The organism is Segatella cerevisiae (assembly GCF_024054555.1).
Taxonomy (GTDB): domain Bacteria; phylum Bacteroidota; class Bacteroidia; order Bacteroidales; family Bacteroidaceae; genus Prevotella; species Prevotella cerevisiae.
The window spans coordinates 1-41,862 of sequence record NZ_JAMXLY010000028.1 but is presented as its reverse complement, the minus strand read 5'-3'; the positions used below and the strand labels follow the sequence as shown (position 1 = coordinate 41,862).

Annotated in this window: 24 protein-coding genes and 1 pseudogene; 12 read left to right on the top strand and 13 right to left on the bottom strand. The window is 42.7% G+C overall.

The window, feature by feature from the left end:
* The first annotated feature begins 156 nt into the window (after window positions 1–156).
* Genes NG821_RS08075 through NG821_RS08060 form a run of 4 tightly spaced genes read left to right on the top strand, consistent with a single transcriptional unit; the run spans window position 157 to window position 5,191 of the window.
* Window positions 157–384, top strand: a complete 228-nt coding sequence (locus NG821_RS08075; RefSeq protein WP_252761154.1) for a hypothetical protein — start codon at window positions 157–159, stop codon at window positions 382–384.
* Between the two features lie 15 nt (window positions 385–399).
* Entirely contained in the window at window positions 400–2,403 is a 2,004-nt protein-coding gene (locus tag NG821_RS08070; protein ID WP_252761153.1) for a TlpA family protein disulfide reductase, read from the top strand.
* Between the two features lie 38 nt (window positions 2,404–2,441).
* Window positions 2,442–4,004, top strand: a complete 1,563-nt coding sequence (locus NG821_RS08065; protein ID WP_252761152.1) for a S41 family peptidase — start codon at window positions 2,442–2,444, stop codon at window positions 4,002–4,004.
* On the top strand, window positions 4,001–5,191 hold the full coding sequence (locus NG821_RS08060) for a TlpA disulfide reductase family protein (protein WP_252761151.1): 1,191 nt from the start codon (window positions 4,001–4,003) through the stop codon (window positions 5,189–5,191). The genes NG821_RS08065 and NG821_RS08060 overlap by 4 nt, the downstream gene beginning before the upstream one ends.
* 232 nt (window positions 5,192–5,423) lie before the next feature.
* Here NG821_RS08060 and NG821_RS08055 read toward each other — a convergent pair whose 3' ends face one another.
* Window positions 5,424–6,383 carry an endonuclease/exonuclease/phosphatase family protein gene (locus NG821_RS08055; protein WP_252761150.1) on the bottom strand — a complete coding sequence of 320 codons (960 nt, stop codon included), beginning with the start codon at window positions 6,381–6,383 and terminating at the stop codon, window positions 5,424–5,426.
* A gap of 364 nt (window positions 6,384–6,747) precedes the next feature.
* On the opposite strand from NG821_RS08055, the gene NG821_RS08050 reads away from it, so the two are divergent.
* From NG821_RS08050 to NG821_RS08030, 5 genes are read left to right on the top strand one after another with little or no spacing between them, the layout of a single operon-like run.
* Window positions 6,748–10,056 (top strand): SusC/RagA family TonB-linked outer membrane protein, encoded by a 3,309-nt coding sequence (locus NG821_RS08050; RefSeq protein WP_252761149.1) that lies wholly within the window; start codon window positions 6,748–6,750, stop codon window positions 10,054–10,056.
* A gap of 31 nt (window positions 10,057–10,087) precedes the next feature.
* Window positions 10,088–11,518, top strand: coding sequence for a RagB/SusD family nutrient uptake outer membrane protein (locus tag NG821_RS08045; RefSeq protein WP_252761148.1), 1,431 nt, complete (start codon window positions 10,088–10,090; stop codon window positions 11,516–11,518).
* A gap of 16 nt (window positions 11,519–11,534) precedes the next feature.
* Window positions 11,535–12,674 carry a TlpA disulfide reductase family protein gene (locus tag NG821_RS08040; RefSeq protein WP_252761147.1) on the top strand — a complete coding sequence of 380 codons (1,140 nt, stop codon included), beginning with the start codon at window positions 11,535–11,537 and terminating at the stop codon, window positions 12,672–12,674.
* 38 nt (window positions 12,675–12,712) lie between these two features.
* Window positions 12,713–14,809: a protein-disulfide reductase DsbD family protein gene (locus NG821_RS08035; protein ID WP_252761146.1), complete on the top strand. Its 2,097-nt coding sequence runs from the start codon at window positions 12,713–12,715 to the stop codon at window positions 14,807–14,809.
* Window positions 14,809–16,107 (top strand): L-cysteine desulfidase family protein, encoded by a 1,299-nt coding sequence (locus tag NG821_RS08030; protein ID WP_252761145.1) that lies wholly within the window; start codon window positions 14,809–14,811, stop codon window positions 16,105–16,107. The genes NG821_RS08035 and NG821_RS08030 overlap by 1 nt, the downstream gene beginning before the upstream one ends.
* Before the next feature lie 10 nt (window positions 16,108–16,117).
* Here the strand turns inward: NG821_RS08030 and NG821_RS08025 are convergent, their stop codons facing one another.
* From NG821_RS08025 to NG821_RS08015, 3 genes are all read right to left on the bottom strand, one after another.
* A complete protein-coding gene (locus NG821_RS08025) occupies window positions 16,118–16,996 on the bottom strand; it encodes a GIY-YIG nuclease family protein (RefSeq protein WP_252761144.1) in 879 nt (292 codons plus the stop codon).
* Between the two features lie 488 nt (window positions 16,997–17,484).
* Window positions 17,485–19,050, bottom strand: a complete 1,566-nt coding sequence (locus NG821_RS08020; RefSeq protein WP_252761143.1) for a RagB/SusD family nutrient uptake outer membrane protein — start codon at window positions 19,048–19,050, stop codon at window positions 17,485–17,487.
* A gap of 12 nt (window positions 19,051–19,062) precedes the next feature.
* Complete coding sequence (locus tag NG821_RS08015) at window positions 19,063–22,161, bottom strand: SusC/RagA family TonB-linked outer membrane protein (RefSeq protein WP_252761142.1); 3,099 nt, start codon at window positions 22,159–22,161, stop codon at window positions 19,063–19,065.
* A 186-nt stretch (window positions 22,162–22,347) separates the two neighbouring features.
* On the opposite strand from NG821_RS08015, the gene NG821_RS08010 reads away from it, so the two are divergent.
* The 3 genes from NG821_RS08010 (at window position 22,348) to NG821_RS08000 (ending at window position 26,730) form a co-directional block, all read left to right on the top strand.
* Window positions 22,348–22,902 carry a TlpA family protein disulfide reductase gene (locus NG821_RS08010; RefSeq protein WP_252761141.1) on the top strand — a complete coding sequence of 185 codons (555 nt, stop codon included), beginning with the start codon at window positions 22,348–22,350 and terminating at the stop codon, window positions 22,900–22,902.
* Between the two features lie 525 nt (window positions 22,903–23,427).
* Window positions 23,428–25,818 carry an outer membrane beta-barrel family protein gene (locus tag NG821_RS08005; protein WP_252761140.1) on the top strand — a complete coding sequence of 797 codons (2,391 nt, stop codon included), beginning with the start codon at window positions 23,428–23,430 and terminating at the stop codon, window positions 25,816–25,818.
* A 459-nt stretch (window positions 25,819–26,277) separates the two neighbouring features.
* On the top strand, window positions 26,278–26,730 hold the full coding sequence (locus NG821_RS08000; RefSeq protein ID WP_252761139.1) for an HU family DNA-binding protein: 453 nt from the start codon (window positions 26,278–26,280) through the stop codon (window positions 26,728–26,730).
* 143 nt (window positions 26,731–26,873) lie between these two features.
* On the opposite strand, the pseudogene NG821_RS07995 reads toward NG821_RS08000, so the two are convergent.
* From NG821_RS07995 to NG821_RS07955, 9 genes and pseudogenes are all read right to left on the bottom strand, one after another.
* A pseudogene (locus NG821_RS07995) lies at window positions 26,874–27,281 on the bottom strand (AAA family ATPase); the annotation flags it as partial.
* A 134-nt stretch (window positions 27,282–27,415) separates the two neighbouring features.
* Window positions 27,416–27,667 (bottom strand): toxin-antitoxin system protein, encoded by a 252-nt coding sequence (locus tag NG821_RS07990; protein ID WP_252761138.1) that lies wholly within the window; start codon window positions 27,665–27,667, stop codon window positions 27,416–27,418.
* Window positions 27,668–27,935: 268 nt separating this feature from the next.
* Window positions 27,936–28,697 carry a GLPGLI family protein gene (locus NG821_RS07985; protein ID WP_252761137.1) on the bottom strand — a complete coding sequence of 254 codons (762 nt, stop codon included), beginning with the start codon at window positions 28,695–28,697 and terminating at the stop codon, window positions 27,936–27,938.
* Window positions 28,698–28,816: 119 nt separating this feature from the next.
* A complete protein-coding gene (locus tag NG821_RS07980) occupies window positions 28,817–31,366 on the bottom strand; it encodes a carboxypeptidase-like regulatory domain-containing protein (RefSeq protein WP_252761136.1) in 2,550 nt (849 codons plus the stop codon).
* Window positions 31,367–31,372: 6 nt separating this feature from the next.
* Complete coding sequence (locus NG821_RS07975; RefSeq protein ID WP_262921877.1) at window positions 31,373–32,095, bottom strand: GLPGLI family protein; 723 nt, start codon at window positions 32,093–32,095, stop codon at window positions 31,373–31,375.
* Between the two features lie 11 nt (window positions 32,096–32,106).
* Complete coding sequence (locus NG821_RS07970) at window positions 32,107–34,431, bottom strand: outer membrane beta-barrel family protein (protein ID WP_252761134.1); 2,325 nt, start codon at window positions 34,429–34,431, stop codon at window positions 32,107–32,109.
* A gap of 1,378 nt (window positions 34,432–35,809) precedes the next feature.
* Window positions 35,810–38,119: an outer membrane beta-barrel family protein gene (locus tag NG821_RS07965; protein ID WP_252761133.1), complete on the bottom strand. Its 2,310-nt coding sequence runs from the start codon at window positions 38,117–38,119 to the stop codon at window positions 35,810–35,812.
* A 571-nt stretch (window positions 38,120–38,690) separates the two neighbouring features.
* Window positions 38,691–40,982, bottom strand: coding sequence for an outer membrane beta-barrel family protein (locus NG821_RS07960; RefSeq protein ID WP_252761132.1), 2,292 nt, complete (start codon window positions 40,980–40,982; stop codon window positions 38,691–38,693).
* Window positions 40,983–41,542: 560 nt separating this feature from the next.
* Window positions 41,543–41,722, bottom strand: coding sequence for a hypothetical protein (locus NG821_RS07955; protein ID WP_252761131.1), 180 nt, complete (start codon window positions 41,720–41,722; stop codon window positions 41,543–41,545).
* Between the last annotated feature and the right edge of the window lie 140 nt (window positions 41,723–41,862).

Below are 41,862 nucleotides of genomic sequence, written 5' to 3'. Positions count from 1 at the left end.
ATAGAAGTCAACCTTTATCAGGATTAGAAGATAAAATGTCAACCATATGTAGGATTAAGGAAAATAATGAACAACTTAATTCAGGCTTAAGGCTAAAAGTGGTCAACCAATATTAGGCTACCACATATCGATTACTATTATGATTTCGGACTCTATGTGAAATATCTGGTTATCAACAGTAAACAGGAATTTGCAGACAAGTATCTGAATGACCAGTTTGACTGTGGTACTGACAGTACCGCAATAGATCCGCAAACGCAGCAGACCGTCTATGTACTGGATCACAGGGTCAGAAATAAATATAATATTGTAGTAGACTACTTTAAAAACACGCTAAACATAGATTTGCAGGCTATAGGAGACAGCATTTCGAAAATCAAATAAATTATTATAAACGACATGAAAAAATTATTCATTCTTTTAAGTTGCATCTTCATCTTTTTACAGATGAGTGCACAAACTTCCTCGAGGGTGTCAGGTATTGGCAAACCTAAGGCAGGTTCTCTACAGTCTTTTACTTATGATGCTGCAGGAGGTCCGTTGGAAGGAAAGGACTCCCTGAATTGCGTTGTATACCATTACGATAATTACGTATGGAAGATCGATGACATCAATTTGAAAAAGGAAGGAGCCAATTCTTGGAAGGGTGAATTCCAGATCCCTGAAGATTGCGGTTTTTTTGCTTTGTCTTTCAAGGCAGGTTATATCGGCAATCAGGTCATTGACAATAATGATGCCAATGGAGGTTATGTATACCAGGCTCTGAATGCGATGAATGAGGTCGCTCCTGACGGCTTCCTGGCTTGGGGAATATTCCGCAACCAGCCGTATTTTAATATTACCAACTATTATCAGAAGTACACTATCCCAAATGATGCTTCCCTCATTTGGCTGAACAAAGAGGTGGACACCTATGAATCAAATATGCCCCTTTTTATGGATTATTACCTTAAAGCGGTAAAAATCATGGCTGGGACTCATTATGACAAGGTCGTTGATCTCGCTTTCCGTAATGCAAATAAGGAATTCAAGATGAATGAATTCTTGTATTCGACATTTGAGAGTGCCTATCGTTTCGATGTGAAAAATATAGCTAAAGCCGATTCTATCCATAAGGTGATACTGGAAAAGTTCCCTCATGGCTTTACCTCTCGTGCTGACTTGTTCCATAAACTGGAGAATGGCGAAGAAGATGAAACAACATTCAAGGGTATCGAGAACTTCTATAAAGAGTACCCTTACAGCGAATGCATCAAGGACCAATATGCTAAGAATCAGACATGGATGTATTATAACCTCTCTCGGAAATATACGAATGCATTGTTCGCCAAGAAACAGTATGACCGGATTATCAAGTTCCTTCCTAATTTTAATTTCATCGCTTTGAGTGAAGCTTTCAGGTGGAATATTTTCAGACCTTATAAACTCCATCTCGCTTCTAATGATTCTATCTATCCATTGGCAAAAGCTTTGATGGGGGAGATGGAGCAGAAGAGATACGATCTTTCCAATATGCAGGATCTGGAGCATTCTCCAAAAGAAGCCCAAACCTTGTTGGATTACCAGTTCTATGAAAGATTGGGCGTTTATATCCAGTTGCTGAATACGTTGAACAAGCAGAAAGAGGCTTTGCAATGGTTCAAATACTATGACAATCCTCAGGAAGAATATATTGCCTTCGGTGATGCTACCATCAATCAGGTCCGTTATGATATCTATATGAATCAGGGCCAAAAGGACAATGCGCTTACTGTCCTGAAGAAATCTGTGAAATATGATGCCATTACCGGCAGCATGCTCAATGCTTTGAAGGAAGATATTCATCCAGCTTCAGATGAGGCTTTTGACAAATATCTTAACTCTTTGAAGAGTGCTAATATCAAGGACGAACTCCAGAATACGGTTAAGTCGAATCTAGTGCAGATACCTTTCAAACCATTCAAATTTCTTGATCCCAATGGGAAACCTGTCAGCAGTGCGAGCTTCAAGAATAAGATTGTTGTCATCGATTTTTGGGCTAACTGGTGCAGTCCTTGCAAAATGGCAATGGAAGGCATGAAACTGGTCGTTGACAAATATGCCAAAGATCCTAACGTCCTGTTCTATTTCGTCAATACGATGGATCATGGCATCAAAGGTAAGGCCGCAGTTGACAAGTTTATGGCAAGCAAGTCGTATACGAATTTTAAGGTCTTGTATGATACTTGGAACCAGAGCACAGGACAGTTTGATGCCTCTTTCCATCAGTTTGCCCAGATCTTCCATTCATCAGGCATTCCTCGTAAGATGATCCTGAAGGACGGACTGATTCAGTATACGGCAGGTGGCTATAGCGGCAACCCTTCTCAATTGGCTGATGAGATGACTTCTGCCATCGAACTGATTAAGAAAAGTGGGAAATAAAGAATCTATCTGGTGAATTTTGAGACTATAAATGAGTTATGAATATCAAGAAATCAGTTGTCCTTGCCTTGTTCTTGGCATCGGGAATATCTTCCGGGAACCTGTTTGCCCAATCGTCACCTACTGAGAAGATGTCGATGACATTGTACGCCCTTTCGCGTCTTTATGTCGATTCGCTTTCGACGGGTGATATCGTCAACCAGCAGATCAAGGATATGATGCATAATCTGGATCCCTTCTCCGAATATCTCACTCCGGCACAGGCCAGGGCGAATGAGAATGTCTTGTTGGGCAGCCAGGGGACGCAATATGTCTCAGGTTTTTCTCCGAGCATGACTTTAGCATCCTTTACCGATGCAGGCATTGAGGGAGATTTCGTTCAAGGTCATTTCCTCATCTCGTTTGTCATGAGCGGGAGTGATGCCTATCAGAAGGGTATTCGTCCTGGAGATGAGATCCTGTCTGTCAATCAGACAGCAGTCAGTTCTCTGGGACCTCAGATCTATTCTGCGTTCCGCGGTCAACCCGGAAAGCAGATCCGGTTGGAAATTTCGCGGAATAAGACCACTAAGGTTTATTCCGTCGAATTGAAAGCAAATGCGAAGAGCACGGTCTCTGCTGCCTATATGCTCGATAATCATACGGGATATATCGCACTGTCCATGTTCTCTGAGAATACGGATGCGGAGTTCAGGTCCCGTCTTTCCGCCTTGAAAGCCCAGGGGATGAAAAACCTCATTCTCGATCTGCGTAAAAATCAAGGTGGGTTGTTTGATGAGGCTGTGAAAATAGCGGATGAATTTGTCGGCGGCGAGAAGTTGCTGGTCTTTACCCAAGGCTTGCATTCTCCGCGCAAGACGTTCAAGTCTACCCCTGCCGGTGCTTTCCAGAGTGGAAAGTTGATCGTCCTCATCGATGATCAGACCAAGTCGGCTGCAGAAATTCTCAGTGGTGCCTTGCAGGATAATCACAGAGGTGTCTTCGTGGGTGAAAGGTCTTTCGGAAAAGGTCTGATCCAGGAGACCCTTCCTTTCAAAGACGGTTCTGCTCTTCGGATCACGGTCGCCCGGTACTTTACGCCGAGCGGGAAATGTATCCAGAAACCTTACTCTACGGTGTTCAAGACTTTTCAGACCGGTAAGGATTCAGTGAGCACGTCTGATGACTGGGGTATCAGTCCTGATGTGACCGTGTCTGAGAACAACAAGGCTCAGACCAAATGGGCGGGCCTGCTGATGTATTGTGGGGCGATGACCAAAGCTGCACGGGATTATACCCTCATGAACAGAACTGCACTGTTGGCAAAATATCCAACTTTCAAGGCTTTTGAAAAAGGTTTTTCTGTCGACGTGAATTCACCGGTGATGAAGGAGATGATCAATGATGCGGAGTCAGCCGGTGTTTCTTACAGTCAGGATGACTACGCTAAAGACAAACTGTATGTTAACACACAACTGCGTGCTTTGGTTGCGAGAAATCTTTATAATGACAACGCTTTCTATTATCATGTTGTCAATGACGGTTCTCCCGTATATCAGAAAGGCGCAGAACTTGTACAGAAGGAATCTTTGTATAATTCATTATTGAAGAAGCAAAAATGAAGTTAAGGAATTTGTTGTTTTTGGTATCGGTTTTGTTTGTCCCTATGGCCGCAATGGCTTCGGAATCTCAGTTCTCCTTGGAGGGGAACATACATGACAAACAGTTTGACGGTCTGTATATCTATATGATTAAGAATGACATCGTCGACTATCAGAAAAACCGAGTGTTGGACAGTTGCCTGATCAAGGACGGTCAGTTCTCTTTCACCAGAAATGTGGCTGAAGGGGAATCTCCCTATGTTGTCACGTTGTCTTTGCCGCCCAAGAACGAGCATTTCACCTATGGCTTGCCTGAGTGTTATTGTATCGTGGAAGGTGGGTCAATCACGGTGGACTATACGCCTCTGGGGGAAGAAATTACCGGTGGTACTGTCAACGCTGAATATGACAGTCTTATCCTGAAGAATAATAGGCGGGTCAAACAGCAGGTTGATGTAGTGACAAAGAAACGGGATGAACTCGAAAAGGGGCAGGGTGCAGACCTGTCCCTGCAGAACCATTTCAATCAGATCATAGACAGCCTTTACAAGACGGTCAGACCTGATTACATCAAGTTTATCTCCCGTAACATCCACAATGATGCCGGGGCCTACTTTTTCTTCAATTATCCATCTTTGAACTATCCTCAGGAGACCTATGCGGCACTCTCACAGGAGGTCAATCAGGACTATGTCCGGAGCAAGAAGGCCGTGGATGAGCAGCGACAACGTGAGAGGAGCAATTTCGAACAGTCTATTCAGGCAACTAATACCGGTAGACCTTACCGCGACTTCGAAGCTCCTGATATTCATGGAAAACTGTGGAAGTTGTCCGGTTTGATCAAGAAGGGTCATGTGACCTTGATTGATTTCTGGGCATCCTGGTGTGTACCTTGTATTCAGGAATTGCCGGTTTTGAAGAAACTCTATGCGACTTATCATGCCAAAGGCTTTGATATCGTCAGTTTCTCTTTTGATACTCGGAAAGCCAGTTGGCTGAATGCCGTCAGTAAGCATCAGATGACGTGGACCCAACTCTCTGACCTGAAAGGTTGGAAGAGTCTGGTCGCCAAGGAATACGGTATCTCGGCCATTCCTTTCTTGGTGGTGGTTGATCAGAATGGTAAAATCGCTGTCAAGAATATACATGGTGACAAACTTGAGAGTATGATCAAAGACTTGATGAAGGATTTGAATAATGGAAAATAAACGCGTTTTGCTCCACGTTTAAATGGTGTGAAATGAATTGTAGGTCTTGCTGTTCCGTTCTCAATGTTTTAGGGCTTGAATACCTTAGACAAGAGCAGTAATAGGTGCCGATGAGCACTGACTGCAATACTACACTCAGAAATACCGAATCGTCTGGCCTTCCGCTGTCATTTCTATGACTTTTGGAAGAAAGGAGGATTCGGTATTTGCTTTTTTAGCGCATGATCATTTCTTAGAGCGCTGGACTAATCCCGATGTTGAATTTTGCGACGAGAGGCAGGTGGTCTGAGTATCCCGGTCTGTAGGCTGGTCCCATATACGTTCTATAGGGTTTTACACCTCCGTATTTCTCGTCAGGCTCCAAGGCGAAGGGAACGTCCCCGATATGGCAATTGAGAAAACTCGATTTGACGGATGAGGAGCAGAGAATATGGTCCAGACTCCCCCATTCTCCTCGGAAGCGATAGGTTCCCTTGGCACCGTTTTCTCCTCTGGCATCTTGAGAGAGATTGATGAATCCGATGGAATAGAGTGCTTTGAGCACCGGTGAGTTCTTGTAGTCGTTGAAGTCCCCTGCGATGATGATTTTTGCTCCCGGCGCCATGCTTCGGATAGAATCAATAGCCTGGACAAGTCTCTTTTCAACCGCCAGGCGATGAGGTCTTGATGCCCGTTCGCCTCCTGTCCTGCTCGGGGCATGTATGCCGAACACGTGCAGGGTATCCCCGTTATTCAGTTTGCCGCTCACGTAGAGGAGGTCTCTCGTGGGTCTCATGTCCGGTAATGGCGCTACTCTGAAACAGATATGGCGGAGGGGGAGAAAGGCATAGGGATTGTACAGGAGAGCCACGTCGATTCCCCGTTGATCAGGGGAGTTGGTCATGACATACTCATATTTGGCATGTCTCAGGAGGGAGCGCTTGGTGAGGTCCCGCATCACACTGTCATTTTCGATCTCACATAGGATGGCCAAGTCAGGCAGGTGCCATTGCCGTGTGGAGTCTTCTCCTAAGGCGATGAGTTCTTGTCCGATATGATTCAGTTTTCGCCAATACCTGGTGCGTGTCCAATGATGGTCGCTGTTGGGAAGGAATTCATAGTCGTTTTTCAAGGTATCATGCTGAGTATCAAAAAGATTCTCACAGTTCAGTTCTACGAAGGTGAGAAATCCGGCTAAAAGTAACCCGATCATACGCTGTTTGGTTTTTTATAGTATTCAATTTCAAAGTTAGGAAAAAGAAATAAATATGGAAAATATTTACGTGAATTTAATGGAAAATCACTAACTTTGCCACAAAGAAAACCGGATATTTGCTTTTTGAGGTCATCTGAGATGTCGTGGTCTGATTTTCCTGTCAGATTCAGATAAAAAACAAGTTTGATGGCAAGAGTCGAAATCTGGTTGGAATCATATCGTTGCCGGTCTTTATGGTCAGGGATAAGTTTTACCGGAATATAGGAAAAGGTTGCATTTAGGCTATTGTTGAGAGAGGGGAATTAGCCCGATGAAGAGAAGAAATAAGGAGAAAAGGATCACACATTATAAGGGAGAAAAAATGAGAAAATTCATCAAAACAAGATGGACATTGTTCCTGATTCCTGTTTTGTTTTCGCTGCTTGGTATTTTGACGGCACATGCCCAGTCTACGGGTGGGGGAAAACTCAACGGATCAGGACAGACCTCTGTTACCCGGATGTTGTCAGGCGTACTGACTGACGAAAATGGCGAGGTCTTGCCGGGGGCTTCTATCCGTGTTGAAGGTACGGGCACTCAGTCTGTCACTGATGCCAAAGGAAACTATTCTGTTTCTGTACCTTCGAACCAGTGCAAGGTGACATTCAGTTATATCGGGATGAAACCTTATCAATTGACTTTGCCTGCAGGCGGCGGGTCTTTGCAGAAGAACGTCCGTATGGCTTCCGACAATACGTTGAAGGAAGTGGTCGTCACCGGTTATCAGACCATCTCAAAGGAACGTGCCACAGGCAGTTTTGCCAAGGTGACCGCTGATGAACTGAAGACCAAGCGCTATGCCAACCTTTCTCAAATGCTCGAGGGCGAAGTGCCGGGGTTCAATACCGCCTCAGGTCTGATCAGGGGTACGACGACGATGAACGGCGATGCCAGCCCCCTTTATGTCATTGACGGTTTCCCGGTAGAGAATACACGGTATAATCAGACGGGGTCGCTGGTGGAAAACCTGCCCCAACTGAATGTCGAGGATATCGAGAGCATCACAGTCCTGAAGGATGCGGCTGCAGCCAGTATCTACGGCGCGCGTGCCGCCAACGGGGTCGTGGTCATCGAAACGAAAAAGGGACAGAAGAAGCACACGAACATATCTTTCAGTACTTCTCTGACCTGGCATCCTTATTCTTTCTATGACAAGCGTCTGACGGATGCCTCTGACATCATCGACCTGGAGAAGGAATGGGCAAGCAGCAATACGCACCTCCAGGGTGACCAGGCCGCGTCCTACGCCCAGTCCCTTCTGGACAATAAGGTGTATACCTCTCAGGGCATTACGAATATCCTGAATTACTATACCGGAAAACTGACACAGAGTCAACTGGATGCCAACTTGAACAGCCTGGCATCCCAAGGCTACCAGTATTATAAGGATGTGGCCAAATACGCCAAGCGGGACGCTACCTACCAGCAGTATTATCTCTCTGTGGGCAGCGGCAGTGAGAACAACAACTTCACCGCTTCGCTGTCGTACCGCAGCAACCGGCTCAATGACCGCTATTCCAATAACAATGCGTGGGGCGCAGACCTGAAGGATGTCCTGAACCTGAACCGCTGGCTGACCGTCGAACTCGGGGACTACAGTTATTTCAACAAGCAGAAGACGCAGACCTATGATCCGCTTTCCGGGGGATATACCTATGAGCCTTATGACCGCCTGAAGAACGACAACGGCACCAACTATACCTATACCCAGGAGGCACGCCTCAGTAATTCTACCCTGGCGATCATCAACAACAACGGCCTCTATAATCTGGATATTACGCCCCTTGATGAAATCAGCCGGAACATCAGCCAGTTGAACAGTTTTACGAACCGTGTCTACGGCAAACTGAATGCCGATATCTTCCCTTGGCTGAAGTATAACGTGATGTTCCAGTATGAATACAGTTATGACAAGACAAAACTGCTTTATGACAAGGAATCCTATTACGTGCGCCAACTCGTGGACGAGTATGCGACGAGTGACGGGAAGACGACAACTTTTAACATCCCCTACGGTGACATCTATTACCGTTCCAATCAAACTTCCAAGGCTTATACTTTCCGCCAGCAACTGAATTTTGACAAGACATTCGGGGGAAAGCACAACATCGTTGCCCTTTTGGGACATGAGGTCAGGAAGAACGTGCTGGACTATGACAATTCCACCCTGTATGGCTATGACCCTCAGATGCTGACATTCACGCTGGTGGACCAGAGCGTCCTCAATTCGACCACCGGGCTTCTGGGAGGCTATGGGCTGGCTGCCAATAATTTCGCTTATCTCCGCAATATTGACAACCGCTATGTCTCAGTCTATGCCAATGCAGCTTATACCTATGATGACCGGTATATGGCGACGGCCAGCATCCGCTGGGATCGCAGTAACCTTTGGGGGACGAATTCCAAATACCAGAAGAATCCGATCTGGAGTCTGGGCTCGGCATGGAACATTGACCGTGAGAAATGGTTCCACGTGAGTTGGATCGACCGCCTCAAACTCCGTCTCAGTTACGGTATTGCCGGAAACGTCGCCAAGGATGCGGCACCTTATATGACCGCCAGTTATTTCCCGAACACTAATGTGGGAGGAACGTATGGGAGCATCACTTCCCGTCCTAATCCCAACCTGCGCTGGGAGAAGACGACAACAACGAATATCGGTTTTGACTTTGCCTTGCTGCATAACCGGCTGAACGGAACGATCGAATACTATAACAAGATGGGCACTGACCTGCTCGCCAATACGGTGGGCATACCTACCGAAGGTTTCGGCTATTCCACTTATGAAATCAACAACGGCAAGATGCGCAACCGGGGTATAGAACTTACCCTTAACGGGAGTATCGTCAAGACCCGGGACTTCGGTTTCGACGTCTCTACGAATTTCAGTTACAACAAGAACAAGGTCATCTATGTCAATGTCACTGCCCCCGCTTATTACCTGCAGATGGATTACCCGCAGTCCTATCCTGTGGTCGGCAACCCCTATGCGGCCATCTATGCTTACAAGTGGGCAGGGCTGAGTGCAGACGGACTGCCTCAGGTCTATGGCGCTGACGGCAAACCGACGACTCAGGATCCGTCCTCACTGGCAGCTGTCAAGTATGTGGGCAGTACAGAACCGACGACATTGGCTTCAGTGAACCTCGATTTCCATTACCGCCAGTTGGAATTCTCCTGCCTCTGGGTCTACAAGGGCGGATACAAGATGCGCAATACAGACCTATCCATGCTGAGTGACAGTTATAATGGTGCCATGGGCAGTTATATGACGAATATCGTACCTGTCAACAAGAACATCGTTAACCGCTGGCAGAAGAGCGGGGATGAGGCTACGACCAATGTGCCTCGTGCCGTATTCGGGGAGAATCCTTTGTTCAGCGATGCGAGTTATACCATTTATAGTTATTCAGACATCAATGTCATCAACGCATCCAATCTGCGCCTTGCCAATGTCTCGCTCTCTTATGTCCTGCCACGGCAGTGGATCCTTCCTGCTCATTTGAGTAATGTCAGACTCCAGATGAATGTCGAGAACGTGTGCACGTTTGCGCACAGCAAGAGTGCGAAATATCTCCTCAGCGGTTATGATGCACCGAATTATGTATTGGGACTTTACGTTGATTTCTAAAAAGGGGAACGAAATGAAAAAAGAAGGTCTTATGAAAACGAATATATCCGGACGGAAATTCCTGAGGGTTCTTGCACTCTTCTGCATGGCTGCGGGTGTGCTGTCTTGGACATCCTGTGACAGTTATCTGGACAATGTGCCTAAGGGCCAGAAGATCCCTACGACTCTCAAGGACTTTACGGATATGATAGGCAATGAGTATACGAACCAGCGTGAAGATGTCACCCAGGCTTTGCTCTTGCTGAATGACCGTTATGTCTCTTCGGCAAACCTCAACTATTATCCTTTATGGAAGGCTAATTACTTTTGGGATGAGAGTGCCAATAGGGTACAACTCAACAACTCTGATGAGATGACGTATTATAACGGTTATGCTGCGATTTCTACAGCCAATCTGATCTTGGAGAATGTACCTTCCGCTACGGATGGTACAGACAAGGATCGTGCCGTCGCCATTGCTCAGGCGAAGATTCTGAGGGATATGAAATATTTTACCCTCGTCAATTATTACAGTCACACCTATAATGCCTCCACGGCTTCATCGGATGGGGGAGTCCCCTTGATCACCAGTGCAGAAGTGGGCGCCTCTTACACCCAGCCCAACGTGCAGGCGATCTATGATTTTATCCTGAAGGATATTCAGGCAGCATTGCCGGACCTGCCGGAGAAATCACAGAATGTGCTCTATGCCGACGCGGCTACGGGAAATGCCTTTGCAGCCCGTGTCTATCTGCAGATGAGCGATTATACAAATGCCTTGAAATATGCTCAGGCAGCGTTAGCTTACAATGACTCCCTCTTTGACTGGAAGGCTTTCTATAATGCGCACAAGTCTGTTCTGGACCCTCCTGATGTCTATCAGCAGATCACTTCCCCTATGGGGTTCGACTACTGTGAGAATTATAATTTCTGCCACGGGAACAACTCCTATCAGGGGAGCGACTTCAGCATGAGGGTCGACCGCGCGGCACGCTTCGAACCTGGGGATGCGGAATTTCTCAGCCGTTGGAAAAAGCGGACGGTAGGCAGTGATACCTATTATGCGGCAATGACTGCAGGGTATTACAATTGTGGGGGTATGACGACTACGGAGGTCTATCTCATCGAAGCAGAGTGCCTGGCCCGTTTGGGAAATATTGATGAGGCGATGGCTGTCCTCAATAAGGTACGCAAGGCGCGTATTCTGGACAGTTATTACAAAGACCTGACCGCTTCTACTGTGGAAGAGGCTGTCCGCCAGATCCGAGACGTCAAGGCAAACGCCCTGATTTTCACGATCGTGCCGTTTTGTGACGCCCGCCGTCTGAATCTGGAACCGGCCTATGCGAGGACCTTGGAGAAGACGGAAAACGGAGTGAATTATTCTCTTGCTCCGGACAGTTATATGTGGACGATGCCTTTCCCGCAGGGGGCAGTGGACAATCCCGGTAATGGGACAGTTAAACAGAATGTCAATAAATGATTAAAATACAATAGGTATGAAGATATATTTAGTTCTTTCTTTACTCCTTGCCCCGTCTCTCCTCTGGGGTCAGGGTTATCATATTAGAGGACAGATTTCAGGATTGCAGGATGGGGATACTGTCCAGATCAATGAAATCAGTCATAAATGGAAGGCACCTTTGGCTGAGACGGTTGTCAGGAGCGGGGAGTTCTCTTTCTCCGGTGACCAGTCTGATCCGAGAGGTGTCTATGTTCAGGTGAAGGGCTGCAATGGTGCCGTTCCGCTCATTCTCGATAATCATCAGATTGTCCTTTCAGGTACAGCTGCCAGGAATGACTCCCAGAAGATACCGTTTTACCGTTTTCAGGTCAAGGTATCCGGCAGTCCGCTCACGGATGAGTTGAATGAAAAACTGAAAGTGAGGGTTGCGCTTGACAGTCAGTATGCTGACTATCACAGGCGCTATGCTGACATCAGCAACCAGGTCAACAAGGCTGCTGCTGCACATGACTCTGCAGAGATGAAACGTCTCATGGCCACACCGGAGTACAGTGCTTTCGTGCGTGAAGACCATCGCTTTTTTACGGCTGTGGACAGTACCTACAGTGCTCTCTTTGCTCAGAATAAAAATTCATGGTGGGGGCCTTTCCTGATGGAAGCGACGCTGAGTTATTTCTCTGACGAACAGAAACCGGCCTACGAACTGTTGACGGAAAATGCCAAGAATTCGTATTATGGGAAAATGGTCCATGATGAACTTTATCCCGCAGACTACACAGGCAAAAAGGTGCCCGATTTCACGGTAAGTGACGGTAAGACGCTCAAAGACCTGCTCGCAGGCAAGAAATATGTCCTGATCGATTTCTGGGCAAGTTGGTGTGTCCCTTGCCGACGTGAGATTCCCAATTTGAAGAAACTCTATGCCCTTTATGCCAGCAAAGGTTTCCAGATTGTCAGTTTGTCCATTGACAGGGATGCGGCAGCCTGGAAGAAGGCGAAGGCTGAGGAGAATATGCCTTGGCCGGGATACCTTGACACACAGGGTATTAGTGGCAAATATGGTGTCCGTTTCATTCCGATGATGTTCCTGGTCGATCATGAGGGCAGGCTGGTGAGTGACAAACTCCGTGGCGAAGAACTTGCTCAGAAATTATCGGAATTGTTCCACGAATAAATCAACAGATTAATAAACATCCTTAAATACGATTGAAAATGAAAAAAGCGATTTCACTGTTAGTCTTGTGCATGGCCTTTCTGATGGCGCATGCCCAGATGGTGGATCCGGTTCATTTCTCTTCACAAGTGAAAATGAATGGGACGGCTGATGCCGAGATTATTTTTACAGGCAGGATAGATGCCGGATGGCACGTCTATTCTACGGATTTGGGTAATAATGGCCCTATCTCTGCTACGTTTCATGCCAATAAGATGAAAGGTGTGAAACTGGTTGGAAAACTGATGCCCCGGGGACATGAGATTTCCAAGATGGACCCGATATTCGGTATGAGACTCCGTTACTTTGAAGGGAGTGTGACCTTTATCCAGAAGGTGAAGTTTACTGCTCCGGCTTATCAGATTGACGCTTATCTCGAGTATGGCGCCTGCAATGACCAGAACTGTCTCCCGCCTACGCAGGTGGAAGTCAGAAAGTCGGGAAAATCTCCGTCTTTCGATGCTGCTGCAAGTCAGACTGCCGCAGCCACCGGTGCGACTGGGACGAATACGACGGTCTTGCCTACTGCTGTGACAGGCGATTCTACTGCTCTTCCTGCAGCTGCTGACTCTGTCAAGGCTGCGACTGCAGCTCCTGCTGCTGTTGTCCAGGCAACACCTCAAGAGGAACATTCCTGGTGGCAGCCTGTCATCAGCCAACTCCAGTCTTTCGGAGGCAATGGGAACATCGCCGGACATTCTCTGTTCTATATTTTCTGGATGGGTTTCATAGGTGGTCTGCTGGCATTGATGATGCCTTGTATCTGGCCGATCATCCCGATGACGATCAGTTTCTTCCTGAAACGAGGCGGGAGCAAGAGGCGGGGAATACGTGATGCCTCCTTGTACGGCTTGTCGATCATTGTGATCTTCCTGGCTCTGGGAATCCTCATTACTGCGATATTCGGACCGAGTACCCTTAATTCTCTCGCGACGAATGCCGTCTTCAATGTCATCCTGTTCCTCCTGCTTGTCCTCTTTGCTTTCTCGTTCTTCGGTTGGTTCGAGATCAAACTCCCGGACAGTTGGGGAAATGCAGTTGACTCTAAGGCTGCGAACACCACCGGACTGATCTCTATCTTCCTGATGGCTTTTGCCCTGGTCTTGATTTCCTTCTCTTGTACAGCCCCGATCATAGGACTGCTGCTCGTACAGACGGTCACCTCAGGCAACTGGGCCGGCCCTGCTATCGGAATGTTCGGATTCTCTTTGGCACTGGCCATTCCTTTTACCCTCTTTGCCATGTTCCCGTCTTGGCTGAAATCAGCTCCGAAGTCAGGCTCATGGATGAACAACATCAAGGTTGTCCTGGGTTTCATCGAACTGGCTTTCTCTCTGAAGTTCTTGTCTGTAGCAGACTTGGCCTACGGCTGGCACCTCCTCAGCCGTGAGACTTTCCTTGCACTTTGGATCGTCATCTTCGGTGCTATGGGTATGTATTTGATCGGCAAACTCCGGTTCCAGTCGGATGCCCTCTATGATGCTGACGGCAAACTCCTGCCTGCTAAACCGATGCCGGTTGCAGCAGTCATGATTGGTCTCTGCTCTCTGGCCTTTGCCATCTATATGGTTCCGGGTCTATGGGGTGCTCCTTGCAAGGCAGTCAGCGCATTCGCACCGCCTATCAATACACAGGATTTCAATCTGAATGACAAGGTCGTCAAGGCTCAGTATACTGACTATGAACAGGGTATGGCTGCTGCCAAGTCTCAGGGCAAACCTGTGCTGATCGACTTTACCGGTTTTGGCTGTGTCAACTGCCGCAAGATGGAAGCTGCCGTTTGGACCGATCCTTCTGTTGCTGATAAACTGACGAAGGATTATGTGTTGATCTCCCTCTTCGTGGATGACAAGACACCGCTGCCTAAACCTATTGAGGTGAATGACAATGGCCGTACACGTACGCTTCGTACGATCGGAGACAGATGGAGTTATCTCCAGGCTCACAAGTTCGGCTCTAACACCCAACCTTTCTATGTTCCGGTAGACAATAACGGAAAACCACTGAATCGCGCTTACAGTTATAAAGAGGATGTGGCTGCTTATCTTGATTTCCTGAACAAAGGTTTGGCTAATTATGCAAAAGAGACGAAATAATGGCTGTATTGGAAAAGACGGTCAGGAATCAGATCCGTGAATTGATTCAGCAGCAGGTCGTTCCGGCTGTAGGTTGTACTGAACCTATGGCTGTAGCGCTTTGTACTGCACGCGCCCGGGAAAATTTGGGACGCATGCCGGAGAAGATTACGGCATTGCTGAGTAAGAATATTTTGAAAAATGCAATGGGAGTCGGCATTCCTGGTACAGGAATGGTCGGGCTTCCCATTGCAATTGCTCTGGGAGCTTTGATCGGGAAATCCGAATACCAACTGGAGGTCATCAAGGACCTCACGGCTGATACGCTTCAGGAAGGAAAGGATTATCTGAAAAAGAAGACGATCGATATAAAACTCAAGGAGGGGGATGTCGACAAACTCTATGTCGAGGTGGTCTGCCGGTCCGGAGAGGACAGTTCAGTGGCTGTCATTTCAGGGAAACATACCAATTTCGTGTATGAGCGCCTTAACGACAAGGTGCTGTATGACCGTCGGAATCCTGCCGGTGGTGAGAAAGAGACGGGCAGTCTTCCTCTCAATTTGAGGAAGGTATACGACTATGCCGTTTTCTCGCCTTTGGAAGAACTCGAGTTTATTCGCAAGACCAAAGAGTACAATATGCGTGCGGCAGCGGAATCCATGAAAGGCAATTACGGGCATTGTCTGGGCAAGACGATGGATCGTCCCCTCAGTCATGGCATCTTCGGAAATTCCATATTCTCCCATATCATTTCCAAGACAGCTTCTGCCTGTGATGCCCGTATGGGAGGGGCGATGATCCCGGTGATGAGTAATTCCGGTTCAGGCAACCAGGGTATCTGTGCCACCAACCCTGTCGTCGTGTACGCTATGGAGAATGAGAATACGGATGAAGAGTTGATTCGGGCTTTGACCCTCAGCCATCTCACGGCTATATATATTAAACAAAGTCTGGGGACGTTGTCCGCCCTCTGTGGTTGTGTCGTTGCCAGTATCGGCAGCAGTTGTGGAATAACTTATCTGATGGGTGGTGATTACAGTCACATCTGCCATTCTGTGAAGAATATGATTGCGACCTTGACGGGGATGATCTGCGATGGTGCAAAACCCAGTTGTTCGCTGAAAATATGTTCCGGTGTGAGTATGGCACTATGGTCTGCCATGCTTTCCATGGAAGGACAATATGTTACTTCGGCAGAAGGTATCATAGATGATGATGTCGACCAAAGTATCAGGAACCTGACCAGCATCGGCAAGGATGCCATGTGTACGACAGATGATAAGGTCTTGGATATCATGACTCATAAGAATCATTGTTGAGTATCCGGCTTTAGGAAAAGACTTCGAGTTTTCCGGTCCTGAGTTGTTTCAGTTTCTTCCTGAATTCGAGGTTGGTCGGGTGATGATTGTCCTTGATGTTCAGAGGGGGATTGAGATAAGCGATCAACTGGTCCTGCAAGGCTTCATAATTGTCTTGACGGCAGTAATATAGCACGATCAGGTTCTCTTTCATCCATCTTGTCAGTTTTTCTTCGTCCGCTCCGCAGAACTTTTTATAACCGTCATCCGGTCTGTTCTTGTCCCTGGGGATGAGGCGGAAGCCGAATAGTCTGCCTAGGGATTTCCTCAGAGTGGATTTTCCGGAATTGTTTCCGAAATGTCTGTTGCAGATGCGTTTGCGAAGGCGCTCTTTCGTGCTGATGCCCGTATACAGGACATTGAATGCCTTGTCATGGAGTTTGAGATGACTGAAAACGAGAGTGTCCTTCAGGGCCGGGAAGGTGCAGTCGTGCCGGATTAGAAAGATATAATTTCCGGGTAAGTCCGGAATCTCCGGATAAAGATCCGTCAGAGGGTCATAGACGTGGAACAAGGCGAGCTTTTTCTTCAGGTCTGCCTCTTCGAAGGCATGAAGGTTCATCAGGTTTTCCGGGTCTTCAGTACCGGCTTTCTTGAGTTTGGCTTCCTTGCCGGCAATCGTGTAGCCTCCTCGCTTACTGTTGTAGCAGATTTGAATGTGCAGAATATTGCAGATTTCCTTGATGTTGCGTTGCAGCGTCCTTTCCGAGATAGGTGTACTGATATGGTTGTTGACGAAATGGAGAAGCGTTTGGGATGAGACCACGTTTCCTTTTCCGAGAGCAACAGAAGAATAGATTCTATAGAAAATCAACAACAATCTTTTGGATAGATCTGCTTGACTGGCCATCTGTATTCTGATTTGGAAGTTATTGCAAGTGCAAATATAGGAAAAAATTATCAGAAGATAAGAGGGAAGAAAGATTATCGGCTATCTGATTGGAAAATGTAGTAATATCAGTTAGTCATGGTTAATAAAAATCTTTTGGCATTGATAACTCTTCAGTTTTCCGAAGCGATGGTATGCCTTCGAAGTCTGGTTAAAACTTCTACATAAGTTTCTCTTCAAGGATAGAAAAAAATTAAAGCTTTTCAGAAATAGTAGAATTCTGAAAAGCTTTAATTTTTAATTAGATGTATGCTTTTGCACAAAATAAGTACCCTTTGTCAGTACAGTTTCGTGTCGTTATCATTGTTATGTAATATTGCCTTTTATCAAGATTTACTTCAGAATATCTGGTATCTAAATGTCTTGCTGAAAGGCTTATTCTATTGTCATATTACTGATACTTCTAAGTTCAAATCTGAATAGATCTAGCACAATGATAGTATTTTGTCTTAGTTGTAAATAGCTAATTTGGGATGTTTGCTGTAAAGATTCTTGTTAGAGAGTTCCTCGCCATCAGGAATCCTGAACAGATAATACTTACTGTTGATTTGGAAGTCAGAACCATCGGGTTGCTTTATGATTCGATGCCCTTGAGGAGAGATTTGACGGTGATGAACTGTCCCGTTTGCATCAGTATAAGTATAGTCAATAGGAGTAGAAGGATACTCTTTACGGACAATGGCTTGTTGATTGCGGATGATATCTATCAGGCTAAAGCCTTCACCCCATAGCTCACGGCGTCGTTCCAGAAGAATGTCGTCAATGATTTGTTTCTGAGATTCTCCTTCATTTGCTAATTTAGCACCTCTGGCGCTGCGCAATGCATTCAATCTTTTTAAAGCGCCCTGTAAGTCATTGAGCCTTGCCCTGGCTTCTGCATTGATGAGATATATTTCTGAAACCCTCATCAGTACTAAATCTCCAACCCCGTCTTCTCCTTCAAAACTGCGTATTCGGAATTTCTTATTACGCAAGTAAAGTTCCGTACTGCTACTCTTGTCACTTCCCGGAGGGAGATCCCAGTATATTAAGTCCTTGCGGTAATCACCATCGTCATATTTCTCATAAAAATAAGGGTCGACATTAAAACTAAAATAGTAAATTCCATCGGTTGTTGTATCCAAATAATGGAAATGGTATGAGCTATTTGACTGATCGACGGTCTGAGGGTGTCCCCAAATCCATTCTTTATTATTTACATCATTAAAACCTCCATACCATTCATCCTTAGTCATCAGATAATCGTCAAGGTCAAGTAACTGGTCCGAGTAATCCTTTGCTTTCTGCCATTGGCGGGAATAGAGAGCAGCTCTGGACAGTAGGCCTAAAACTACTTCATGATCGATCTTCCATTTTGCAGTGCGTGTATAGTCTTTAGGAATTAAAGCGAGAGCCTGTTCTAAATCTGACATTGACTGTCTGTAGACTTCTGCTACACTGCTGGCCGGTTTACCAGTAAGAGCGGTATTCTCATCCGTTGGCTCCGTGTAGATAGGTACATTGACAGCATTCGAATCTTCGTTAATGGCAAAACTGTATAACGAAGCGAAGTGTAAATAGATATAACCTCGAAGAGCAAGAGCCTGTCCTTTGATTCTATTGATATCATTTTGGCTACCTTTAGACTGATCTATGTTAGCAATGACATTGTTGGCGTTGTTGATAGTTTGATACCCTAGTTGCCAACTTAGGTCATCGATATAGTCTGTCTTTCCGTAGACGGCAGTCAGAGCATACATGTCGCGATAGCCGTATCGCGTATTGACAACAACGTCATTTCCCATAGCATCAGAGGTGAGTTGTATAGCACTCCACCCAGGTGCACGATAAGTATAGAAAGTTTCCTGAAGGTTCTCCCATGCTCCGTTGAGCACTTTTTCAGCATCTTCTGTAGTTTTGAATACGACATTAGATGGTAAGGCTGTAGTCGGCTCTGTTTCCAAATCACAGGAATTGAAGGAAATAAGGCCTATAAAAATGAATAATATTTTCGTGGATAGTTTAATAATTTTCATGTCTGTTTCTGATTAAAATTTAACATTAATACCCATGGTAATACTCTTCATAGAAGGATATCTGTAATAGGTTGTTCCTCCAATATTCTGTTCCGGATCTAGACCTTGTTGAGCTGCCCAGGTCAAAAGATTTTCCGCTGTAAGATTAAGAGTGGCCTCTTGTAATCCTAGACGCTGAAACCATTGCTTCGGCAATGTATAACCTAATGATATGTTTTTTAGTTTCAGGTAGTCGCGGCTGACGAGAAATCGAGAAGATGTATTGGTCCATGAGCTTGCAGGCTCTGTTGTAAGTCGTGGAATGTCTGTTTGTGTGTTTTCGGGAGTCCAACGGTTGAGCATATCCGCACTCCATCCCGTCCCGGAAGGTCCTTGAGAAAGGAGGGATACTTTATCTCCATTGTATATTTTCCCACCTAAGGAATAAGAGAAAAACATAGAGAAAGACCAATTTTTATAATTCAAGCTACTCTGTATGCCACCCGTAACATCCGGTAGAGAACTACCCGATTTTACCTTGTCGTCTGCAGTTAGAGAGGAGTAGTCTTCAGTGGTATACTTCTGACCTTTGTCATCAATACCATACCACTGTGGATTTCCATCTTTGGGATTCACTCCTGCCCATTCTATGAGATACCAATCATAAAGACTTCCGCCTTTAACCCATTTTTTATCTCCGCTCCACATTACATCAGATGGTAATGAAGTGATGGTATTCTTGTAGGTCGTAGCGTTGAGCGACACATTCCATTCCCAGTCGCGACTTTTTATAGGTTGCCCGTTTAATTGAAATTCCCATCCAACGTTTCTCATCGCGCCAATATTAGCATCCATATCGGTGTAACCTGATGAAGGAACCAGATTAAGACTGAACAGTAAATCTTTCGAATGACGTACGAAAAACTCGATACTACCGTTTAGACGATTGTTCCATAATCCGAAATCAAGCGCAATGTTTAGATTCAGATTGGTTTCCCATGACAAATTCGGAGTAGCTAGTCGTGATGCGATAACTCCAGATTCTCCCAGATTGTTTGCTATGGAGTATAGTTCTTGATAGGCATAGTATCCTACATTGTCATTACCCTGGGCTCCATAACTTGCACGTAATCCTAAATTGTAAAGCCAACTTTTTGTGTTCTTCATGAATGATTCTTCAGAGATCTTCCATGATCCACCGACACTCCAGAAAGTTCCCCATCTTTTCTTTGGTGCAAAACGAGAGCTGCCGTCAGAGCGTATGCTGGCTGATAGATAATATCTTCGATCATAATTGTATTCAGCTGATCCGAAGTAGGAAAGTAGTTTGTAAGCATCGCTGTTACCCGTGAAACTACTTAGAGTGCTAGCAGCATCAGGTTCATAGAATCCATCAGCAATGACATTGGTGCGAGTCCCTCCAAAATTACTTGTATGATATTCGTAGTATTCTTGTCCGATTAGCGCATGGAGGTTGTGAAGTGACGAGAAAGAGTGCGTGTAGTTGACCACGTTGTTAATTGTGAAGGCTGATGCTTGAATATTCTCTTTGTTGATGGAACCACCGGTAGTAGTACCTATTCCTATTTCTGGATTAACATAATTGCGGTCAGTACTGTTGTCATAATCGTAATTGATGGTCAGTTTATAAGACCAATCTTTTAAAGGCTTCAATTCTAAGAACGAACGTACCGAAAGGTCATTACGGATAATGTCACTTTTATCATGTGGCATTGTAGCTACTAGATTTTGGTTGGAATATGAATTTGGTCTGTAGCTTCCCAAATCCCATATTCTGTTTCCATCTTCATCCAACAAATATTCTCCTGTCTCCAAATTCCGTTGGTAGATAGGATAAAAAGATTGCATATCACGTGCAAAGGTGATGATGTTATCGGTGGAAGAATCGTCCTGTTTAGGATATTTTTGAGAAGAATGAGTGCCATTGATATTCAATCCGAGTTGAAGCCATTTCTTTACTTGACTTGATATATTAGCACGGAAAGTATAGCGTTTAAATCCTGATTGGATATAGGCGCCTTCATCATTCAGATAGCCGGCAGAAAAGTAATAGGCAGAAGATCGGTTCCCACCACTCACGCTGAGGTCATACTGTTGGAAATGGGCATTCTGTGTCAGAGCTTTATCCCAATTGTCATTCCATAAGGGCGTGGCACCTTTGACCAATTTTCCATCTGTACCTACAGGTTGGGGATATGCTGATCCATAGGGATTGATTCCCAGTGCCCCAACTAGATTCTTAGAAGCATAACTGTCGGCATCTTCAAGATTATACCCACTGTCAAGACGCTGATTACGTATGGCCTCCCAATAGAGTTGGTAATATTGATCTGTGGTTAACTGTTTATAGTCACTTCTTGCTCTGCTTGACCATCCATATTTGGCTGACAAGTTGATGCTGGGCGCTTGTCCTTGAGAACCTTGCTTGGTAACGATCATGATAACACCGTTGGCAGCTCGACTGCCATAGAGAGCAGCACTTGCGGCATCTTTCAATACGGTAATGGATTCAATGTCTTCAGGGGATATGCTTGAAAGCGTCCCTTGATAGGGTACACCGTCAACCACATAGAGTGGAGAACTGGATGCGTTGACCGATCCTACACCTCTGATATATATAGAGGCATCGGTCCCTGGCTGACCAGTAGATGAAAATGACTGTAATCCTGGGACCGTCCCTTGTAGTGCTTTACTAACATTGCTGACTAATTCTTTTTTGATGGTCTTTTCGTCAATAAAACCAGCAGATCCTGTGAAGGTGGATTTTTTAGCTGTACCATAAGGAATAGTAATTGTTACCTCATTTAAGGTATTATCTTCTGAGGTAAGAAGAATATCTATATGAGATTTTCCAAGGATTGGTATCTCTTTAGATTGAAATCCGATATAGTGTACTAATAAGGTCGCATGAGGATCAACTTCTATTTTGTAAATTCCGTCAGCATCAGTTATAGTTGCCGATTTGTTTTTTCCTTTAACGGATACAGAGGCACCTGGCAATGGTCCGTTGTTGTCCTGCACCTTTCCACTGACTATGATCTTTTGAGCATGGACCACAACTTGGAAAGTAAGCATAATAACTAATAAAAATACCTTCTTCTTTTTACCCATAACTAAAATAAATAATGCTTTCGTAATGTGAAAATAAATTGGTACAAACTTACGGATTTAATGGATAAAATAAAATCGGATAATCAAGGTATTTTGCATGACATATTTATGGGGGCTAAAATACCATGATAGTGTGATAGATTAATTGTACGGTTATTCGTATCTTTGCAAATAAAACAATAGGTTATGAAAATATTAAGATTGCTGTTTCTGTTTATTTCCGGAAGCTTTATCCTGAATGCCCATGCTCGGGGTGCATCGGTGAAACAGGCTGTTCACGCTGATTCTACGGGGTATATCGTGTACGACGGTGATCAGGCACCTGACTTTACGGTAAAACTTACAAATGGTAAACGCGTCAAACTCTCTGATCTGAAAGGAAAAGTCGTGCTATTGCAGTTTACTGCGAGTTGGTGCAGTGTCTGCCGTAGGGAAATGCCTCATTTGGAGAAGGATATCTGGCAGAAGCATAAGAATGACCCCAACTTTGTATTCATCGGCATTGACCGTGACGAACCTTTAGCGAAGGTTGTGAGTTTTGCCAAGCAAACTGGTATTACTTATCCTTTGGGTTTAGATCCAGGGGCCGCCATTTACTCTAAATATGCCTTAAAAGATTCCGGTATTACCAGAAATGTCTTGATAGACAGGACAGGGAAGATCGTGAAGCGGACGAGATTGTACAATGAGAAAGAATTCGCATCACTGGTCAATGAGATTGATCGGATTTTGAGCGAATAGAGTTTGGAATTTCCAAACTCTCGCGTTTTTTGTCACCTGGCATACTGTTCTTTGAGGACTCAGGTCCTTTTCTTGATGATGACTGTTTGTACTCGCTAAATGGACTAGTGCATTATCTTGTATTCTGAAGTTTCAGTTCTTACTTTCCTTAAATCGTATTCGGATGTCGCTTTGCCTCTCTGCAATAGAAACAGATTGTCGGAAGGACTTTTAAGGAAAGGATGAGGGTACCGTCTGATCCGGGGGAGGAAGGCAACTTGTGATATATCTGGATGTGTCTTGAGATTCTTTCAGCTTGATATGGAATCTCAAGGGAATTGATTAAAAGATATAAAATAAGGTGGTGAAATTTGGAGTATGTCATTTTTTCCCATACTTTTGTTTGACAGAATACTTTGGATGAAAGCAACCTGATATTGCTTTGGTCTGTTTATCTCAGAAGTTTTGTTTGGCGATGAGACAAGAGATGAAGGGGGGAACTTTCAGGGGGATTCTATTTGTGGATTGATATTCTTAATCGTATTTATGGTTGTAATTGACAGTACTTTCCAGAGAGATAAGAAGACTGTAATCCTATTTATATATTTGTTCCTGATTCCTGTTTTTGCAGGAGCCCAGAACATTTCTGTAAGCGGACATGTCTATTATGTTAACAAGTCGCAAGCTCTTCCCTTTGCCACCATCAGAAATTCCCGTACGTATGTGGAAGTCCTGTCCGACAATAAGGGAAACTATACCATTGACGCCGCTGAAAGAGACACTTTGGTCTGCAGTTATGTGGGTTGTATCCCCCGGCAGGTCTTCCTTGACGGCAGGAGCAGAGTGGATATTGTACTTTCTTCGGACACCTTGCACCTGAAGGATGTCGTAGTGACCGGAAAGAGGAAACCTGTGCAGTTGTCCACAGACGGACTCGTCGTCAATGTCAGTAACCTGCGTACGAAAGGCAAATTGCTGAGCGAGGTCCTGGATCAGATGCCTACACTAAAGGTCAATGACCATTCTGTCGAAATGACCGGAAAGAGTTCCGTGTCAGTCTATATTAACCATCGTCAGGTTTATTTGCAGGGACAGGATCTTGTGGCATACTTGAATTCCCTGTCTCCCGATATAGTCAGGAAGGTGGAGATTATCTCGACACCTCCCGCCCAATATGAAGCTGAGGGAGATATTGGAATTATTAATATTGAGACCACAAAGGCTGTCAATCCGGGATGGCAGGGCAGGGTGCAAGCCGTTTACAGCCAAGCCCGTTACCCTTCAGCCGGCAGTTCGGTGCATGTCGGTTACACGGGCAAGAAATTCAGTTTTACCGGTGTCCTTTTGGGAAATAGAGGTCAGGCGTATACCAAGAGCAATTATACGAACTATTTCCAGAATGAAACGGTCTCCACCAATTATCCCAGAAAAGACAGGGAGGATATGGCACAGTCACTGCTGACATTCGTCTATGACATCAATAAGAAGAACCAGTTGTCGGCGACATTTCAGATTCCGCTGTATGATCGGTCCAAGACCACTGATCTGGACAATATGACAAGATATCGTAATACTTCCAACTTGTCAGTTGATTCCGTAATGACATCGAAGGGTACCGAGCGGAGCAAGAACTATCTTTTCAGTTCAGAAGCCTTCTATGCACATACCTTTAATGACCATTCCGAACTCACGATGACTTTAGGTTACATCAACAATTATGTGAATAACAACCGTTCATGGCTCTCAAGTCTGGAATCAGAGGACTTACGCTCTGCCGATGAGGAATATACCAGTTTGGGACACCAGAAATACAATATCTATACAGCCAAAGCCGATTATGATGGTCATTTCCAGGATTGGAAACTCGATGGGGGTTACAAACTGACATACACTCATTCTTCATCTTTCAACAGTCTTTTAATGCAGGATGGCGATGGCCCCAAAACTGATCTTCCGGCAGCGGACTTATTCAATTACGATGAGTGGATCAATGCCCTGTATGCCAATGTAGCGAGAACCTTCGGTGCCTTTTCCCTGAAAGCAGGACTACGTGCCGAATATACCCATACTAAAGGCTATTCCCGGAATCTGGATGAAACGGACAAGAATCATTACCTCAAGTTTTTCCCCGTAGCAGAACTGGTCTATTCGGCCGATGAGATGAATACGTTCGGATTAAGTTATGCCAGTCGGATCAAGCGTCCCCAGTATCAAATGCTTGACCCTTTCCGCTGGTATGTCAGCAAATATGACTATATGGAGGGAGACCCTTTTCTGAAACCGGCCTATCTCAATAACCTTGAACTGACTTATCTCCATGGCAATTCGCTTTATGGCAAACTGTATTACTCTCATACACATGATGAGGTGGGCAGGATGGTCTTCTTGGATACACTGAATATCCGGAATCAAGTAGAAAAGGCAGGTAATTATCTGAATATAATGGCCTTTGGTTTGGATATCGATTACTCGCTGAAGGCTGGCTCGTGGCTGGAAAGCACACTTTCTAACGAACTGACCTATTCAGAATATGGGTCTAATAATTCCGCCTTCAGAGAAGTGAAGGGATGGGGATGTGAATTCAGTGCTGACAACTATTTCTATATAGGGGACAATATCGTCCTGTCATTGTATGCTGAGGATGATGTCCCAGGTTATTATAATTACCGGAAAACCGATAACTCATTTCTCTTGAATGCCGGCATCTCATGGGTCAACAACAAGAAAACCCTCTCTCTGAAATTGAATGGCAATGATATCCTGAAAACTTCTGCGCCACGGTATTCTTATTATTCCAATGGTGTCAGGCAGGAATTTCATAATTATTATGATTCACGTTTTGTGAGCCTTGCCCTTATTTGGAAATTCGGCAATATTTTCAATAAGGATAAAGGACATTTTGACTCTTCTATCTCAGACGAAAAAGACAGATTGTAATGCCCGATGGATAACACCCGTTGAATGGAAGGACGTTTTTGTCTGATATGCCTTCTGTCAGTCTTCTGCCTTTATTCAGAATGTTTCGGATTCCGGCTCTCTTGCCTAATAGACTTAATCCTGATGTCGTGGTCTCTCGGGATTGACGCATTAGGAAAAGACCCGAGAAAACATTCTTATAGCAGAATAAAGCAACAAATAAATTTGCAAATCGAGACGAAATAGGTTATCTTTACACTTGTTTTAGTAAGCGTATCCCACCAGTGCAAGTCTTATCATACATGTCGACCGATATGCAGCATAATGGTCGACCAAAATGCAGGATAATGGGGTACCAAAATGCAGCATAATGGTCTGGCTGAATGTAGGCGATCGATTTGCTGCCGTAGGGTTAGTGGAACCTGATAACCATGGTACTGAAAAACCTTAAATCGGATTTTATCTTTTTATTTCTAAGCTATGAGTGTAAAGTATAAACTTTATCAGATCGTGGATCCCCGTCATCCGTCCAGGAACGGAAAGTGGTTTGCAAAAACATGTACCAGTGAGGTCCTTCACACTAAAGACCTTGCGCAGGAGATCTCCAAAAAATGTACGGTAACGGAAGTGGACACGTTGGCGGTTCTCTCAGCCTTGAAGGATGTCGTGAAGGAACATCTCAAAGATGGCAGAAAGGTCGTCCTCGACGGTTTCGGCTATTTCCATATAGGCATAAAGTCGGTAGTGGTGGATCATCCTGATGACTTCAAACCGGAAGAACACATCAAGAGGGTATACACCAATTTTGTGCCTGCCGGTTCTTATGATCCGGTTACGCGTACTGTGCACAGGGCCTTTAATGAAGGCGTCAAATTTGAGGAAATGCAGGATTATCCCGGCCATGTTTCGGGAGTTGAAGGGAAGAAACCTTGAGATATCAACTCTCTCTAGTGAATAGGCAATGATCTTTCTTGTCATAAAACTGATATAAATCGTATCAGCCTGACTTCTTTTTGATATCGGCAGAAACTTTAAGGGAGAATGTAAGGACCGGCGGTTCTGGTGGTCGGAGAGTATCAGTTGATGTCAAAACTCCATTTCACAATGAATTCCCTCGGACGGAGGCGCGTAACAGAATAAGTTCTCATGGTATCAGTCAAACTGATGCGTTCTGACTTGTTTTTCCCGATAATGTTGTTGACCGCTATTGAGAATTCCGAATGTTCTCCCTTGTAGTCCAAAGACATATCAGTCAGATGCTTGGTTAGTTCGGTACTGAGCAACTTAGAATTAGAACCTGTGACAAACAAATGGATTTTCTGTCTCAGCAACCTGTTTATAAACAATTGCCAATCGGCAATATTCTGTACTTCATCCAAAAATAGATACTTGAAATCTCCATATAGTTGATAGAGTGCATCCAAGACGATATCAAAATCCTCAGTTTTTAAACTACTCAGACGGTCATCATCAAAATTGACATAAGCAAAATTTACAAACTTCGGTAATAGTCAAAAAAAAGCTTAAATAACTTCGATATTTTAGTTAAAATTACAGGTGTTGACTTCGATAAAAAGCCTTTATGGGAATCAATGTCGAGTAGAATAGCGCAGAACTTTCATAAGTCGAGCGATCGTTTAAAAGCATCTATGCTGGAAACGTCAATCTCCCCAGCATATTTTCCTGAGCGGTTTTCCTTGATAGCCGAGATGGTTGTATCATTAGGCTCTTTGTACACAGCATCCAAAAGAATGCTTTCAACATAGTTGTTCAGACTCCTATTACAAGCCTTAGCTCTCTTTTTCAAAATTTCTAATAGATCAGAATTTAGTCTGAAAGATGCTGGTTTTCTTTCCATTGCTGTTTCCATAATCTATATAATTTTCTTTTTCAATCCAAGGTAAGCACACTCCAGATAACCATTTGCCGGGAGATTAATCAGAAAGTTGTTTTTGTCGTCACATCTGATAGAGGCGACCATCTCCTTCGTAGAGACATCCTTTGCCTGAATAACACCCCTTCCAAAGGATTCTTGTCCATATCCACAACCATTCCCGTTACTTTGACCTGTGCAGGCAGAATTGCGGGGAATAACAGTCAGATGTTAAGAGAAGCAGTTTCTCCATAGCATTCTGGTTTTATTCCAATTCCATTGTAGGAGTCAGTATTGTACCCTTCGGATAAGCGCTGGGACTTTTACTGGCTTTCAGGAAAGCCTTGCGGTTGATAGGCTGAAACTTGCGATGAAGTAAGTTGTAGAAGGTAATTGGCGTAAGGTTCTTATCGGATATTCCGCAAGCATCTATACGGATAAATCCTTTGCAATCTGCTTGCAGGATCAGTCCTGGGAGACCGGAGAATTTCCATGGTCCCAAGTCCAGCGGAATATCCGGAGCATACCAGACCTCCCATCTGCGTCCTCGGAAAGTTGTTGAAGCATAATGGCAGGTATATCCTAATACGGTCGCAGTAGAATCTTCCCGAATACTCCAGGACATCCGGGGGATATCTTCTTCGTAGACATATTTGGAACCGAATATAGAGGAATATACGGACAGCTTGCCTTCTTTTAGATTGCGGTAGATAAAATCAGAAGAATTCGGACTTTGCTGCATCACATTGGAATCGTCATGATGTTCTTTCGCTTCCGTGGATTGTTCCAGCATATCAATGACAGTATCAACGTGCCCTGATGCAATCATGGAGTCTCTCATCAACGTATTGCAGCTGAAATACTGGCTTTTGTTTCCTCCGTACCGTAAGAGATACAGGTCTCTATACTTCCCTTGTGATACCCTATACTTGACTTCCAACTGCGAAGCCCCGATCGTATATGTGTTTTGGGCTTCGGAATAGGTATTGCATGTGAGTAAGCAGAGTATAAGGATTGTTATTTTCATTTTTTTCATTTTCCATTTTTATTTATTGTCAATGCCATAAAAGACAAATTACTCAAGTTCCATCTTCGGAAGGAAATAAGTGCTTTTAGGATATACGCTATGATTGTTTATTATTGTCTTTACAGATGGAGACTGGCTGTAAGAAGAATTTCTCTACCCCGGATCGTATTGGTCGAATAGGAATGATACAAATTTTCATTCAGCACATACGAATAAGTCTTCTTGTCAAAGATATTTTTTAAATTCAACTCCCCGTCAATATGTTTCATAGAATACTTTAAACTGATATCGGCAAGGAAAAAGTCCTTAATTTTTTTTGTCAGCAACTCGTTATGATAATACTCTGCTTCCATCTTAAGTGTAAAAGCTTTCAACGGAAGAACTGCCGTTCCGTCATGGTGCCAGTTGTTGATGACTGTATTGCTTGACAATGAAGCCGACTTCATCTGGTTACGGCTATAGTTGATACTGTAAGTGAAATGCATATCCTGGTAGAACGAGAGGTCAAGACTGCTCTGCAGACCAATAAAATCACTCTGGTAAGCATGGGAGACGCCATCTTCTATAAGGGAAGTGTTATTATGATTGTAATTGCCACGAAGATTAAATGTGCTATGGAGGAAATCAAAACCTTTACTGAAAAAGACCATGGAATTCCAGCTGTTCGATCTGGACTGACGATCAACTGCCGACTGGATAATATAGCTGCCGATGAAATCCCGAGTCAAACTATACGGATCTGTAATAAAAGAACGTTTTACCGTGACCAGGGCATGAATCCCATGAATAGCATCCCGATAAAGGATATTTGCGGAAACATCCTTACTCCGTTGAAGATGATACCCGCTATAGCCCTGATTGATATATTCATAATCCTGCAGGATAAGTGCTGAATGGAATCTGCCGGCATCCAGAGGCTCTGCAGATATTCCCCCCTCTAGAGATAGCCTCAGCCGGGGAGTAGTCTGCCATCGGATTCGGAGTGACGGTTCCGGTATGAATTGGTGAGCACCCTTATCCCCGCTGTATTTCTCATAGAGATAACTGACAGGCATTTCCAATGAAAAATCCAAGTCACTCGTACCGTATTCGAATTCCGGTTCAGCATAAAACTTGACATAACCAAAATGATCCCTGCCATACTTTTCTCCTATACTGTCGGGCAGTCCTTCGAAACTGGACCGGATACGGTGCAGTTGGGCATTGATACCTGTGCGGAAAGAGAACACAGTCTTTCCGATCTTCAGACTTCCCCGGACATAATCATCGGTTGTATAATTTTGCTGATGCACATCTTGACGCAGGGAGTCGACCAGAAGATACTGAGGAGTCGACACTATACCGTTATTGGAATAAAAAGAAAGAAGTTTTTTGCCATATTTCCGGATAATATAGAGATTGTCTTTCAGATGATACACCGGGAGATGGGTTTGCTGAAAGTCTTGCCGGGTCAGATTTTCCGCCAGCCGCTGGTCATCCCAGGAGAAATCACCGATAAGGGTGTTCTTGAGGTACTGCCTCTCTCCGTTCTTCTCATATTTCCACTGGGTGTATAACTTGTTATTCTTATCATGAAAATCCTTGTCATTCACGATCATCCGGTTGCCATCCTGCCTCAGGTATTCCGTCCGGGTCATTCCTTCTGCCTTTTCATTCTCATAGGTATAGATGATCTGCAGACCCGTTTGTGAATACGGACTGAGTCGCTTCAGAGTGTTGAGAGAAACAGCATGACTGGTATTAAAGAGGGTGCGCGATTCATCCAGAGAAGGGGTTGTGGGTGGAGCGAGTTGAATATATGCTGTCGGATCGTCATTCAGTTCATCAATGTTGAACAAGTCCTCCGTCTCCCGGCCTATATTCTTCCCCACATTATTGGTCTTATAAGTCAACATCGTTTGGAAATCATCTTTTAAGCGCATGGCAAACCCGCCGAAGTCCCATAAGAAATGGTTGTCCCTGAGTCCTGTCCCGGCATCTATACTGTTGACCCAATGCGACTTGGCATCCTTTTTCATTTTCAGATTGACCGCTACATCATCAGAAAAGGTAAAGTCCTCCAGTACTCGGATCGGCTGATGATTCTGCATCACCTGTACGGTCCCCACATCCTTTTGGGGCAACATATTCGTGGCCGTACCGTATTTATTGCCGAGCATGTCCATGCCTTCGATATAGAAATTGCTGATCGACTTACCTTCATAAGATATCTGCCCGTTTTTCTTGTTGACGTCAAATCCGGGGATACGGGCCAGTACATCTCCGATGCTCTTGTCATTCTTGCTGGCAAACGCCCCCACAGTATAGTTCAGCGTATCGCCTTTGATTCTTACCTTATCCGCCTTGACATGAACTTCCTTCAAGGTAAATTTGTCAGGTTCCATGACGATATGGAGAGGACAGGAAATAAAATCATGTACTTCCTTCTTTTTCAATCCCAAATAAGCACATTCCAGATAGCAGCCGGCTGGAACACTAAGCAGGAAATTACCTTTCGCATCACTTTTCGTATAGGCGACCATCTTCTTTGTAGAGACATCCTTTGCCTGAATAATCACCCCCTCCAAAGGATTCTTATCTGTATCCACTATATCTCCATAAACCTTGTTCTGAGCGAACAGAACAACAGGATTCAACAATATGACAAGAAATAAAAATAAATGTCTCATGCTGTTCTATTTCAATTCCATTGTAGAAATCCTTCTTGTTTTTGAAGGAAAAGATTTCGGATTGTTCTTTACTTTTAAGAATTTTAATCTGTCAATGTCTTCAAACTTTAATTTGTAGAAATTATAAAAGGTCACGGGGGATAAGTTCTTAGAGAGTATCTCTTGGGCATCAATGTGAATATAGTTTGTACATTCAGCCTTTAAAATGAGTCCGGGTAACCCACCTAAAATCGATAAGGGAATATCACCGGTAAACCATACTTGCCATTTCCTTCCACGAAAATCAGTTTGCGCATAATAACATTTATAACCACAAACTTCTAATGTAGAATCCTCGTTAATCTCCCAATCTATAGATGGCGTGTTTTCCTCAATTCGATAATTAGTATCGAATATAGGACTGTAACTGACCAGCTTTCCCTTTTTAATATAATGATAGAGATAATCAGAACAACCTGGACTTTCAGATAATTGTTTGTTTGGCTCATCACGGTGTATGGCAGCCTCATAATCTTCGTCCAGTATCATGTCTTGCGCTGATTTATCCGATGAATTCATCAAGGAATCTCTTTTTAACGTATAAAAGCTAAAATATTCGCTTACATTCTTTCCGCAACGTAAGATATATAAATCACTAGGAGTCTTTGCCATATCCAATTTTACTTTATATCTTACTTCTAGCTGTGATGGTTCAATGACATGCCAACAATTTTCAAGATGAGAGAACAAATCATAAGAGATTAAAAACGATTTAATTTTTCAGAATCAACACCTTTCCCTTTGTATTTGTTAGGGGTTTTATTGAATGTATACCTTAAACTTAATGTTACATTTCGCGTATCGTTACGTCCATTTTCAATAACTTCAGACTGCCCCAGACTGACTATACCGCTATTACGAGTATCATAGAAAATATCATTTACCTTCAATTCTAGTGCCAAAGCCTTATTCATAAAGAATTTTGTTATGCCGAAGTCGCTTATGAACATATTCCTGTTGATATATGTGTTTTTATCATGTCCCTTAGACATAAAAGAGATGTCTGCGTTTAGGACCATCCCTGCCGGCAGTTCTATGAGATTCTTGAAATCCCCATAGAATGAAGGTTTGTTGAACGTTCGTAACATCCCCAAACTGTTTAAAGATAGCCATTGCTTATCCATGCCTACATCTAATGCCGGATACCATTTGCCTATTGTAGGTTGAGCTGATAAGGAAATATCAAAATGAGGAATCTTATCCATATTAATATAATTAATGAGGGTGACCGAAGAATTTGTTTGCAGTTGATTACCCCAATAGACAATTGCGTTATGATCAAATTGATAACTGATATCCACTTGCAGGAATTTCCAAGTTCCATTAATAGTAATATCATGGGTAAAGGTCGGTTTCAGCATAGGATTTCCCGTTTGCCATGTAAACCTGTTTATATATCTTATATTATTACTTAGTTGAGTGTATGAGGGACGAGTAATGCTGGTAGAATAACTGAATTGCATCTGCCAGTTTCCATAGTCTTTTTCCCATAAAAAACTGGGGAAAAGATTGTTCATTATTCTTCTTTTATGATTAGTTTCGTCATCATTTTCTCTATAATTGAAGTTTGTATGTTCATATCTAAGACCTATCGTAAAATCCCCAATAGATGTACTTTTCAGATATTGAGCAAAATAACCATTGGTATGTTCCTTGATATTCGAATACGTTGTCGGTATAATGCCGCTCGGGCTGATATAATCATCATGGCGATTTACATCCGTGTTCTCGATGCCATAGGATAGATCTCCCCTAAGAAAGGGATGTTCTAAAGCAATTTTTCCAGTAAGAAGCTGATTCTTCTCTCTGTTTGTAGCAGTTACTACCCGGCTTGAGTGGTTCTGACTATCTTCATTGTTGAGCGTATTTAAAGAGTAAGCATGATTATAGTATTCTATATCGGCATCAATCTTGACATTTTTAATTTTACCTGTATAATAGAATTCTGCCTGATGGACTGGTTTATTATTTGTGTTTTCTTCATATCCAATGGATAAAAGATCGTATAAACTCTTGTCAGCCCAAACGGTACTTGTATAGGTCGAGTGCTTGTCCATTTTCAATATCTTGTCATAAGAATAAGAAATGCCTAAAGAATTGTTCTTGTTGATATCATAACTGAATCCTAATTTAGCTTGGAAGTCTTTCGTCAGGACATATTGAATGCTATTTTGTTCTTGTTCCCACAAAGTATCAGTTTTTGATATTACTTTCTGGTCATCGGTTCCTTTCTTATGATTTGATTTATAAGAAAATATTCCAAAGATATTCAATTTGTGATGCTGATATCTTATATCAGCCTGAGTTCTGTCGGATAACCTTGTGCCTTGAATGAAATCCATATTAGCATTGAGATGCAATCCATCGCCTTGTTCCTTCACCGTCTCGATTTTAATGATTGCACGACTGGAAGCATCAAACTGTACATTTGATGAATTGTAGATGGAAATGCTTTTAATTTCATTAGGATGTAAAAGCTCCAGTTCTGATAGATCTATGACTTTTTTGTTATTAATATATAGGAGTGGAGCTCCTTTTCCTAATACTTCAATATGTCCATTCCGTTTTATGATAAGGGGCAATCGTGTCAATACGTCTTCGGTTGATCCTAAATTAGCCAATATTGTTCCTTGAATTCTGCTGACTATGGCTCCCTTTTTAAGATGAGTTATGGGCAAATTCCCTTTGACAATTACATCATTTAGCATACGACTTTCAGATTCCATCTTAATATGCCCCATATTTGGTTTGTAGGGAAGTATCCTTGTTTTATAACCCAGAATTGAAACTTTGACAGAGAGATCAGACTCCTTGGAAACTGAGGGTATCTTTAATGTAAAATGTCCTAAAGAGTCTGTAATATCTCCTACAATAAAAGCGGAATCATCTTTCTCCTGAATAACGATGGTTGCAAATGGTAAAGGGCTATCCTTTTCATCAAGGACATATCCACTTGTTTCCTGTGAAGATATATTGAGTTTTATAAAACTCAGGAATATGAATATGAATAGAATTCTTTTTGACATTTTATAGTCTGATATTTAAATTTCTGTATAATTGATAGTTGACGAAATTATTTTCGTAGGTTGCTCAATTATGGAATACGCCCCAAAAGACTGTATGACCTAGCAAGTTTAATATCCAAAACATTTTGACGCCGAATTTTAATCCTTTCTATATAATTGAAAAAAAACGGTAAATTTTCTTTGATTGAATCATTAATTTCAAAATATTCCATTTTATAATATTTTTGCGACCTCTTTATCTAAAAAATAATTGCAAAAATCTCCATAATCAACGAACTGCCCTACAGGATTAACCTCTAAAAAACATATTCATTTTTTTTGATTAACAATCATGTCTATAGAACCAATCTCAAGATTAAGTCATTTTATTAATATATGTATTTTCTTCTTTATTTCTGGAGATAACCGATATGGTAAATATCTGAAACTTTGACTCTGTCTACAATCCACCATTACACTTGAATCATTTCGTGAAAAAATAACGTATGGAAAGACCTTGCTGCATATATAAAATATCCTTAATGTTTTTTCAATTCCATTCGGTACATTACTCCTTTTTATATTCTAAGGTCTGCCCCTCTGATATTATAGATTGATTTTTCGATACAAATATAATAATAAGATACGTAAAAGCAAAATAAGTTAACAAAAAAAACAAAATTAATAATAATAAAGACAATATGACTGTTTATCGTTCTTGTTTGTTTCATATTGTCATTGTGATAAGCGCGTTATCTAGAAAGAGTTATGATACAGTTTTGTTGCTAAATGGGTAGACGAAAACTCTTAGATTTCATCTATTATCTTTCTTAAATTCTTTTCCCGGAGTGTCATGTGACTGACGTGGTATAAGGAACTTGCAGAATAGGTGCCCTCCTCTTTAAGAGCGGTTATTCAGTATTACAAAACAAATATGGTTAAAGCAACAACAAGATTTTGACGCTTTGAGGGAATCAAGTGCTTTGTAGTATTTGCTAGCTAGCTTAATTAGACAACCTGTTTAGCTCTTCCTGATTACCTTTATCCTTCTTGATACGTTTAACACCTAAATTATATTTCAAACTGAATTTACAGTAAAAGCGATCGTTATCAACAAACTCGGCATTATAGTATTTATAACTGTAATCATAAGATTGTTTCCAATTGAAGAACGACCTGTAAACATTGACCTGTAAAAATAATCTGTGATCAAACAAAGACTTGGACATTCCTAAATCCAGATAAAGCTGGTGATTAAAAGTTGTAAAGCTATATCCTGGTTTATAGAAGTTAGCATCAGCATCTATGCTCCAGTTGTGATTCAATGCAATTTGATTTGTCCAGTCTATTCGGTATTAATAGAAAGATGAACAAACATTTATACATTCTTTGTAATTGTTTATAATCTGCTTTTTTCGTCATTACCGGCACCTGTACCCTTATATCTCTTGCCAGTTGTATTCCATTTGTAGCGGATAGTAAAGACAACCTGACGCTTGTAATATCTGTTGTCCTGTGATAACTGGGCCGCAGGACAATATAAGATGCTGCTGTCATTATTACGATTGAACAGATCCTCGCCGGCGATTTTCAAGATGAGATGATCATGGCAAAGAGTCTTGGTAAGTCCGACATTCAAATCTACAGTACTTCTTGAAATGTAGGCATTTTCGGAGTCTCCTTTACTTTGATAATTAAAATTCAGTTCTCCTATGAAATTCTTTCCAAATTCAAGCGTATTATTGAAGCCAATCATCCAGATAGGTTTGTTGAATTTTTGTTCCCCGGAGATGGCTGCTGCTGACAGCCATTGTTTGCTCAGACCTATAGACAAATCCGGATTCCATTTACCGATGACAGGAGTCACATCAAGAAAAGGGGTAAGGGATTTGACACTAGGTATGTTCTTGTAAGATGTAATGATAACATCAGAATTTTCTGATTCCGGATACATGTAGTATATAATATCCTTACGTCTGTCTGTATAGTCAAGATTGAATTGTAGAAATTTCCATATCATTGTCAGAGAAGCATCATGTATCGTGGAATTCCCTAGCATCGGATTCCCTTTTTGCAGGCTGTACATGTTGGCATAAAAAACATCATTGCTCAACTGCCGGTAGGTAGGCCGTGCTGTCTTTAGAGAATATGCAGCCTGTAACTGAACATTGCTCATCTGGGTGTTGAAAGAAAAAGTAGGGAACACATTATTATATATTTTCCTTTGTTTGCCGTCACCGTCATGATGAAAATTAAGATGCTCGTATCTTACTCCGGCTTCAGCAGTTCCGAAAGGCAGGTCATGGGAATAATCGATGAAGGTCGCAAGATCATAATTACGTAAAGTGCTTTTTGATGAGGCTACATACCCTTGCGGGTTGGAATAGTCATCCCTGCGGTACGTATAGGAATCCTCTGATCCCCAGGTGAAGTTTCCTTTCCAAAGAGGGACTGTAAGCGAGAGTTTTGCGGCCACAAGATTGTTTTTTACCTTATTCTCTGTATCCAGATGGCGATCATCCTGAGCCTGGCTGTTTTCATCAATGGCATTCTTCTCCTTGTAGCCATTATTCAGTTCATCCGCATTAAAGTTTATCTCTGTTTTTCCGACAGTACCTACATAATAAGTGTTGATGGTGGAACCAACATCTCCTTTGGTTTTTGAGGCAGTGATGTTTTGGAGATTATCGAAAGGTTGACTATTTTGAAATACCTGACTATTGAAGGTAGTAAAAATCTTATTCGTAGTCGGGACATACATCGTATATTTGATACCCATACTTTGGTCGTTAACGTCGTAGTCCACTCCACCTGCCAACTCGATATCCAAATTCTTCATTTTGTTGTCCATGACCTCTTCCTCATGGATTTGTTTCCCTGATTTCGTATCCTGGCTCATCGTCGCATATTGGAGAGACCTATTATGGTCTGTCCACACAGAACCGAATAGATCCAGACCTCTTTTGCGGTAATTCAAATTAGAGGAAAAGGTCTCATCACCTTTATCTTTGCGCCCTTTTCCATAGCGCCCCCATGTATCTAAACTCCACCCGTCACCGACAGCTTTGCGGGTCTTTATTTTAATAACCGACTTAACGGTCGCATCATATTTGGAACCGGGATTTGTGATCAATTCAATGCTGAGGATGTCTGAAGATTTCAACTGTTGTAGTTCATTCTCATCACGTATTTTTTTACTGTTGATATAGATGAGAGGTGCACCCTTGCCAAAGACTTCAAATCCGTCATTGGTTTTGCGGATCATTGGAATATGACTTAACACATCTTCTGCCGTCCCCACTTTACTTAGTACCGTTCCACTGATACTCGTCAGTACACCTTCAGTCGTGAGTTTCATTTTGGGACGTCTGCCTCTGATGATCACATCATGAAGGGAAATTGTATCAGGAATAAGGGCTATTTTTCTAAATTCGGAAGACGAATACAAGACCTCTTTTATCTGGTATCCGATATAATTTACAGACAGTATTACAGGCAACTTTTTGTACGTAAGTGCGAATCTTCCAATGCTATCACAACTTCCGCTTTTTATAAAGGAAGAGTCGGTAGAAGATTTCATCGTGAGTTGTGCAAAGGGCAAAGGCTGTTGGTGTTCATCAACAACGGCACCTCTTATAATGGCTTCTTGAGCTGAAAGATGTAAGACTATTGCATGAAATAGGAATATAAAGGCTATTTCTTTCTTCATATATCAAATTGCTATTTTAACTCTTCAATTGGCACTTGTCTTGTATATGCTAATATATTATTTTTACCCCTACCTAAAGGACATGATGTCTTATTTTTTGTTTCTATTAAGTGTTGAGAACATTTTCCAATAGAAATAGGTAAAATCTGGCAGTTTAAATAAGCAGGAAAATCTAATGCTGATATTAATTTCTACGTTGATGTGAAGGAAACTATTTAATATCGAAGTTAGATAATAATTTGTCTTCAATCTGTTCCTTGCTGAAGTTACGACCGTACGACTAAATGTTTTTCCTCTAACTCTTATTATATCTCATTTGATATGGCAAAGTTATTCAGAAATAATGAGAACTCCAAACATAACTGTGCTTTTTCTCTTTTTGAGCGTCACGCTGCTAAAACAGCTCAAAAGGCTGACAGCTAGAATGTTATTCTGTTTTATTATATAAAATTGACTCGAAAATGTTACACTTTGAAAGTCAAATTGTTCCGATTTCTCTATCGTAGACTATCTGAAGGCAGGCTATGCCGCACTTCATGGAATCATGCTGAAGATAGAGAGGAAATTTCATTTACAGTCTGTTTATTTCATTGGTTGAAGCCTGTCCCTTGTATTTTTTCTTCGTTGGATTTATCTCATAGCTGAAACTCAGCCGGAATGTTCTTCTACCATTATCGTACCACTGACGCATATCTATATTATTCGTTGACCTCAATAATTTTGTATGATTAACATTTAACACATTGTCGACAGAGAACCTCAGCCTCATGCGGTCATGAAAAAAGGTCTTTATGAGATAGGTATCGAGTTGGAATGATTTGTAATTATATTCCAAGTCCGTGCTGATGTTTCCGCTCGTGCTCATGTTCATATTTAGGCCGAACAGAAAATGAAGGGGCAACTGAACGGTGTTGTCAAACTCAAAAGATAATATGGGTTTTCTATAGCTTGTACCATGATAAGTCATGAATGGCTTGTTGAAGTCCAATGTGAACTGAGGACTCCAGATGCCGAACCATGTGGGACTGAAGACCAGTGCAAGGTCCAAGGTCTGGTTGTGACGTATGTTCTCCGGACTGGACAGGGCTATGGAGTCTCTGTCCTGATATCTGTCCATGGTAAACACTGTCGAATTTTTATGCATATAATAGTTTGCTGTGAACTGCAGGTCCTTCCAGAGGAAGGAATAGGATATCAGATTCGTTGTCTGGGGAAGTAGTGACGGATTGCCTGTGGCATAGAAATAAGGGCTGTCATATTCCACGGAACTGCGCAGATAAAAATAGATGGGGCGGATTGTAGTATACCGATATGCCAGTGACATCTGGATGTCTTTTCCACTGTATGATATCGAGGCGGATGGAAAGAAGTTGTTATCCCTTCTGCTGGTAGCAGGGTCTTTGATTCCGTTGGTGTAATAATCAAAATTGGCATGCTCATAGCGGCCACCAATGCTGGCATCCAGAAATTTGCCGAGACTATGTCTGTAGTCAACAAAACCAGCCAGCAACAACTGCCTGCTCCGAGTGTGATTGCTTGTCAGATCATTGGTCAACGTGGTTGTAGGAAGAACATTATAATTGTTGCGGGTGTGGGTATAAGAGCTCTCTTCACCAACAGTTACTGTGCCTCCGGACAGAGTCGACGAGAAAGTTATGCGGTCCGCATACAGTTGGTTCCTGCTTTGCGAGTTGGTGTATAGACCCTCATTGCCCATCAAATATTCCTGGCTGCGTGGAGCTTTGACATTCATGTAATCGGCGTCCAATTTCAGATGCGTATCCTTGCTGAAGTCATAATTCATATAGGCATTGACATAGTGGGTGCCTTCAGTCATATTTCTTCTGTCTCTATAAGATTGCGAAAGGTGAAAGTCTTCATTCCTGTAAACAGAGAAACTGTCATTGCCTAAAGCATGGGTAGGATCGTAAGTGTACTTGTACATCACTCCGAAAGAAGCCTTGTCTTTCTGATAGTCGAATCCAACTGTACTGTACCACGTCGTACCATGCTGGTCTTCGTTTGCTGTTTGATTGATTTCCTGTTGCCGCCAATAGTTTAGGTTTTGTTTAATGGTGTACTTTTCGTCATTTCTGTTATACCGTACGGAAGCGAAGAAGTTGACATCTCTTGTTTGATAGTTCAAGGATATTCCGCCATTATAGGACCATTTCCTTTCTTTGGACACTTCATCGTCAACCCTACTACCAAATCCGTAGCCTTTTTTTCTCACAGTCCGTATCCTGATGACGGAATTCACGCCGGAGGTATATTCCGCTCCCGGATTGGTTATGACTTCCACCTGCTTGATGTCAGAAGAATTGATTTGGTCCAACTCTGTAGCATTTCTCATTTGCCGGTCGTTTATATAAATGACTGGATTGCCTTTGCCAATGACACTGATGGATCCATTTTTTGTTGTTACAAACGGCATATGGCCAAGAACATTTCTGGCTGTTCCGAGTTGCTTAAGTACATCGTTGATATTTACTACAAAGCCATTTGACGTCTGGATAATCTGTTTGCCATGAACAACCACTTCGCCTAAGACGGTATTGTCTCTCTCAAGATAAACAGTGTCAACCTTGCCAAACTGTACTACTGATATAGCCTTTGTCTTATAGCCGACAATACTGAATCGTAGCGAGTTTCCTATTGTTGCTTGACTGATATTGAAATATCCGAGCGAGTCGGTCAGTGCTCCGCCTATTGCAGAACCGCTGGCGTTCAGACAGGCCACAGTAACATACTCCAAAGGCGCGCCTTTCCCCTGTTCCCTCACGTAGCCGCTGACCTGGGCCATCGCTGAGGAGTATATTATGGCATATAGTGTTGTCAGAGTTATCTTTTTAATTACATTCATATCCAGATTTTTTATTATTGATAACTCGAACATATTTATTCCCTTTATCTTTATCTCTGTGAATTTCAGCTATTTCATATAAGATTTGTTCAATGTATCTTTTATATCGGATGCATTTCTCTTTGTTATATCTCCGTCTAAGCTTACCGTAATAAATGATATATATTTGTTAATGAAGTAGATAAGACGCTGGTTAAGTATAAGTGCCATTAGTTATAATGACAAATTTTGGAAGACTTTTCATTTTGGCATCGAAAGAATAATGATGAAAAAGATCACAAATATACTCCATGATGTCAATATTCAAGCAGGGTTCCCCACCAAAGAAAACTCTTGTTGAAATTAAGAGATAATAGCAGAAACAATGAAATTATTTTTTGAATCTACTTTAAATTTTTGAGTCCTCTCAATCTGAAAGTTTACTTCTTCGAGTAATAGCAATGATTTTTCCTCTATTTCCCAAAATTGGGTTACAAGTTACGAATCACAACATTTTGAGAAAGTTCTTTCACTAATGATAACTTCCAGTGGACTCATTCTTCATTTTACTCTACACATCACTAAATATGATGAGTAAAATGAGTTTCATGGGACTTCTTTGTTCCTTCACCACTAGAACAACCTCCGCCTATAACACATCCTGTAGCATATTCGGATAGGCCACCGTTGACTGCCTCAAGTTCTTTGGGAGTTAATTTCTCGACTGGAATAACTTCATAAAACTTTAAAGACTTATTCATAGTCTTAATTTTTTATGATTATCCTCAACTGAGTGATTTTCTTCAATCATAGGTTCTGTGCTGAAACGCCGGTCTATAGGACACAGCTGCAACAACTAGCCTGTCAAAAAGTCTGTCGCCAAATGATCTTCGGTTGAACT

Coding starts and splice junctions, on each gene's coding strand:
- NG821_RS08070 (WP_252761153.1), top strand. CDS start 400: ATGAAAAAATTATTCATTCTTTTAAGTTGCATCTTCATCTTTTTACAG.
- NG821_RS08065 (WP_252761152.1), top strand. CDS start 2,442: ATGAATATCAAGAAATCAGTTGTCCTTGCCTTGTTCTTGGCATCGGGA.
- NG821_RS08060 (WP_252761151.1), top strand. CDS start 4,001: ATGAAGTTAAGGAATTTGTTGTTTTTGGTATCGGTTTTGTTTGTCCCT.
- NG821_RS08055 (WP_252761150.1), bottom strand. CDS start 6,383: ATGATCGGGTTACTTTTAGCCGGATTTCTCACCTTCGTAGAACTGAAC.
- NG821_RS08050 (WP_252761149.1), top strand. CDS start 6,748: ATGAGAAAATTCATCAAAACAAGATGGACATTGTTCCTGATTCCTGTT.
- NG821_RS08045 (WP_252761148.1), top strand. CDS start 10,088: ATGAAAACGAATATATCCGGACGGAAATTCCTGAGGGTTCTTGCACTC.
- NG821_RS08040 (WP_252761147.1), top strand. CDS start 11,535: ATGAAGATATATTTAGTTCTTTCTTTACTCCTTGCCCCGTCTCTCCTC.
- NG821_RS08035 (WP_252761146.1), top strand. CDS start 12,713: ATGAAAAAAGCGATTTCACTGTTAGTCTTGTGCATGGCCTTTCTGATG.
- NG821_RS08030 (WP_252761145.1), top strand. CDS start 14,809: ATGGCTGTATTGGAAAAGACGGTCAGGAATCAGATCCGTGAATTGATT.
- NG821_RS08025 (WP_252761144.1), bottom strand. CDS start 16,996: ATGGCCAGTCAAGCAGATCTATCCAAAAGATTGTTGTTGATTTTCTAT.
- NG821_RS08020 (WP_252761143.1), bottom strand. CDS start 19,050: ATGAAAATTATTAAACTATCCACGAAAATATTATTCATTTTTATAGGC.
- NG821_RS08015 (WP_252761142.1), bottom strand. CDS start 22,161: ATGGGTAAAAAGAAGAAGGTATTTTTATTAGTTATTATGCTTACTTTC.
- NG821_RS08010 (WP_252761141.1), top strand. CDS start 22,348: ATGAAAATATTAAGATTGCTGTTTCTGTTTATTTCCGGAAGCTTTATC.
- NG821_RS08005 (WP_252761140.1), top strand. CDS start 23,428: ATGGTTGTAATTGACAGTACTTTCCAGAGAGATAAGAAGACTGTAATC.
- NG821_RS08000 (WP_252761139.1), top strand. CDS start 26,278: ATGAGTGTAAAGTATAAACTTTATCAGATCGTGGATCCCCGTCATCCG.
- NG821_RS07990 (WP_252761138.1), bottom strand. CDS start 27,667: ATGGAAACAGCAATGGAAAGAAAACCAGCATCTTTCAGACTAAATTCT.
- NG821_RS07985 (WP_252761137.1), bottom strand. CDS start 28,697: ATGAAAATAACAATCCTTATACTCTGCTTACTCACATGCAATACCTAT.
- NG821_RS07980 (WP_252761136.1), bottom strand. CDS start 31,366: ATGAGACATTTATTTTTATTTCTTGTCATATTGTTGAATCCTGTTGTT.
- NG821_RS07970 (WP_252761134.1), bottom strand. CDS start 34,431: ATGTCAAAAAGAATTCTATTCATATTCATATTCCTGAGTTTTATAAAA.
- NG821_RS07965 (WP_252761133.1), bottom strand. CDS start 38,119: ATGAAGAAAGAAATAGCCTTTATATTCCTATTTCATGCAATAGTCTTA.
- NG821_RS07960 (WP_252761132.1), bottom strand. CDS start 40,982: ATGAATGTAATTAAAAAGATAACTCTGACAACACTATATGCCATAATA.
- NG821_RS07955 (WP_252761131.1), bottom strand. CDS start 41,722: ATGAATAAGTCTTTAAAGTTTTATGAAGTTATTCCAGTCGAGAAATTA.